We start from the raw sequence: 57,671 nt of genomic DNA on the forward strand, positions 1-57,671 counted from the left end.
GCCACGGCAGGCAAGGACCTCGCGGGCGCCGTCGCGGCGAACCGGCTCGGGCACTTCAACCTCGTCAAGCACGGCAGCACCTCGGGACCGCAGAAATACTGGTTCGCGATCGATCGCGTCTCGACGCTCCCCGACGATCTCGTCATGGCCACGACCGAGGTCGGGATGCTCGGCGCGATGAACCTCGAGAAGACGATCGTCGACCTGGCCGGCCTCAACGACCGGCGCTTCGCGCTCGAGCCGTTCTCCGCGGACAGGCTCTTCGAGGCCTACAAGCCCGATCTCATCTACATGCCACATCCTCATTACGTGAAGATGATCGATGACCTGGGGGCCCACCCGGAGATGTCCCGTTATGTCGCTACTCGCAGAAGAAGCTCGGGACAGCGCTGTTCGGCATCGCCGTCCGGCGCGACGGCCCCTACTTCGAGCGATTGCAGCAGATCGTGAAGAAGAAGCTGGGCTCGAAATGACGCCCGCGGCGCGAGGTCGCTCGTCCAGGCGCTGCGGCTCGCGCCGGACTGCTCCGCGTGACGCCGGCTCTTCACGCGCTCCGACCCGTCTGATAGCATCGAGCCGGACCGCGGCGCCCGCCGCACTGGAGAGCGCGACGTGAACTGCCCGAAATGCACGGCCTCGATGGATGTCATCACCTTCGGCGGGGTCGATGTCGACCGGTGTACCGCGTGCGGCGGGATCTGGTTCGACAGCCGTGAGAAGGAGTCGCTCAAGGCCATGGAGGGCTCGCAGCAGATCGACACCGGCGACCCCGCGGTGGGGCGGAAGAACAACCAGATCCGGCGGGTGCCGTGCGCCCGCTGCTCGACGCCGATGGTGCGCATGGTCGACCCGCAGCAGCCGCACATCTGGTACGAGAGCTGCAGCGTCTGCGGCGGCGTCTACTTCGATGCCGGCGAGTTCCGCGATTACAAGGAACACACGCTGAGCGATTTCTTCCGGGACCTGTTCGCGCGCCCGCGCGGCTGACCGCGATCCGCCGTCCGGCGCCGCGGATGGAAGCCGCCTCAGCCGTGCAGCTCAGCCGTGAGGCGCCTGCCCGGCGCCCCCCGGGAGCTCGCTCGACACGGGGGCCTCGGGGCCGGAGGCCTGGGGAACGACGCCAGGAGCTCGCCGGCGCGGAACACCCAGAGGGTGCCGGGCGTCGCCTTGCGCCAGAGCTCGTCGCGCGTGAGCGGCTCGGTGGCCACGACCGCCATGCGCGCGTCGGGGCCGAGGCCCTGGATGTCGTTGAAATTCACCTTGAGGTCGGCGTCCACGAGCGTGGCCTCGCCGAACGGGGCCTGGCGGAGGATGCAGGACAGCACACATGGCGCATATCCTCCCGTGGCGTGCGCGCATCGTCGACGATCAAGAGCCCTGTGACGCCGCCGCCCGCAGAGACGTTGCTCACCGCCGAGGCCGACAGCCGCACCATGGCGCCCTCCATGCGACCGGCGAACACGAAGGGGCAAAGGTCGAAGTAGACCTCCTCCTCCACGAGGCCGCCGCCTCGGAGCGTCGGCATGCGCGCCGTGCGCGCGCGGCTGCGCTCCTGCACGATCGTGCGCTGATCCGCGGCGCCGCGGACAGCCTTCCTCCACGCGTCCGAAGGCGTCTGCCACCCGAGCAGCACGCCTTTGCCGCCGTACTCGTCGTTCGGCTTCAGCACGAAGCTCTCCTGCTCGCCGAGGACGAGCTCGACTCCGCCGGCGGAGAGGCGGTCGCCGTCGATCTCGAGCTGGCCCGGATCGAGGATCAGCGTCCGGTGCCCCTCGGCCGAGAACAGCCCGGAGAGCACCTTGAACTCGGCCGAGGTGTCGACAGCGGCCCGGTCGACGATGGCTATCGTCGGCCTCGCCTCGCGCCCGCCCCACGCAGCGTACCCCTCGCGCAGGGCGCGCAGGAGCACCCGGTGCGGCGCCGGCGTGCGCACGCCTGGCCCGCCCCGGAGCGGCGCCAGGTGGGGGAGCGCCATCAGCGTCTGCTCGACGAGGAGCTGGTCGGTGATGCCAGCGGGGGAGTCGGCGTTGTACTCGATGAAGGAAAAGCCGCCCTCGGTGACCAGCATGTCGAGCCGCCCGACCGTGAGGAACGGCCCCTCGCCGGGATCGAGGGCGGCGAGGGCGCGCTCGTCCGCGGAGAGCCCCAGCTCCTCGGCGAGCGCGGCGTCCTCGAGCGCGCGCCGCGCGACGCGCTCGAGCGCGGCGGCGATCCGCTCGGCGGCGCGCGCGACCGCGGCGTAGTCCTGCGCCGCGATGAGGTAGGGCCGCAGGTGGCGGCACAGCGCGCGCGCGCCGTGCACCAGCCCGAGCCTCCACTGGCCGTCGAGGAACGACGCGAACCGCGCCGCGTCCATCGCATCGGGCGCGGCCAGCCGAGCGTCGATCTGCTCGGCGAGCGATCGTGTGGCGTCCCAGGTCATGGCGACCTCATGTCGCGCCGGCGCCCGGGATCGCCCAGGCGTGCACGGGGTTGCCGGAGTCGACCTCGGCCATGTACCGCTCGAGCATGCGCCGGAGCGCCTCCTCGCGCGGTAGATGGCCCAGGCCGAACCCCGGCCGGCTGAGCACCATCTCCAGCGCGGTGAGGTGCTGCTGGAGGCGCGCTTTGAACAGCCCGTAATCGACGGTCCTGAAGTGATCTTGCTGGATCTCGATGCCCAAGGGACCTCCCGCGGCGATCTCGGCGAGAGCTGAGCCGCTGTTCTTCACGGCGAGCGCCGTGGGGTGGAGGGTCGTCCGTCGCCGGGATCGCGATGTTCCCGGCTCTGCGCAGTGCAAACACAGGGCCAGGACCGGCGGCCTCGGCGCGAAGGACGCCGGAGAAGGGCCGCCTGGCGGCGTTGGGCTCGATCGATGTGGCGCAGGTGCGGCCTGTGGCGAAACGCACCGTGGGGGGGGGTTGCTCGGCGGCGCCGTTCACCGGCCGGCCGCGCAACGGCAGGTCACTGTTCGACGTGCGGGACGCGCTCGACGACGCACTGCCCCGCCTTGCAGCGGGCGACCGAGTCCTCCTTCGGCGCCATGCACTTGGCGACCGGGCAGCTCTCGGCGGCGCAGCTCGCGGCGCGCCACTGCTGGAGCGCCGCGAGCGCGTCGCGGTGGAACGCCTGGTCGCACGGCGGGCACAGCTGGTCGCAGCACTGCCCGGCCCGCGCGCAGGACGCCACACAGTCGGCGTCCGCCTCGCATCGCGGCTCGGTCGCCGCGCCGCTGCCGTCGGCCGACGCGCCGCTGCCGTCGCCCGGTGCGGCGCCGGTCGCGGCGGGGTCCTGCGTCCGAGGCATTGCGTCGACCGCCGGCGGGGCCTGCGCCGGGGCTTCCTTGTGACAGCCGGCGGCGAGACCGGCGAGACCGACGAGCATGAGGGACGGCGAGAGCGACAGGGGCTTCATGCCGGCCATGATGGCACGGGAGGCGGTCGTCCTGGGGTCCGTGGGGCAGGGGACCATTGCCGCGCAGTCGGGCAGGGCTCCCGGACGGGCGTGCCTCGACGCCGCTGCTCCCATCGACGCGGTCGACGCGAGCCGCGCGATATGGCGCCGCGGAGGGTGCCGTCCCCGCCGACGACGAAGAGCACGTTGATGCCGAGGGGCGCGAGCGTGTCGACCATCTGGTGCGGGTCCTGGTTGCCGCGCGAGGTGCCGCGGACGGTGCCGCCCATGCGGTGGATCTCCTCGACATTGCGCGGTTCCAGGCGCATCGGGGCGTGCCCGAAGCGGGCCGCGAGCCCCTCGTAGCCGTAGCGGAAGCCGAAGATCTCCTGCACGCCGTAGCTGTGCGCCATCGTGAGCACGAGCCCGCGGATGACGTTGTTCACGCCGGGGCACAGCCCGCCGCACGTCACGATGCCGGCGCGCATCTCCCTCGGCTCCCAGAAGACGCGGTTGCGCGGCCCGGCCAGCTCGAACGCCGGCGGCCGCGGGCCGGAGGCGCCCGCCAGGACGGCGGACAGGCGATCGTCGAACAGCACCTTGTCGGCCTCAGCGACGTACACCGTGGCCTTCTCGCCGAGCTTCTCGGCGACGGGCGAGGGGTACCGGCAGGGGCCGAGATCCTTGATGGCGAGATCGGCAGAGGTCGCCACGTGGAAGGCCTCCTGGGGAGGGGAACACCGCCCCCCTCGGCGAGCGCCGCCGCGGGGAGGCCGTCATGGTCGCCCGGCGCCTGTTTCGGCGGTATTTCGGGGGCGAGACGCTGTCGTAACGTCCTGACCGTCCCCCCCCGGACCGCGCGCCACGTCGCTCGCGCGGGGGGGCCAGCTAGTCCCCCGCCGGCCCAGCGGCACCCGCGCGATCGAGGCGCCTTCCTGGCGCCGCGCGGATCCGGTAGTCCTCGCCCTGCTCCGGTTCCCCGCATGCTCCCGTCGAACACGCCTCTCCCCGTCGCCCAGCGCCTCGCGCGCGCCCTCGAGGTGCTGGCGCCGGCGCTCGATATCGTCGAGGCGCGCGTCGACGAGGGCGCGCCGCCGGCCTGGTGCGAGGCGCGGGGCTGGACGGGCTTCCTCCTCTCGCTCACGGACGGCGAGCTCGCCCGCTGTGAGGCCGACGGGCTCGCGGCGTGCATCGACGGCCTCGACGGCGCGCCGGCGAGCCTCAGGGCCCTGGCGGGCGCCGCGGACGAGGCCGCGAGGCTGCCGCGGCGGCCGGTTCAGCCGCTCCCGCCGGCGTCGCTGGACGAGCTCCGGGCGGTGCCGGCGCGCAAGCGGCTCCAGCTCGAGGCCCTGCTCGGCGCCGTGGCTCCCATGGCCGTCCGCGCCCGCCGCCTCGTCGACGTGGGCGCGGGGCACGGGCACTTCACCCGCCTGGCCGCCGCGCGCTTCGATCGCGACGCGATCGGCCTCGAGCGCGAGCCCGACCGCGTCGCGACGGCCTCCGCGCTGGCCGCCGGGGGCCGGGCGCGCTTCGTGGCGTTCGACGCCTTCCAGCAGGCGCTCGCGTTCGCGCCGGACGACCTGCCGGTCGGCCTGCACGCCTGCGGGGAGCTCGGGGATCGCATGGTGACGGCGGCGGCGGCGGCGCGCTGCGATCTCGCGCTCGTCTCGTGCTGCTTGCAGAAGATCGGCGCCCCGGCCCGCGCCCCCCTCTCGGCGGCGGCAAGGGCCGCGGGGCTCGTCCTCCGGCGCGAGGCGCTGGGCCTCACCAACCTCACGGCGCGCCGCGCGGGGGTCGAGGCCAGCCTGGACGAGGAGCTCGCGGCGCGCGAGCGGCGGCACGCGCTGCTCTCGCTGCTCCGCGGCCGCGGGCTCGACGTCGCCCTGGGCGAGGAGATGCGCGGGATCAACCGGCGTCGCGCGCACGGCGGCCTGCGCGAGCTCGCGGCGCGGGCGCTCGAGCTGCGGGGCCTCTCGCCGGCGACCGAGGTCGAGCTCCGCGAGCGCGAGCGCGCGGCGCGCGCGGCGTTCGGCCGGATGCGCCGGCTCACGCTGCCGCGCTCTCTCCTGGCCCGCCTCACGGAGGTCGCCGTCGCGCTCGACCGCGCGATGGCGCTCGGCGAGCAGGGTCACGAGGTCGAGGCGGCGATCGTCTTCGACCCCGAGGTGACGCCGAGGAACGTCGCGATCTTCGCGAGCGCGCGGCCGGGAGGGCTCGGCGGCTGACTCCGAGCCGCCCCGGCCGCGCGCGCCCGGCCCGGGGCGAGCCGCGCTGGGGCACGCTCCGCCGCGCGCGGCGCCCCGCCTGGCCTACACGGTGTCCCCCCGCCAGCATCGTTGCGGATCGAGTGCTCCCCTGGAAGCAGCACGACGCGCCGGACCGCTGATTTCAGGGGCTCCAGCGGGTGGCATGTCCGGTGCACATGGCCGCACCATGGATAGACGTCAGTTCTTGGGAGGCGCTGCGGCGGCGGTTTCCGGAGCGCTCCTGGCAGGCAGCGCCCAGGCCGCTGGGCCCAGTGTGATCCGTGTTGGCGTGCCGGGCGTCGGCGTGGGCAATCGCCCCGTCACCGGGGGCAGCTATTTCAGCCTCTTGCACCTCCAGGGGACCCTGGCCGAGGAGTTCAAGAAGGACGGCATCGAGGTCAAGTGGAGCTTCTTCCGCGGCGCCGGTCCGGCCGTGAACGAGGCGGTGGCGAACAACCTGCTCGACATCTGGACTCACGGTCACCTGCCCTCGGTGGTCGGCCGGGCCAGCGGCCTCAAGACGCGGCTCCTGGCCAGCGCCAGCCGGCGCGGCCACGCCTATCTGGTGGTGCCCGCGGACTCGCAGATCAACGGGGTCCGTGATCTGCGCGGCAAGAAGGTGGCCTACCAGAAGGGCACGGCCACCCAGCTCTCAGCGAACCGCGTCCTCGAGGGCCACGGCCTGACCGAGAAGGACATCCGCTCCATCAGCATGGACACGGCGACGGCGACGGCGGCGCTGGCCACGAAGGACGTCGACGCGGTGTTCGGCGGCACGAGCTTCCTCTCCCTGCGCGATCAGGGGATCGCCAAGATCGTCTACTCGACGAAGGGCGATTCTCCGACCTACCCGAGCAATTCAGGCGTCGTCGCGCGGGAGGACTTCATCAACGAGCACCCCGGCATCGTGCAGCGCATCATCACCACCGCGGTGAGGTCCGCGGCGTGGGTCTCGGACGAGAAGAACCGCACGCAGGCCTTCCAGCTGTGGTCGAAGTCGGGCACGCCCTTCTCGAACTTCAAGGAAGCGCAGCAGGGCGAGGACATGAAGCAGAACGCCAGCCCGCTGCTCGACGAGTACGCCATCGCCCGGTACAAGTCGGCGGTCGCCGATTCGAAGAAATTCGGCCTGATCAGGAGCACCTTCGACGTCGAGTCCTGGACCGATCGGCGCTTCCTCAACCGCGCGCTGAAGGACCTCGGCCACGAGCGCTTCTGGGTGGAGTGGGACGCGAACGGCAAGCCGAAGGGGTGACGGCGCGCGGCCCGCGCGCTGCGGCCCGCCCCAGCGCAGCGCCCCGGCGCACGCGTCGAGCCGCCGTCGCGAGGAGCCATCGCGCGCTCCCTCGAGCCTCGACGGCCTCTCGCAGCGGGAAAGCAGGATTCAACGCTCAGGCGCAAAGAGGCAAGGGATAGGGTGCATGGCAGTTTCGTCATCAGCGGTGCGTGTGCAGGCTGCCGTCGAGCAGCTCCGGTCCGGCGGCATGGTGATCCTCGTCGACGACGAGGCGCGCGAGGACGAGGGAGATCTCGTCGTCCTGGCGGAGCACGCGACGCCGGCCGCCATCAATTTCATGGCGACCCACGGCCGGGGGCTGATCTGCCTCGCGCTCACGGAAGAGCAGGTGGACCGCCTCGGGCTGCCGCTCATGGCGACCCGGGCCGGCTCCCGCCGGACGACGGCGTTCACGGTGAGCATCGAGGCGCGCGAGGGCGTCACGACCGGCATCAGCGCCCGCGACCGGGCGCGCACCGTCGCGGCCGCCATCGCCCGGGGCGCGGCGCCGCGCGACGTCGTGTCGCCGGGGCACGTCTTCCCGCTCCGGGCGCGCCGCGACGGGGTGCTCGAGCGCGAAGGGCACACCGAGGGCGCGGTCGACCTGGCGCGGCTCGCCGGGGCGACCCCGGCCGCCGTCATCTGCGAAATCATGAATGATGACGGGACGATGGCGCGCCGCCGGGACCTCTCGCGCTTCGCGGCGCGCCACGGGGTGCCGTTCGTCGCCATCGGGGACGTCATCCGCCACAGGGTGCAGCGCGAGGACGTCGCCACGCGCGTCCGGACCACCCCGTTCCGGCCCGCGGGCCTGAGCGGCGAGTGGCGGGCGCACACGTACAGGCTGCGTCGCGAGCGGCAGCTGCTCCTCCTGACGCACGGCGCGCCGGCGCCCGCCGACGCCCGCGCCATCGTGTACACCCACCGCGCGGCGCTCGTCTCGGACCTCCTCGGCGACGCCGACCTGTTCGGCGCCCTGCGGGACATCGAGGCCGCCGGCTCCGGCGCGGTGGTCTACATCCCCTCGTCGGCCGACCCGGGCGCCGACGACACCGCCGGCCTCGAGCTCGCCGTCGCCGCGCGCGAGCTGGGGGCGCTCGGGTACCGCCGGGTGACGCTCCTCGACTCGAGGCCGTTCCGGCCCGCCGGGTCAAGGAGAGAGATCGACCTCGAGACCGGCGATCCGCCGGGCGCGGTCTGGGTCGGCGCGCACGAGAGGCGCAGCGGCGAGAGCGAAAAAGTGGCTTTACAGATCGTGTAAGAGGTGGATCATGCGGTGACATGAAAGTGTTTCGGTTTGCAGGTGGCGGCGGGCCGCGCCTCGGGCTCGAGGACGAGCGGGGAGCGCGTCACGATCTCACGGCGGCGTCCCCGGAGGCGTTCGCGTCCGTCGCCTCGTGGCTCGCCTTGCCCGATCCCCTCGGCGCTGTGCGCGACGCGCGCGCCACAGCCCACCCCCTCCCGCCCGACGTCCCGCTGCTCGCCCCGATCGACGTGCAGGAGGTCTGGGCGGCGGGCGTCACCTACGAGCGCTCGCGCAACGCGCGCAAAGAAGAGAGCGCCGGCGGCGGCGACTTCTATGACCGCGTGTACGACGCCGAGCGCCCGGAGCTGTTCTTCAAGGCGATGCCCCGCCTGGTCGCCGGCCCGGGCGCACCGGTGCGCGTCCGGCGCGACTCGAGCTGGAACGTGCCCGAGCCGGAGCTCTCGCTCGTCGTGTCCGCGGCGGGCCGCATCGTCGGCTACACGGCCGGCAACGACGTCTCGTCGCGGTCCATCGAGGGCGACAACCCCCTCTACCTGCCGCAGGCGAAGGTCTACGACGGCTGCTGCGCGCTCGGCCCCGTCATCGCGCTCGCGGACGAGCCCGGGCTGGATCTGCGCGCGCTCCCCATCGAGCTCGCGATCCGGCGCAGGGGGGAGGCGGTGTTCACGGGGGAGACCTCGACCGCGAGGATGCGGCGCTCGCCCGAGGAGCTCGTCGCCTACCTCATGCGCGAGCTGAGCTTCCCCGCGGGCGTCGTCCTGATGACCGGGACCGGCATCGTGCCGCCAGACTCGTTCACCCTGGAGCCTGGCGACCTCGTGGAGATCACGATCCGCGGCGTCGGAACGCTGGCGAATCCGATATCTCAAGGTTGACGAGGCGCATCTTGCGAAGAGCACGCGGCTCGATGCGTTCCTCCTCGTTTCCGCGTAGGCCCCCGAGTACGTTCACGCCCCAGGAGAAGAATGAAATGCTGCGTTCGATCGATCCGGCTGGCACGCTCGTGAGCTTCGCTTCCCGCTGACCCCATGGAATTCTTCGCCCACAACGCCGCCACCGGGGAAAAACTCGGCGCCTACCGCGACGCCACCGCCGCCGAGATCGACGCCGCCGCCCGCGCCGCCGCCGCGGCGGAGCGGGCCTTCGCCGGCCTCGCGCCGGAGATGCGCGCCCGGTTCCTGGAGACCGCCGCCGACGAGATCATGGCGCTCGGCGAGGTCCTGATCCAGACCGCACACAGGGAAACCGGGCTGCCCGTCGCCCGCCTCGAAGGCGAACGCGGCCGCACCACCGGCCAGCTGCGCCTCTTCGCCGCCGTCGTGCGCGAGGGCTCCTGGGTCGATGCCCGGATCGATCCCGCGCTGCCGGATCGCAAGCCGCTCCCGCGCCCCGACGTGCGCCGCATGCTGCGGCCGATCGGCCCGGTCGCCGTCTTCGGCGCGAGCAATTTCCCCCTCGCGTTCTCCGTTGCCGGCGGCGACACCGCCTCCGCCCTCGCCGCAGGCAACCCGGTCGTGGTCAAGGCCCACCCGGCGCATCCCGGCACCTCCGACCTCGTGGCCTCGGCCCTGCGCTCCGCCGTTCAGAAGGCGAACCTGCCTGCCGGCGTCTTCGGCATGGTGCACGGTGCCTCGCCCGAGGTCTCGCTCGCGCTTGTGCGCCACGAGGCCATCCAGGCGGTGGCCTTCACCGGGTCCACCCGCGCCGGTCGCGCCCTCTATGACGCCGCCGCCGCCCGCCCGCGGCCCATCCCCGTCTTTGCCGAGATGAGCAGCATCAACCCGCTGGTCGTGCTGCCCGGCGCGCTGCGCGAGCGCCGCGACGCGATCGCCGAGGCGCTGGTCGGCTCGTGCACGCTCGGCGTCGGCCAGTTCTGCACCAAGCCGGGCCTTGTCCTGGGGTTGGCCTCCCCTGAATGGGATGCGTTTGCGCAGTCGGTCTCCAGCCGAGCCCGCGCCGTCACCCCCGGTGTGATGCTGCACGCCGGTATCCAGGCGTCGTTCGACCGCTCCGTGCGGGAGCTGCAAGGGGTGGCGTGGCTGACCGACACCGGCGCGCGCGTCGCTCGCGTCTCCGCCGCCGACTTCGCGCGGCAGCCGCACCTCGCGCACGAGATCTTCGGACCGTACACGCTGCTCGTCACCGCTTCGAGCCGCGGAGAGCTACTTCAGCTCCTCGGCGCGCTCGATGGCCAGCTCACCGCCACGCTTCACGGGACCGCCGACGATCTCGCCGCCGCCCAGGACCTTGTCGATGTCCTCAGCCGGGTCGCGGGCCGCCTTGTCTTCAATGGCTACCCGACGGGCGTGGAGGTGTCGCACGCCATGCACCACGGCGGGCCGTATCCAGCGAGCAGTGACGCGCGCTTCACCTCGGTTGGAGCCGCGGCCATCCTGCGCTTCGCAGGTCCCGTCTGCTACCAGTCGTGTCCGCCCGCGCTGCTCCCGTTGGAGCTGCGCGACGAGAATCCGCTCGGGATATCACGGCTCGTCGATGGCCGCGCCACCCGTGACCCCATCGCGCCCCGCGCATGAACCACGACCCGGTGTTCGAGTCCGGCAGCGAGGCGATCTACACCCTGCGCACCACCGCGCCCGGACCGTCGGGGCGCCTCCCGCTCGGGGCCGAGCAGCTACGCGCCATGTCCAGCGGCGAGCTGTTCGGCTGGACCCAGAATGCCGGGATGGGGTGGGATCCTGCGCGCCTGAGCGGGAAGCAGTTCCTCGTGCTCAGCACGCAGGGGGGGATCCGCGCGCCCGACGGCACGCCGATCGCGCTTGGGTACCACACGGGGCATTGGGAGGTGGGGCTGCTCATGGAGGAGGCCGCCCGCACGTTCACGGCCAGCGGAGCCATTCCGTTCGCCGGCTATGTCAGCGATCCGTGCGACGGGCGGACCAATGGCACCGTCGGCATGCTCGACAGCCTCGCTTACCGCAATGACGCCGCCATTGTATTCAGAAGGCTGATCCGCTCGCTGCCCACCCGCCGAGGCGTGCTCGGCGTCGCCACCTGCGACAAGGGCTTGCCGGCCATGTTGATGGCGCTCGCCGGCACGCTCGACCTCCCCGCGGTGCTCGTGCCGGGAGGCGTCACGCTCCTCGCCGAGGAGGCGGAGGACACCGCCAAGGTCCAGACCCTCGCGGCGCGCTATGCGCGCGGGGAGGTGAGCCTCGACCACGCCGCCGAGATGGGCTGCCGCGCCTGCGGTTCCCCCGGCGGCGGCTGCCAGTTCATGGGGACGGCCGCGACGAGCCAGGTGGTGGCGGAGGCGCTCGGCCTCGCCCTCCCGCACGGCGCGCTCAGCCCTTCGGGCGCCGAGATATGGCGCGACCTCGCCCGCCGTTCGGCGCACGCGCTCATGGCCCTCGAGCGACGTGGCGTGACCACGCGGGACATCGTCACCGACGATTCCATCCACAACGCCATGGTGCTGCATGCCGCCGTCGGCGGGTCGACGAATCTGGTGCTCCATGTGCCGGCCATCGCCCATGCGGCCGGACTCCGACGCCCCACGGTGGACGACTGGGCGCGCGTCAACGCCCTCGTTCCGCGCCTGGTGGACGTGCTGCCCAACGGGCCCCGACACTATGCCACGGTGCAGGTCTTCCTCGCGGGAGGCGTCCCGGAGGTCATGCTCCATCTGCGCGCGCTTGGCCTGCTGCGGCTCGGCGCGCGTACCGTGAGCGGCCTCACGTTGGGCGAGAACCTCGAGTGGTGGGAACACAGCGAGCGGCGCCGGCGCCTGCGCGACAAACTGCGGCAGCTGGACGGCATCGACCCGGACGACGTGATCATGTCCGCCGGGACGGCACGCGAGCGCGGGCTCACCAGCACGGTGACCTTTTTGCGCGGCAACCTCGCGCCCGAGGGAGCGCTCGTGAAGAGCACCGCGATTGCTCCCCAGGGGATCGGACCGGACGGCGTCTATCTGCACGAAGGACCTGCGCGCGTGTTCGGCAGCGAGCACGCGGCGATCGAGGCGATCAAGACGGGCGCGGTGCAGCCGGGTGACGTGATGGTGTTGATCGGCATCGGTCCCGGTATCGGAATGCCGGAGACCTACCAGATCACCTCCGCCCTCAAGCACGTGAAGGACGGGCACCGTATCCCCCTGGTCACGGACGGTCGTTTTTCCGGCGTCTCCACCGGGGCGTGCATCGGCCACGTCAGCCCGGAGGCGTGGGCGGGGGGGCCCATCGGCCGCGTGCGCGACGGCGACCGCATCAGGCTGCGGATCGACACGCGCAGGCTGGAGGGGACGGTGGACGTCGTGGGCGTGGAGGACGGCGGTCTTGCCGCCCGTTCGCCCAATCCAGCCCTTCAACCGGACGGCCGAGTGAACCCGGATACGCGGTTGTGGGCTGCGCTTCAGGATGCCAGCGGCGGCAGCTGGGGTGGTTGCGTCTATGATGCGGAGCGCATCATCGGGCTCCTCGGTCGCGCCATCGCCGCTGAGCGGAGCTCCTCTGGCACATAGGCTTCTGATGTGGCGTTATTTTTCCAGGAAGGCGGATCGCGCGAAGTTCCATCATTCAGCCAGCGCGTGCAGCGAGGCTGTACGATGTGAACGGTCACAACGAGGAACTTGACTTCCGGATCGCGTTTGGATTTCCTAAGCCCCGAAACCAGAAGATCTCTCGTGGCAGGCCCCACGAGCGTCGCCGATCGGATCATTGAATTTTGAGGGCGCTCGCGAAATCCGCGTGGTGCCCCGGGAATGACGCGCGACACCGTCGCTCGCCAAACGCGGATCGTTTGTACCCCAGTGCTTTTGCCGTGAGCAATACGGCGGCACGCAGACATTGCCCTCGTAGCTCGTGAGGGCGAGAACGTGACGACGTCTGATGGGCCGTAGAGGTCTCTATCCGACCACGTCTCTTTGCTCGAAAGGTAGCGGCACGATGTCGATTGGCCAGTTGAAGTCACGTGGATCGGCGCGGCGCGCAGCGGCGGTGTTGAGCTGCGCGCTCGCGCTCTTGGGTCTGTCTGGTCTGTCTGCTTGCAAAGACAAGCCCGACAGCGCTCCGGCCGCAGGAGGCTCCGCCAGCGCCGCGGCCGCGCAGGCGCCGAGCGGGCAAGGGCCCAAGGTCGTGCCAGGGCCCGGCTATAACCCCGAGTGCTTCGCGCCGTGGAAGCAGGACACCAAGTATTTGCAGTGGACGGCGCGAAAGCCGCCGTTCCGCCTCGCGCTCGTCAACGGCTACGTCGGTAACGCCTGGCGCATCCAGATGGTCAAGACGGCCAAGGCCTTCGCCAAGGACCCGGCCATCGCGCCGCTGCTCAAGGAGTTCAAGGTGGTGTCGACCGGCACCGACGTCGCGGCCCAGCTCGGCGCGATCGAGGACTTCATCAACCAGGGCTTCGACGGCATCGTCACGCTCGCCGTCAGCCCCGACGGCTTCGATCGCGTGATCCGTCTCGCTGACAAGAAGGACGTCATCCTGGTTCCGTTCGACAACGTGCTCGACACGGACAAGGTGATGCAGGTCAACGAGGACCAGCTGGCGATGGGGCGCCAGTGGGGCGAGTTCCTCGACAAGCAGCTCGGTGGGAAGGGCAAGGTGCTCGAGGTCCGCGGCCTGCAGGGCAACTCCGTCGATCGCGACCGCCACGTCGGCTTCCGCGAGGTCATGGAAGCGCCGGGGAAGAGCTACACCATCGTGGAGGTGGTCGGCAGCTGGGACGACGGCAAGGCGCAGAAGGCGGTGGCCGACGCGCTGGCCGTGCACCGCCAGTTCGACGCGCTCTTCGCGCAGGGCGGCTCGACGGGCGCCGTCCGCGCGCTGCTCGACGCCGGCCACAAGCCGATCCCGGTCGCCACGGAGGCCGAGAACGGCGTGCGCAAGCTGATCGCGAAGCACCACGAACAGGGCATGAAGGGCCTGTCGCTCGGCCAGTCGCCGGGGCTCGCGGCCATCGCGATGAAGGCGGCGCTCGAGGGCCTGCAAGGCAAGGTGCTGCCGCAGATGATCTCCGTGCCGATCCCCGCCGCCGATCACACAACGCTGAAGGACGGTGAGAGCTTCTTCTCCGAGCTCTCCGACAACTTCTTCACGCCCAACGAGTTCCCGCCCTGCGGGGTCAACATCTCGGGCATGAAGATCATGAACGAGTCGGAATCCGACGTGAAGTAGCGCGCCGCGGGCGCCCCAGCATGATGACCGAACCGGTGAGCCCTCCGCTTCTCCAGCTCCGGGCCGTCTCCAAGCACTACGGCGGAGTCACGGCCCTGAGCGGCGTCGACTTCGCCTGCGAGGCGGGGAAGGTGCACGCGATCCTCGGCGAGAACGGCGCGGGCAAGAGCACCCTGATCAAGATCATCGGCGGCGTGGTCGAGCCGAGCGCCGGGGAGCTCTTGCTCCATGGCGAGCCGGTCCGGTTCGACCACCCGATCGAGGCGAACGCCGCCGGCATCGTCTGCGTCTTTCAGGAGCTGTCCCTGATGCCGACGCTGACCGTGGCCGAGAACATCGGTATCACCATGCCGGTAAACCGCCTGGGGCTCTTCGATCGCAAGGCGCAGGTCCGCAGGGCCGAGGAGCTCTTGGCGCGCGTCGGCTGCGAGGGCGTGAACCCGGACGCCTGGGTGAGCGACCTGCCGCTCTCGCGCCGCCAGATGGTCGAGATCGCGAAGGCGCTCGGCAAGAACCCGCGGCTGCTCATCCTGGACGAGGCCACCTCCGCGCTGACCAGCAGCGACGTCAAGAAGGTCTACGCGCTCCTGGCCGAGCTCAAGGCTCAGGGCGTCGGCATGCTCTACATCTCGCACCGCATGCACGAGATCAAGGAGCTCGCGGACGTGATGTCGGTCTTCCGCAACGGTCGGCACATCGAGACCTTCGCCAAGGGCCACCACAGCGACGACCAGATCGTGGAGCTCATGATCGGCCGTGACATGGGTCACGTCTTCCCGCCGAAGCCGGCGGCGCGCAGCTTCCCGGCGACGCTCCTCGAGGTGAGCGGGCTGAGCTGGGAGCGGCAGCTCGATGACGTGTCGTTCAAGCTCGGCAAGGGCGAGATCCTCGGCATCGGCGGGCTCGACGGCCAGGGTCAGCGCGAGCTGTTGCTCGGCTTGTTCGGCGTGCTCAAGGATCTGCGCGGCGAGATCAAGATCGACGGCAAGCCGGTCAAGCTGACGAGCCCGCGCCAGGCCAAGGACCGTGCGCACGGCATCGCCCTCGTGCCCGAAGACCGAAAGACCGAAGGCCTGATGCTGCCGATGGCCATCGCCGCGAACATGTCGCTGGCCTCGCTCGACAAGTTCACGAACGGCGTGGTGCTCGACCGCCAGCGCGAGGCCGCGCGCGTCGACGAGATGGTGCGCCGCATCCAGATCAAGATCGGCTCGCTCAACGACCCGGTGTCGTCGTTGTCCGGGGGCAACCAGCAGAAGGTCGTGCTGGCCAAGTGGCTGATGACGGAGCCGCGGCTGCTGATGCTCAACGACCCCACCCGCGGCATCGACGTCGGCACGAAGCAGGAGATCTACCAGCTGCTCCGCGAGCTGGCGGACGCCGGCACGTCCATCCTCTTCTACACCACGGACTACGACGAGCTGATCGGCTGCTGTGACCGCGTGCTCGTCCTTTACCAGAACCGCGTGCAGGGCGAGCTCGTGGGGGCCGACATCACCGAAAAGAACATCCTGGACCTGGCCCTCGGTCTGCGCGGCGGGCCCGAGCGCGCGCAATCAGAGGCACGATGAAGGACTGGAAGCTCCGCGTACGCCAGAACCAGGGCCTGCTCGTGGCCGTCGGTCTGTGCATCTTCTTCTACGGGCTCTACTCGCTGTCCCATCCCAAGGGCTTCAGCGCATCCCTGGTGGGGCAGAACGCCAACGAGTCGTTCGTGCTTGTGGCTGCGGCCATGGCCCAGACGATCCCCGTGCTGACCGGCGGCCTGGATCTGTCCGTGGGGGCGATGATCACGCTCGTCAACTGCGTGGCCTCGCACGTCCTTGCCGGCGGCGCGCTCGAGAATTTCCTGGGCATCCTGCTGTGCCTGGCCGTGGGCATGGCGGCGGGCCTGCTCAACGGCTGCCTCGTCGTGTACGGCCGCCTGCAACCGATCATCGCCACCCTGGCCTCGGGCACGATCTTCATCGGCATCGCGCTGTTCCTGAGACCGACGCCCGGCGGCCAGGTCGATGGCGATCTGGCGTTCGCGGCGACCTTCGATCTCAACGAGCTGCTGCAGGCCGCGGGCGCCGCCCCCCTCGACGGCGCGCTGAGCTTCGTCGGCGAGATCCCGTCGCCCGCGATCTGGATGGCGCTGCTCGCGCTGCTCTGGACCTACTACCGCCGCACCCGCTACGGCCTCGGCGCTTACGCCGTCGGCGCGTCGCAGGAGGCGGCGTACATGTCGGGCGTCCGCATCAAGCGCGTCAAGCTGGCCGCGTACACGCTGTCGGGGTTCTTCGCCAGCGTCGGCGGCCTCTACCTCGCGCTGCAGACGACGTCGGGCAACGCCGACATCCCACAAGCCGGCGCCTACACGCTGAACTCCATCGCCTGCGTCGTGATCGGGGGCTCCTCGCTGTACGGAGGCATCGGCGGCGCCATAGGATCGCTCTTCGGCGCGCTGGTGCTCCGCTCCGTCGCCTTCAACTTCCGCGTCCTCAACGAGGGCTCGGCGTTGGGCTTCCTCGCCAACCCCCTCTACCAGCCGCTGTTCGAGGGCCTCATCCTGCTCGCGGCCGTCTCCCTCGGCGCGCTCTGGGTCGTCCGCGTCAAGAACCGGCTGCACGTCTTCAGGTGAGCCCGATGCAACAGCTCCCCTCCCTCAAGAGCCGTCTCGGCGAGATCGACAAGCCGACCTGGTACACGCTGCTGTCGATCGGCGTCGTCCTCGTGATCGGCTCGATCGGCACGCTGGTCACCCAGGGCACGCTGAGCTTCCTGAGCCCGTACTACCTCCTGCAACAGCTGCAGATCGCCGCCTTCCTGGGCGTGGCCGCCACGGGCATGATGATCGTGATCCTGCTCGGTCACATCGATCTCTCGCTGCCGTGGGTACTCACCTCGAGCGCCATGCTGGCCGCAGGGCTCGGCGGCTGGGCCGCGTTGCCCTGCGGCCTGGCCGTCGGCGCCGCCGCGGGTCTGGTGAACGGGCTCGGCGTCGCCTACCTTCGCGTGCCCTCGATGATCTTCACGCTGGGCACGAACACCGTGCTTCAGGGGCTGATGGTGGTCTACACCGGCGGCTTCGCTCCGCGCAGCGAGGCGCCAGAGTGGATGGAGGTCCTGGCCGTGGGCAAGACGCTCTCCATCCCGAACTCGCTGTTCGTCTGGATCTTGGTCGGCGGCCTCGGCACCTTCGTGCTGAAGAAGACCGCGCTCGGCCGCTACATCTATGCCGTGGGCAACCAGGAGCAGGCCGTCTATCTTTCGGGCGTCAGGACGCACCTTGTGCTGATCGGCGCCTTCGTGATGTGCGGCGTGTGCTCCGCCATCACCGGCATGCTGCTGGCGGGCTTTTCGCACAAGGCCTACCAGTCCATGGGCAACGACTACCTCATGCCGGCCATCGCCGCGGTGGTGATCGGCGGAACCAACATCATGGGCGGACGCGGGACGTACCTCGGCACCGTCCTCGGCACGATCCTGATCGTGCTGCTCCAGAGCATGCTCAGCGTGCTGCAGATGCCCGAGGCCGGCCGCCAGATCATCTACGGCGCCGTGATCATCGCCATGCTGCTGGTCTACGGCCGACAACATCAGGAGGGACGATGACCCGCCAGCGAGCGCCCGGCGCCGGGTGATGGTCGGATTTGAACATGAAGGCGGGAAGAAAAGCTCAATGATCTTCCCGCCTTCCCTCCTTCATGTGAACTCTCTCTGGGCAAATGCGACCACTACCCGGCGCCGCGGGTGTTCAGGTAGACCGCGTACAGCGAGGTCGTGCCGCAGATGAACAGGCGGTTGCGCTTGGCGCCGCCGAAGCAGACGTTGGCCACCGTCTCGGGGATCAGCACCTTGCCGAGCAGCGCGCCGTCGCTCGCGTGGCAGTGCACGCCGTCGCCGGCCGACAGCCACAGGTTGCCGTACACGTCGACGCGGAAGCCGTCGTACACGCCCACCGGGCAGGTCGCGAACACCTCGCCGCCGGTGAGCGTGCCATTCGCGTCGACGCGGAACTTGCGCACGTGGTGCGGGCCGTCCGTCACGTGCGTCGCGCCGGTGTCGGCGATGTACAGCAGCGACTCGTCCGGCGAGAAGGCGAGGCCGTTGGGCTGCACGAAGTCGTTCGCGACGACCGTCAGCGCAAAGGAGACCGGGTCGACGCGGTAGACGCGCTGCGCGCCCTGCTCGCTCGGCGACGCGTCGCCCTCGTAGTCGCTGTCGATGCCGTAGCTCGGGTCGGTGAACCAGATGCTGCCGTCGGACTTCACGACCACGTCGTTCGGCGAGTTCAGCCGCTTGCCGTCGAAGTGCGACGCGAGCACCGTGCGTGAGCCGTCGTGCTCGGTGCGCGAGACGCAGCGGCCGCGGTGCTCGCAGGAGACGAGGCGGCCCTGCAGGTCGACCGTGTGGCCGTTGGTGTTCATCGCGGGCTGGCGGAACACCGAGACCGAGCCGTCGGTCTCGTCCCAGCGCAGCATGCGGTCGTTCGGGAGGTCCGACCAGACGAGGTAGCGCCCCGCTGCGAACCACGCCGGCCCCTCCGCCCAGCGGCAGCCCGTGTACAGCTTGTCGACGTGCACGTGCGGGAGCGCGAGCTTACGGAAGCGGGGGTCGATCACCTCGAAGCTCGAGGTCAGCTCGATGATCATCGGGTTCTCCTCCTTCTGGCGAAATGAGCAAGGTGGCCTGTTGATGCCCGACGGGACGTCGACGAGAGCCCTTCGTGTCAGGTCGCCGACCGGGAATTCCGTCCACGCCTGCGAGAATGCACGTGCTGGATCTCTGACGCACCGAACTTAGGGATAGCTGACGGTGATCTCGGCGAGGAACGTCCTGCCGTTCTGCCGGCTCGTGGACGAGAGGTAGGTCTCCGCGGCCGGGTAGTCGTACCGCGTGCCCATCGCGTTGTAGAGGCCGATCACATAGCGCGTGTGGAAGCGCTGGAGCTCCCCCGACACCGTGAGATCCGCGACGATGGCGGCCTCGGTCGCGCCGCCCGCGCTGCGCGAGATCCGACGCGGCGCCTCGAGGTTGATCCGCAGCGCGGCGGCGGCGAGCCGCTCCACCACCGGGACGACGCCGCGGAACGACGCGAGGTGCTCCGGGGCGTTGATCAGCCGCTCTCCGCCCTCGCGCTGGGCGCGCTGGTAGCCGTACATCGCCGCGAGCATCCAGCCTTGCCGCCACTCGCGGCGGAGCTCGACGTCGCCCCCCACGACGAACGCGTCGTGCTTGCTGTTCGCGTAGCGCAGCAGCCCGCCGTTCTCCTCGATGGAGATCCCCTCCGACAGCCTGCTCGCGTGGACGGCGCCGAGCGCGATCCAGGCGTCACCGACGCGCTGCGTGTACTCGATCTCGGCGGAATGGATGGACTCCGGCCGCAGCACGAGGCCTTTCTCGGGGTCGACGGCGGGCACCTGCGTCTTGCCGTCCTCGTAGTACTGCTCGGAGACGCTCGGCGTGCGGAAGGCGCTCCCGCCCATGAGCTTCAGCACGCCGCCGGGCGCGGGGCGGAAGATGACCGCGGCGCGCGGCACGACGATGGGATCGAACGTGCTGTAGACGTCGAGGCGCGCGCCGGCCGAGAAGCGTATCCACGGCGCGGGCGAGCCGTCGACGATGACGTACCCGGCGCCGAAGCCGAACGGCTCGCGCTTCGTGCTGACGCGCCCGTCCGCGAAGACGCCGCGCAGCGTCGCCTCGGGGTGCCCCTGCATCTCGCCGCCTCCGGTGACCCGGAGCCCGGGGAGCGGCGTCCACGCCGCCCTGATCTCGGAGCCCAGCCAGGTGCCGTGCTGCTGCTCGAAGTTCGTCTCCTCGTCGAACCTGTAGACCCCGTGCCAGACGAAGCGGTTCACGTGGACGCGCGCCATGAACTGCAGGTCGGCCGCGGGCCGCGGCTCGAAGCGCACCTCGGCCATCATGTGCGCGTCCTCGAAGCTCGTTCCGAGATCGTTGAGCCGCGTGCCCACGTAGCCGGTCGGGATCCGCTGCTCGCGCGTGTGGTACATCCACTGCGCCGTGAACGGCCCGTACCAGGCGCGCCCGGTGGTGCCGCCGGCCCGGAAGATCTCGGCGCGCTCGGCGATCTGCACGCGCGGCCCGGCGCCGGGCGCCCTCAGCGCCACCGGGACGTCGAACCCGTCGGAGCGGGCCCCGGTGACGCTCGCCCGCACGCCCGCGTCCTTGCCGGCGTTGTAGTGGAATCCCGCGCGCGCGTGGCCCACGCCGTCGTAGTAGGTGCCGGCCGTCACGTGCGCGCCCGTGGGCTCGTCGCGGCCGCGCGGCACGAGGTTGACGATGCCGGAGAGGGCGCCCGTGCCGTAGAGCAGCGAGCCCGGCCCGCGGACGACCTCGATGTGATCCACGTCGTGGAGGTCGTCCCGCGCGTCCGAGCCCACGAACGAGGCGTTCAGGATGTTGTCGTTCGTCGAGTGCCCGTCCGAGAGGACGAGGAGCCGGTTGCCGTAGTCGAGCGGCTCGCCGAGCCCGCGGATCCCGGCCGAGTAGACAACGTGGTCGTTCGACAGGTAGACGCCGCGCGTGCCGCGCAGCGCCTCCGCGATGGTCGGGTACCCGAAGGCGCGCAGCTCCTGCTGCTCGATGACGCTGATCGAGGCGGGCGCGTCGTCCACGCGCTCGAGGACGCGCGAGGCGGACGAGACCTCCCGGAGCGGCTCCAGCGCGAGGTCGCGCAGCTCCGCCTGCTGGCCGGCCGAGACCTCGATCGTCCGCTCGATCGGCGTGAAGCCCCGCAGGCTGACGCGGACCCGGCGCCGGCCCACGGCGACGCCCTGGATCACGGACGGCGTGAAGCCCATCGGCCGGCCGTCGATCTCGACGAGGGCGTCGGGCTCGCCGGCGCGCACGAGGATCGAGCCCGTGAGCGGGCTGAGCGCCGCCGTGATCGACATCGTCTGATGCGCGGCGACGGTCAGCGGCTGCGGCGCCGCCTGGTAGCCGGCGCGCGAGAAATAGAGCACGTGGCGGCCCGGCGGCAGGTCGAGCTCGCAGGGCGCGGTGCAGGCGGGCGGCGCGCCCTCGCTGTCGACGTGCACCGTGGCCTCGCTCGCGCCGCGCACGTCCACCCGGACCGAGCCCACGATGCGGCGGAGCACGATGAGCACGTCCTTTGTCTGCCCGAGCCTCACCGCGATGTCCTCCACCGCCAGGGGCTCGTGGCCGGCGAGCTCGACGAGGATCCGGTGGCGCCCCTCGGCCAGGGCGAGCCGGCGCGGCGCCGTGCCGCGCGCGCCGAGGTTCCTGCGATCGACGTAGATCGTGGCCCCCGGCGGCGACGTGACGATCTGCAGCACGGCCACGCGCGGCGCGATCCGCGCGAGCGCGGCCTGCACCTCGGCGACGATCTCCGCGTCGGTCTCGCCCTCGAGCGCGTCGTCGTAGTACCGATGCGCGTCGGCGAAGCGGCCCAGCTCCTCGTAGGTGAGCGCGATGTTGAAGACCACGTTGCGGTTCGGCACGAGCCGGTTGGACGCGAGGAAATGCTCGAGGGCCGCGGGGAACTGCCCCTTCTTGTAGCTGTCGCGGCCCATCTCGAAGTGGAGATCGGCCTCGTCGGCCTGGCCCTCGCCGTCGGCGCGGGCGGCGGGGGCCTGGAGCAGCAGCGCGCCCGCGAGGAGGGGCAGGGCGGCGAGGCTCCACCGGCGAGCGCGCCTCCACCGGCGAGCGCGCGTGCTCGAGGGCGCTGGATGCATGCCGTTAGCGGTGCTCGCGCAGGCGCACCGGCCTCGTCGTGCGGTCGCCGCTGGCCGCCGGCTCGGCGCCGGTCGCCGGCGGCGGGAGCACGGCGCGCGGGCGCGCGGGCCTCGCCGAGCTCGACGGCGCGAGCGCGGCGCCGGCCGCGGCGAACCCGCTCGCCGCGGCGGCGGCGGCCGACGCAGGGGGGGTGAGGAGGACGGACGGCGCGAGGGGCGAAGCCCCGGGCGTCTCGTCCGCGAGCGCCGCCGCCGGCTCGTCCTGCGCCGGTGCGGCCCGCGAGGCCGCCTCGCCGGCAGGCGGCGCGCCCGCGACCGGCGCCGCCCCGCGTCCCAGCCACGCGAGCGCCGCCGCACCCCCGAGGAGCACGACGAGCGCCGCCGCCACGGGCGCGAGCGCGCTCCGCCGGCCACGGCGCCCGCGGGCGTCTCCTGCGGGGCTGCTCTCGCGCGGCTCGGACGGCGTCGCCGCCGGCGCCGGCAGCTCGTCCGGGCGCGACGCCCTCGCGGCCGACGTGGCTCCAGCGAAGGCCTGCGGGGGCGGCACGGAGGCGAGCGTCGCCGTGGGCCAAGGGGCGGAGGCGGGCGGCACGGAGGCCTGCGGGGGCGGCATGGAGGCCGCGGTCGCCGCGGGCCACGAGCCGGCCGCAGGCGGCACGGACGCCGCCGTCACCCCCGCGGGCCACGAGCTGGCCGCAGGCGGCACGGACGCCGCGGTCGCTGCCGCGGACGGCTGCGTGGACGGCGTGGACGTCGCCCACCCCTGCGCCCTTCCGAGCGCGGCGATGCGCGGTCCGGTCAAGGTCTGGGCGTCCTCCTCGACCTCCCTCGGGCGGCCCGGCGCCGGCGGCGCGTCCACGGTCTCGTTCCCCATGGCCCTGCGCAGGATGCGCGCCGCCGTCAGGCGCGCGGACTCCGACCCCAGCGGCTCGAGCAGCGACACAAGCTCGGCGACCGTCTGCGGGCGGCGCGCCGGGTTCTTCTCCAGGCACATCAGGAGGATGAACTCGAGCTCGACCGGGATCTCGGGCCGGTGCACGCGCGGCGGCACAGGCGGATCTGTAACAATGCTTACAAATAGCGCCGAGATGGCCTCGTTCTCGAACGGCAGCCGCCCTGTCAGGAGCTGATACAGCGTCATGCCGAGCGCCCAGATGTCGCTGCGGGCGTCCACGGTCCGGGTATTGCGGATGTGCTCCGGCGACATGTAGCGGGGCGAGCCGAGCACCACGGACGATGTGGTCAGCTTGGCGTTCGAGCCGAGCACGCCCGCCTCCGACGCCTTCGAGATGCCGAAGTCGAGCACCTTGATCAGGGACGAGCCGTCGGCGCGGCTCGCCAGGAAGAGGTTGCCCGGCTTGAGGTCGCGGTGGACGATCCCGAGCGCGTGCGCCTCGGCGAGCGCCTCGCAGGCCTCGATCACGTAGCTCACCGCCTGCTCGACCGGCAGCGGGCCTCGTGTCTCCACGAGCGCCTCCAGATCGATGCCATTCAGGTACTCCATCACGAAGTAGGGCAGCTCCTCGTCGGTCTGCCCCACATCGATGACGCGCGCGATGTGCTCGCTGGCGATCGCCGCCGCGGCCTGCGCCTCCCGGAGGAAGCGCTCGACGGCGCTCGGCGTGGTGTGCCCCTCGGGGAGCAGGAATTTCAGCGCGACGCGATGGCGGAGCGAGACGTGGTGCGCCGAGACGACGAGCCCCATGCCGCCGCGCCCGAGCACCCGCTCCACGCGGTACTTGCCGCCGATGATGTCCCCGACCCGCGGAATCTTGCGCCACGAAGCCGGTTCCACCGCTTCCCAGCTTGCTTGGGCCATCGGCCGATCACTATACACCAGCACCCCCCGGCCTCCGGCAGAATCTCGCCCCTGCCCACATCCGCGCCAGCGTCGTGTGCGACACGCCCCGCTCCCAGCCCCACCTGCGCTGTCCGGGGGCGGTCGGCGGTCCGAGCCGGCCCGGCGGAGATCCAGGCGGGTCGTCGCGCTGCGCGCTCACTGTAGCGCGCAGCGGCGAGATCTGCGTTGCCCGCTTGACCCTGGCCGTGGCGCGCAGCGTTCAGGTGCCGGCGGCCGTCCACACCCTGCTTTCGCCGGCCGCCATCCCGGCGCGCGCGCCGCGACTCGCGATCTCGACGCGGGTGTGCGCCTCGCCGGCGGGGGATCTCGGCCTGTCCTTCTCGGCGGGAGGTCGGGCCTGCCTTCCCCTGGAGGATCTGCGGCGCGCGTTGCTATGCTGTCGCCCGATCACCCCTCGAGGTCTCATCGTGCATGAATTCACCGTGACAGGCCCGCTCGTCGGCGGGGCCCTCATCGGCCTCAGCGCGTCGCTGCTCCTGCTCTTCAACGGGAGGGTCGCCGGCATCAGCGGCATCTTCGGCGGGCTCCTCTTCCGCGAGCCCGGCGACACCGCCTGGCGCGCGGCGTTCGTCGCGGGCCTCCTCCTCGGCGGCCTCGCGCTCGCCGCCGCGCATCCCGGCGCCTTTCCGCCGGCGGGCGGCGGCTCGCTCGGCCTCATGGTCGCCGCGGGGCTGCTCGTCGGCCTCGGCGCGCGGCTCGGCAACGGGTGTACGAGCGGCCATGGCGTCTGCGGCCTCAGCCGTCTCTCGGCCCGCTCGCTCGTCGCCACGATGACGTTCATGGCGACCGCGGCCATCACCGTTTACGTCAGCCATCATCTGCTCGGAGCGGCGCGATGAAGCAGAGCGCGCTCGCGCTCCTCACCGGCGCGCTGTTCGCCGTGGGGCTCGGCGTCTCCGGCATGACCCAGCCGTCCAGGGTCATCGGCTTCCTCGACCTCGCCGGCGACTGGGACCCGAGCCTCGCATTCGTGATGGCGGGCGCGATCTCGGTGCATCTCCTCGCCTACCGTGTCCTTCGCTGGCAGCAGCGCGTTGCCGCCGCCCGCGCGCCGCGCTTCCCCCTCCTGGCCGATCGCGTGTCCCTCCCGACCCGCAGCGGCGTCGACGCGCGCCTCCTCGGCGGCGCCGCGCTGTTCGGCGCCGGCTGGGGGCTGGCCGGTTACTGCCCCGGGCCGGCGCTCGTCTCGCTCGCGACCGGCTCCGGCGTCGTCCTCGCCTTCGTCCTGGCGATGGCCGCCGGGATGGCGATCGAGCGCCTCGCCACCGTCACGACGAATCGGCGTCATCCACGTGACGCAGGCCGGGAAGGGCGGCAAGCTCAAGCGCATCGCGCCGATCGCCAACAAGGGCGTTGACGGCGTGGAGCGGGCCGCCCCGCGCGCGGTCCAGGTGCGCTTTCTCTGAGCGAGCCGGCCGCGCCCTCGTGCTCCGCTCTTCCCAGGCGGGGACGGCAGGTTGCGACGCTGCCCGTGGCGGCGCCAGCTGGCGCCCTGGAACGGCCGCGTTCGAGGAGTGGAATATTGAGAGTGCTCGATGATCTATCCGGTTTGTCGATGTTCGTGCGCATCGTCGAGGAAGGCTCGCTCAGCGCGGCCGGCAGGGCGCTCGGCCTGCCGAAGGCGACGATCAGCCGCAACCTCGCGCTGCTGGAGAAGCGGCTCGGCGCACCGCTGTTGATCCGCTCCACGCGCGCGCTCAGCCTGACGGATGCTGGAAGGCGCTTCTTCGACAGGGTAAAGCCCATCGTTCGGGACGCGCAGCAAGCGACCGCCGAGGTCAAGAGCCACAATGCGGCTCCCGCGGGGCTGCTGCGCATCGCCGCGTCCGTCGCCTATGGTCAGGCGGCGATCGCGCCCCGCCTGCTGGCGTTCATGAAGCGTTATCCTGCGGTTCGCATCGACCTGCATCTCCATGATCGGCGCGTCAACCTGGTCAGCGACGGCTACGACCTGGCCATCCGCATGGGCGCGATCGGAGACAGCGATCTGGTCAGCCACAAGCTGGCCGATATCCATATGGTCATCGTCGCTTCGCCCGGCTGGCTGGAGCAGCACGGCGCGCCCCGGAGACCCGGCGACCTCGCCCGGCATGTCGCCGTCGTCACGCGGCCCGACATCGTCCGCTGGCAAGTCGGCGGGGAGACCGTTCGTGTCCCCTGGCGCATGAGCACCGGCAATATGATCGTCACGCGGGACGCCGCGCGTGCCGGGCTAGGGATCGCTCTCGTACCCGAGTTCCTCGCGTCGCGTGACCTGGAAGGCGGCTCGCTGGTTCGCCTGCTCCCCCACCTGGAGCTGCCGGTCATTCAAGCAACCGCCCTGTATACCCGGGGCGCCAATCGATCGGTGGCGCTGCGCGCCTTGCTCGACGACCTCCTGGCCAGCCGGCCCATCGAAGTCGACGCCGCGCCGCTCTGCGCGGCATGTACCAGAGGGGGGTGAGCATCGCTCTAGCCGGATCGCCGGAACCGGTCCAGCAGCCGCCGGAGCAGCCCGGGCTTCTTGGCCGGCGCTTCCGCCGCGGCCTCCTGGTCGCGGCGTACCGAGCTGGGCGCGGCGTCGCGGGGCTTCGCCGCACCGCCATCGCGGGGCTTCGCTGCGCCGCCATCGCGGGGCTTCGCCGCGGCGGACGCCGTGAGGTCGTCGCGGGCGGCATCCGTGGCCTGGGCCGTCGTGCGCTCCGCCGCCTGGCTCGGCGCGGGGTTCGCTGCCTTCTTGCCGGCTCGCGCCTGCACCTTGGCTTTCATCGCCTCCTTGGCGGTGAGCGCCGGCTTCTTCTTCCGCGGGAACGCGGGGCTGGGAGGAGGCACCCACGCGGCCTCCCGGCGCGGCTCGGAGGGCGCCGCCGTTTCCGGTGCCGGCGGCGGAACCGGGGCCGCCTTGTGGGTCGCGGCGTGCTGCGGCTGCCGGGCCGCATTGCGAGGAGCCTCGGGGTCCCCGCCGGCAGCGGCGCGCTTCGGCGCAGCGAGCTCATCCGTCCGTGCTGCGTCACCCTGCGCAGGATCCCCTGCGACGGCCGCGCGGCGCTCTCGCGTGGCGGCGCCCGGCGCGGTTCGGGGGGCGGGCGCACGGGTCGGGGGAGCGCCGCCGGCGCGGTCGACGCCTGCCCGTCCGCGGTGGGGCGCCCCATCTCGCGGCGCCCTGGTCCTGTCCGCCGGGCGGTGCTCTGTCGCGCCGCCGTCGCGAGGGCCGCGCTCTACCGCACGGCCGTCGCGAGGGCCGCGCTCTACCGGCCCGCGCTCGCGCGCTCCACGCTCGTCCGATCCACGTTCCCCTGGGCGTGCCGGGGGCCGCGGCGCCGGCTCCTGCGCGGGCGCCGGCGTGCGCGGCCGGCGCATGTCGATGACCCGCGGCGGCCGCGCGCGAGCGGGCGCTGCGGTCGCTGGCGCTGCGGCAACGGGCGCCGTGTCCGCAACGCCCGCTCCGGCTGCTGCTGCACCCGTCGTCGCGGGGGCCGCCGTGCCGTCGGGGGACGTCGCCGCGCTGCCCTCCGCCGCCCTTCCGGCGGTCCCGGTCGCTCTCTGGTCGGGCGCGCGCTCCTCGACGGGCTCCGCGCGTTCCGGCTGCCCCGCCCCGTTTTCCGCTGTGTTTTGCTCGGCCATGGGGCTCCTCCATAGCGTTGTCCGGCGCTCCGCGAAACCGGATCTCACCGCCTCCCCCGCCGTCGGCGTGGGCGCGCATCGCTTCCTCCGCCTGGACCTGGGTGATCCGCGCGGGCCGCTGGAGGGTGAATCGGGAAGGTGGAGGGACGCGGCCGCGATGGATGACGGGGCCGCAGCGTCGCGACGCCGTCGCGGCAAGCCGGCCCGGCGCGCTCGCCCGGGCCGGCCGTCCGGCTACTCGCCCAGGTAGGGGACGAGGTTGACGGTCTCGCGGTCGAGCTGGTGAATCCCGAAGCGGCCGGCGGCGAAGAGGACCTCCTCACCGCTGGTCACGAATTTCTCGGGCCAGCCCCAGGTCTGGAAGAACGCCTGCGCCTTCGGCGCCTCCGGCTGCTCCAGGGAGATCGCCAGCACGCCGCCGGGCACCTCGAAGAGCGCGCGCATGTCGGCGGTGTGGCGCAGCGACGCCCACGACGCGAGGCGGACCGTGGAGAGCTGGTTGAACTCGGGGGTCGTCGGGTTCTCGTTCTCCGGCGGCGGAGGCGGCGTCTCCCCCGCGGGCACCGGCGAGAGCGTGGTCAGCTTCTGGTTTGGATCCCAGCCGTTGTACCACCCGTAGCCCGGACGCCAGATCAGGCTGTGGCTCAGGACGGGCAGCCCGCGGCCGTCGATGGAGATCGCGTTGACCTGCCGGTTCGGGAACTGCTGGTACTCCTGGAGGTACGCGAGCCCCTGGTGCAGCTCGAGCCGGGCGATCGCCGTCTCGATGAACTGCTGGCCCCACACCCTGTCCCTCGCGTAGATCGAGTCGCCCTGGATCGCGAGGATCTCGCCGGGCACGTTGATCCCCGGGTCGAGCGCGGGCTGCGACGGGTTGGACAGGTCGAGGTGCGTGAGGAAGTACTGCGTGTGCGGGCGCGGGTCGTCCGGCGCGCCGACCGAGCGCTTGATGTTGAAGTAGAGCTCGCCGTTGTCGTTGAGGACGTTCACCGTCTCGCTGTTGTCCGGCAGCGTAAGGGCCGGCCTTACGGTCGGGCTGTCCGGGTCGGAGAGGTCGAGCACGTGGATCTCGATCTGAGCCCAGGTGCGGCGCGGGACGTACTCGTAGCAGTAGGTCGAGGTGACCCCCGGAATGTCGTTCCGGTCGACCTCGATCGGCGTGCAGGTCGTGTCGGCGCCGACGTGGTCCGTGCACTCGGCGAACCCGCCGTTGCAGTACTCGTCGCTGCCGATCCTGCGGCACATCCGCTCTCCGGCCGTGTACGTGCAGCCCTCCTGCCCGAAGCAGGTCGGGTTCTGGATGGAGGTCGTCCGGCACGCCCAGCCGACCCCGAGATCCTCGGTGTGGCCGATGACGCGCAGGAACGCGAGCGCATCGCGCCCCGGGTGCACGGTCGGGAACGAGCTCGCCCCGCCGTAGTAGCTGCCGATCGAGGGGAGGTCGCTCGTATCGAGCGTGCCGGCCTGCCGCGGCGCGGTCGGATCGGACAGATCGATCACCTGGATATGGGCCACCTTGCCCACCCAGTTCTCGAAGGTGGTGGTCAGCGACACGAGCAGGTCGCCCACCTGGTAGAGCTGCGCGCCGAGCGGCAGATCGAAGGCGGCCACCGGCTCCACGAGCTGGGTGAGCCCGGTGCTCGGGACGACCTCGGCCTTCATCTTCCGGTTCTCCTGGGGAGTCCAGTAGAGGTCGTACGGCAGCTTGATGCGCACGCGGTGGTCGCCGAACGCGAAGACCTTCGTGTAGTCCGGGGCGAGCTCGAGCTGGCCGAGCCGGGTCGTGGCGTCGAGGTCGTCCTGAGCGTAGAGGGTGAGCTGCTCGTCGGACACGTTCGCCGTGGCGATCTCCTCGGCGCGGAACGTGCGGCGCACGGGCGTCCCGTGCTCCATCAGGCCGCGGCGGGTCAGCGTGGTGTCCGAGAAGGTGAAGATCTGCACGCCGGAGAACGGCCGCCGGTAGTTGTCCACGGTCCTTGTCGCGGAGAACGGGAGCAGCACGAGGCCTGTCTCGGCCTCTCCGGTCGGCGCCACCGCCTCCACCGCGTCGTCGAGCACGGTGAACGCGCGATGGTCCCAGTCGGCCTCCGACCAGCTCCAGCCGTCGGCGGCGCTGTCGACCTCGGCGCGCGCCACGAGGGGGTTCGCGTTGGTCAGATCGGTGATGTCGTAGAGGCTGGCGGCGAGCCGGCGGCCGTTCGTGTCGTTCACGCCGATGCCGATCAGGCGGGTCGCCCCGAGGACGGGGCGGAAGAAGTTGTTCCACCCGGACACGATGAACTCGCTCTCCTCGACGACGTTCCCGCTCGGATCGATGGAGAAGGCGTGGAACGGATCCTCGCGCCGGTAGGTGACCGCGAACGCCCTGTCGTCCATGAAGATGGCCCCGAAGAGCGACTGCTCGGCGCCGAAGTCCTCGCTGTCGATCGGCGCGATGTTGTCGCGATCGGCCGCGTCGAACGTCTCCAGGTGGCTGGGCGTCCCGTCGGCCCACCTCGGGCCGGAGAAGACGCGCAGCATGTCGTCGCGGAAGTCCATGTGGAACTGAGAGCGCACGTAGCCCGCCGTGTTGACGCTGCCGCGCAGGGCCATGGAGCCGTCGGTGTTCGAGATGTCGATGATCGAGATCTCGCTGATCTCCTGCGACCAGCTGAGATTGTTGCGCGCCACGAGGAGCACGTCGGCCTCGGCGTGGATGGCGGTCACGGCGTCGCCGAGCTCGATCCCGGGGCGCTCGACGAGCGCGTCGGCGCCGACATCGAAGCTCCTGACCAGGGTCTTGTTGACCCACTGGAACTGGCCCGGGGCGATCTCCGCGAGCTCCGATCCGTTCGAGGCGATGTAGAGCGAGGTCGCGCTCGTGCCGCGCGCGAGGCGGCTCGTCATGATGGAGCCCGTGACCGGGTACTGCGACAGGAGCTTGGGCGCGGTGCGGTCGGCGATGTCGATGAACAGGACGGTGCCGCCGGTCCGCCGCTCGACGGTGAGGCCATCGGCCTTGAGCTGGTAGCCGGCCCAGTCGTTCAGGAGCACGACCGCGCGATCGCCGACGGCGTACATCTCGACCGGGGTGCCGGCGATCTGCAGCTGGCCGAGGAATTTCGGGCTCGACGGGTCCTGGATGTCGATGACCTGGAGGCCGCGGTAGGGGTTGAGGTTGAGGAGCTGCCCGCCGCCGAGGACGCGGTAGATGTCGCCTTCCTCGATATCGCGGCCGCCCTCTTCTTCCTCCTCCTCCTCTTCTTCCTCTTCTTCCTCCTCGCCGAGGTACCCCTCGGTGAAGGGATCGTCGGCCGACGTGAACTCGCTGGGCCCCTCCGGGGTGTCGGGTTCCTCCTCCTCGGGCTCCTCCTCCTCGGGCTCCTCCTCCTCGGGCGGTGGGTTCTCGTTCTCTTCTTCTTCCGGAGGGGTTTGCTCCTGGGGCTCGGGTTGCTTTTCGTCGCCCCCGCATCCCTGTCCTAACAGCAAGAGGAGCGCGGCCATCACGCTGGCCTGCGCCGATAGCACGCCTCTGAACAAAGCTCTCTTCGCCACTGCCTACTCCTCCTCAGCACCTCGCGCGAGGTACTGAGCCTGCGCACATCGATGTGTCCTACACGGGTGACCCGCGGTTTGAACGTCCCGGTCGATGGGCGACGACGCCTCGAGTTCCCGTCGAGTGGTCGAGGGCGCGTCCGGCACGGCGCAGCCCGCGATCGCCCTGGTCCTCGCGGCCTCGCGCTACCCTGGACCGTGAAGTTGCATCGCGCGGATTATCCACGTTCTGGAGGACGCGCTCAACGCGGAACGCGGTGACAGGACGGAGGCGGACGCGGATCTTCACGTGACGCAGGACGGCGTCGGGGCGGATGTCCGGCGGCGCTGGGCGGACCGGGGCGGAGTGGAGCGCCGCGGTGCTCACACGGGAGCCGCGTGCCCACACCCAAGGCGGGGCGGCCCTGACTTGAGTCCCGCCGCGCGGCGCCGGTGACCCGCGGGTCGACGCGACATCGATCTTCCCTCGGCCAGCCGTGTTCCGTTGCGCTGGACAGCCAGCCCGCTGCAAGATGGCCAGCGCACGACGCCCCGCGCCCCCCGGCGTGGCCGTGTCGAACCGCACCGACTTCACTTCCGAGCACCACGGCCAAAGCGATGACCAACGAACCGAGATTCATCGAGAACCCCGTCCTCCGGGGCTTCCATCCCGATCCCTCCATCGTCCGGGTCGGCGAGGACTACTACATTGCGACCTCCACCTTCGAGTGGTTCCCGGGCGTGCGGCTCCACCACAGCCGCGATCTCCGCCACTGGAACCCCATCGGCTATGCCCTGGACCGCCGCTCCCAGCTCGACCTGCTCGGCAACCCTCGCTCGGGGGGCATCTGGGCGCCTTGCCTCTCCCACGCAGGCGGCGTGTTCTATCTCGTCTATACCGACGTCAAGTCCTGGGGCCACGGCTTCGTGGACGCGCACAACTACTACGTCACCGCGAGCCGCATCGAGGGGCCGTGGTCCGAGCCCGTCGCCCTGAACCGCGGCGGCTTCGACCCGTCGCTGTTCCACGACGAGGACGGCCGCGCGTGGCTCACCAACATGGTGTGGGACCATCGCCCCGGCAACAACCAGTTCCCCGGCATCGTGCTGCAGGAGCTCGACCTGCAGCAGCGCCGGCTGGTCGGCGAGCGTCGCTGGATCTTCTCCGGCAGCGGCCGCCGCCTCACCGAGGGGCCGCACCTCTACCGGCGCGGGGGCCACTACTACCTCCTCGTCGCCGAGGGCGGCACCAGCTACGAGCACGCCGCGGTCATGGCGCGCTCCCGCGGCATCGAGGGGCCGTACGAGGTCGACCCGAGCGCCCCGCTCCTGACCTCTCATCACGACCCGGGCCTCGCGCTGCAGAAGGCCGGCCACGCTTCCCTCGTCGAGACCACGACGGGCGAGTGGTACCTCGCCCACCTGTGCGGGCGGCCGCTCCCCGGCGAGCGCCGCTGCTGCGTCCTCGGCCGCGAGACGGCGCTGCAGCGGGTGCGCTGGACCGACGACGGCTGGCTCGCGCTCGACGCGGAGCGCCCGGCCACGCCCGCCGTCCGCGTGCCGGCGCCCCGGCTGCCGGACCACCCCTTCGAGGAGGCCCCGGCGCGCGACCACTTCGACCGGGGAGCGCTGGGGGTCGCGTACCAGGCGCTGCGCGACGTGCCCGACGAGAGCTGGGTGTCGCTGCGCGAGCGCCCCGGCCACCTGCGCATCCGCGGCCGCGAGTCGCCGCAGTCGCTGCACCGGCAGAGCGTCGTCGGCCGCCGCATCCAGTCGCTCCGCTGCCGCGTCGAGACCTGCCTCGAGTTCGAGCCGGCCTCGTTCCAGCAGATGGCGGGGCTCATGGCCCTGTACGACGACGAGAACTTCTTCTACGCGCTGCTCAGCCACGACGAGAGCGCCGGGCGCTCGATCGCGCTCCTCGGCAGCGAGCACGGAAAGGTGACCTGGCTCGCGCGTCCGGTCGCCTTCTCCGCCCCTCGCCTCCACCTCCGCTTCGATCTCTCCGGCAAGGAGCTGCAGTTCTCGTCCTCGGAGGACGGCGAGCGCTTCGACGCGCTCGGGCCGGTGCTGGACGCGTCGCTCCTGTCCGACGAGCGCACCTCGCTCGGCATGGGCTTCACCGGCGCCTTCGCGGCGCTGTGCGCCCATGATCTCACGGGAAAGAGCCTCTCCGCCGATTTCGATTACCTCGATTACGCGGAGCTCCCGCAGAAGCCCTGAGCGCGGTCGTCCGTCCCACCGCCCGGCCGAGCTCTCCGACCGTCTCCCGTCAGGCGACCGCCTCGCCCCCCACCGACGCCGCCATCGGCAGCGCCACGAAGAACGTCGCCCCCTTCGAGAGGACGCTCTCCACCCAGATGCGCCCCCCGTGCCCCTCGACGATGCGCTGCGCGATGGCGAGCCCGAGCCCCGTCGAGCGCTCTCCGCCGGTGCTGACCGTCCTGGCCCGGCCGAAGGGGCGGAACAGCTTGCCGATGTCCTCCGGCGCGATCCCGGGCCCCTCGTCCCGGACCGACAGGATCACCTCGGTCGCGGCCCCGCCGGGCCCCGCGGCGGCAGGGGCGCCCTCGACCCGGACCCGGATGGCCTTGCCCGGAGGGGAGTAGTGAATGGCGTTGCTGATCAGGTTGTTGAGCACCTGCTCCAGCTTGTGGACGTCCACCTCGACCCGCGGGACCTTCTCGTCGCTCTCGACGACGAGCCTCATGCTCTTCTGCCCCGCCAGCACCATGTTGAGCGCCACGTTCGACTCGACGAGCTGGACGATATCCGTGCTCTTCCGGTCGAGGTTCAGCTTGCCTAGCCCTCGATCAAGCGCGTCGAAATCGCTTCGTAGCGGGATCAAAATGAAAAGCCCGGGTGTTCGTCGAGTTGCTGAAGCTTGACACAAAACACCCGGAGGCTTTTCAGGTGAAGGATCGACGAAATTGGGCCGAAAGTGAAGCGAGAAAGATCGCGCGCCGACTGAAGCCCGTCGAGGGCGGACGCGAGCCGCGTGGAACGGGTCCCGAGTTCGCTGCACGCACGATTCGTTACGAGGCGTCCGACCGGGTTCACGCCATCCCCTGTGGCGGGCTCGGGGCCATTCATCAACTGGCCTGGAAGGTCGGGCTGGTGACCGCGCTCGACACGAGGCTGCCGATCTTGAAGCGCCGGCGCCCGTACAGCGAGGCCGACCATGTTCTCAACATTGCCTATAATTTCCTGTGCGGCGGAGCGGTGCTCGATGACATCGAGGTGCGCCGCAACGACAGGGCGTTCCTCGATGCGCTCGGTGCGCGTACGATCCCGGATCCCACCACTGCGGGCGACTTCTGCAGGCGCTTCGGGGCCGAGCAGATCCAGGGCCTGATGGACGTCGTGAACGACGTGCGCGTCGGCGTCTGGCAGAGGCAGTCGCAGGCGTTCTTCGAGCAGACGGCGCGAATCGACGCGGACGGCTCGCTCGTCGCCACCAGCGGTGAGTGCAAGCAGGGCATGGACATCGCGTACAACGGAATATGGGGCTACCACCCGCTTGTGGTCTCGCTGGCGAACACCGGGGAGCCGCTGTTCGTCGTCAACCGCAGCGGGAACCGACCTTCCGAGGAGAGAGCGCCCGAATTCTTCGCGCGCGCGATCACGCTCTGCCGTCGCGCCGGCTGGACGGACATCCTGCTGCGCGGCGACACGGCCTTCTCGCAGGCCGCGTACTTCGACCGTTGGCACGACGACGGCGTACGCTTCGTGTTCGGGTACGATGCCTACAAGCCGATGGTGGCACGCGCTGAAGGTGACGATGTGAGCGATTATCAAGAGCTCGTTCGCAAGGCCGACACCCTCTTCGAGGAGAGCAAGCGGCGCGCGAAGCAACCACGCATCAAGGAGCAGATCGTCCGTGAGCGCGAGTATCGTAATATGCGCCTCGAGCGTGAGGAGTTGGCGGAATTCGAGCATCGACCCACCAAGGCGGCGCGATCGTACCGCTTCGTCGTGCTTCGCAAGACGATCGTTGAGGAAAGGGGCCAGCGGTACCTGGGACAGACCTTCCGCTACTTTTTCTACGTGACCAACGATCGCGAGATGACGTGCGAGCAGGTCGTCCGCGAGGCCAACTGCCGCTGCAACCAGGAAAATCTGCTCGCGCAATTGAAGAGCGGCGTCCCGGCGTTGCGCGCCCCGCTGAACACGCTCGAGTCGAACTGGGCCTATATGGTGATCGCGTCGCTCGCGTGGTCGCTCAAGGCTTGGTTCTCTTTGCTCATGCCCACGGCGCCGCGATGGCACGAAGCACACCAAGCCGATCGAGAGCGCGTTCTGCGCATGGAATTCCGCTCCTTCGTGCAGCGTTTCATTCTCGTTCCGGCGCAGATCCTCCATACCGGTCGAACTCTCGTCTATCGGCTCCTTGCCTGGCGTCCCGAGCTGCCCATCTTCTTCCGCTTCCTTGATGCGCTCTGACGGCCGGGGCTGCCCGACGCACTGAGGCACGGGCAGCCCGACCGCGAACCCACAACCTCGAACCACGAAACGAGGGATCCTTGACCAGCCGCAGCGACGATCACCGAATCCCGGCTCTCCGGCAGGACGGATCCGCTCGGCGATTCGAGACGGCGGTTCGGCCCATTTCGAGGGTCGCCAAGCGCTTGTTTGAGGCCTAGCTCGATCATCGACACGTCGAGCAGGTCGTTGATGAGCGAGAGCATGAATTTGCTCGAGCTCCTGATCATCTCGATGATCTCGACCCCGCCGTCCTGGAGCAGGGACGACGGCTCCCCGCGCCGGTGGGTCATCAGCATGAAGTCGCTGTAACCCAGGATGACGCCGAGCGGGTTCCTGAGGTCGTGGGCCGCCATGCCGACGAAGCGGTTCTTCTCCTCGTTCAGCCGGACGAGCTCCGCGTTCTTGGCCGCGAGCTCCTCGTGCATCTGGAGGAGCTGCCGGTTGCTCTCCTCCAGCGTGTCGGCGTACTGCTTGAGCTTGAGCTGGCTCCGCTTGTGCTCGATGGCGTAACGGATCGTGCGCTCGAGGATCTGCGCGTCGAACCTCCCCTTCACGAGGTAATCCGCCGCGCCCGCGCTCATCGCGGCCATGTCGATCTCCTCGTCGCCGACCCCCGTCAGCATGATGATGGGGATCGCGCAGCCGAGGCGGTTCGCCTCGTGCACGACCTCGAGGCCGGTGCGGGCGTCGAGCCGGAAATCGAGGAGGCAGACGTCGTAGCCGCCGGCGAGCAGCGCCTCGAGCGCCTCGTCCGAGGTGCTCACCCACGTCACGTCGTAGCGGGTCCGGGAGACCTCGCGGAGGAGCCTGCGCGTGACGAGATGATCGACCTCGTCGTCATCCACCAGAAGGACCTTGATCTCGCTGTCGTTCATCGGGAGCCTCGACGCCGCCGACCTCGCGGGCCATCGGCGATCTCGCGCCGACAGGCGCCGCGCCACGGCGCCCGCGCTGGCGCCGTGGTCATGGTCCTCGTTCTGGACCTCATTGCCGGCGCTTCTGCTCGTCCGCGACGCCCACGAGCGCGCGCGCCAGGGTGATGAGCTGCCCGGCGTCGAACGGCTTGACGAGGAACGCCGAGGCGCCGAGGCGCGACAGGCACTGCCAGTCGGCCGCGCCCCCCGTCCCGGTCGCCACGACGATCGGGAAGTCGCCCTGCGGGAGCTCCCGCACCGCCGCCGTGAGCGAGATGCCGTCCAGGCCGGGCATGTCCAGATCGAACACGCCGAGCGACGGGGGGTTCGCCTCGATGGCGGCGAGCGCCGTCGTGCCGTCGGGCGCGGTCTCGATGACGGCGCCGGGCAGCGCCTGCGCGAGGACGCTGACGAGGAAGCTGCGGAACGACGGGCTGTCGTCGGCCACGAGGACGCGCGTCGCGCGGGTGTACGCCGGCATGGCGCCGCGGGCGTCGAGGAGCGCCTCGCGCAGCGCCTCCGCGCTCGCCGTGCGCTCGTCGGGCTCCTTGGCCAGCGCCCCGAGCACCGGCGCGTCGAACGACGCGGGGAGGTCGAGGCAGAGCTCGCTCGGCGGGATCGGCGGCTGAACCGCGTGCTGCATCACCAGATCGACGGTGCTCGTGCTCTGGAAAGGCAGGCGGCCGGCGAGCAGGTAGTAGGCGACCACCCCGAGGGCGTAGACGTCGATCCGCGGCAGCAGCGCAGGGTCGAGGTGCCGGCCAAGCGCCACCTCGGGCGCCAGGTACGCCGGGGTGCCGGAGAAGGCGAGCTCGATCCGATCGCCGCGCGGGATGCGCTTCGCGAGGCCGAGATCGGCGACCACCACGCGCAGGGCCTGGCCGACGAGGATGTTGCTCGGCTTGATGTCGCGGTGGGCGATGCCCGAGGCGTGGATCGCCGAGACGCCGAGGCAGACCTGGTCGAGGAGGCTCAGCGCCTCGTCGAGGACGAGCCGGCCGCCCTTGCTGTGGACGTAGGTGTCGAGCGTGACCCCGGGCACGTACTGCATCACGAAATACGGGGCGTTGGCGTACTCCCCGAACGCATGGATCTCGACGACGTTCGGGTGGTGGACGCGCGCCATCGCCCGCGCCTCCGCGAGCAGCCGGGCCTGCATCTGCGCGTTGTCGAGCTGCTCCGGCCGGAGCAGCTTGATGGCGACGTCCCGCTGGAGCTGCTCGTCGCGCGCCAGGAGGATGACCCCCATCGCCCCCTCGCCGAGGCGGCCGCGAATGCGATAGACGCCTCCAAGTAAAGTGCCATCGGGCGGCACCTGAACGTGGCCTCCGCCCTCGTGCATGCTTGAGCGCGTGGCGGCCAGCGCCAGGTCCTCGTCGCTGAGCGTCGAGCTGTCGACTGGCGGCTCGACGGGCGGCTCGACCCGCACGGGAGACCGGTCGCGCACGACGGTGTCGACGCCCGGCAGCGTATCCGCGACATCGTGCACGAGCGGCGCCGGGGGATCGCCGCCGTTCTCGCTTCCGGCACTGAAGCCGGGCGGGCCGTCCGCCGCGTCTGTCATAGAGCGCATGATACGTGCCCTGCTCATGCCTATCAACGAAGAGCGACACGTGCTGCAGCTGCGAAGCGGCGTGCACGCGACTGTTGGTGGACGTGCCGCGGGCGCGTCACGTCCGCCGCCATCGCTGTGCACGCGTCCGCGCGGCGTCAAGCACGATGTCGGGGGTGTGTCGGAATGCCACGCTGCTCAGCGCGGCTGGTCCCTCGCGCCGAGCGGCGCGCGCCAGCACGGCTAGGCGTCTCGCATGAGGATCGGCTCCAGCCGGGGCAGCCTCGGCAGTAGCCGCTTGCTGATGCGGACTGCGCGGAGCACCTGGAAAGGGTCCTGGAGGAGCGTGCGGGGGGGCCTGCGGTGCATCCGCGCGAGCAGCGCACCGAGCGGGTGCTTGAGCTGCTGCTGCGTCGCCACCATGGTGCAGAGCAGATCGGCGCCCGCCGTGATCAGCGGCCCGGCGCCGTAGCGCGGCTGGCCGAGCCCGAAGACGTAAAGGTTCTTGTGGCTCGGCGGGACGATCCCGTCGATGAGCTGGGGCAGGCCGTCCTTCCAGGCGATCACGCCGTCCGCGAGGAAGGGGAAGCTGACGCGATAGCCGGTGGCGGCGACGATGAGGTCGAATCGCTCGCGCGCCCCGTCGGCGAACTCCACGGTGTCGCCTTCGACGCGCCGGATGTCGGGATGGGGCGTGATCCTGCCGTGCCGGAGGTGATAGAGCAGCTCCGAGTTGAGGGTCGGGTGCCGCTCGAACGGCTCGTGATCGGGGTGGGGGAGCCCGTAGCGCTCGTAGCGGCCGACGGAGAGCCGGACCAGGCTCTTGACGAAACGTCGCTGGAACCAGGGCGGCATCCAGGGTTTGAGCAGCTCGACGGTGGGGACGCCGAGCATCATCTTCGGCAGGAACCAGTAGCCCCGGCGCAGGCTGATGTGCGAGGAGGCGCCGAACCGCGACGCCTCGACCGCGATGTCACACGCGGAGTTGCCGCCGCCGAGCACGAGCACCCGCTTGCCGGCGAGCTCCTCCGGGCTCCTGTAGTGCTTGGCGTGGATGAGCTGGCCGCTGAAGGTGCCCGGGAGGTCGGGCATGCGCGGGTCCCAGTGGTGGCCGTTGCAGACGACGACGCCGCCGTAGATGCGCGTCTCGCCGCCCGACGGGCCGCTCAGGCTCACCTCCCAGCGGCCGCCGCCCTGCGGGGCGACGCGGGTGACCCGCGTGCGGAAGGCGATGTGCTCCCGGAGCCCGAAATGCTCGGCATAGGCGCGCAGGTAGTCGAGCATCTGCGCGGCGCTCGGGAAATCGGGGTAGTCCGCGGGCATCGGGAAGTCGGGGTACTCGGTGGTCCTCCTCGACGAGATGATGTGCACCGTCTCGTAGACGCCGTGGTACCAGTTGCCGCCCACGTCGTCGTCCGCCTCGAAGACGTCGAACGGGATGCCGCTCCGCTTGAAGGCCCGAGCGACGCCGAGCCCGCAGAACCCTGCGCCGATGATCGCGTGCTTGTGCTCGTAACCGCTCATGGCGTCCGCCCGGCGCTCAGGAGACGCCGATCCCGGCGAGGTAGGCCCTCGCGAGGTGGATGTTGTCGTTCTGGGAAGGGTGGAAGTCGCGGCGCACGTACTCGCGGATGCCGCGGAGGAACACGCCTTTCAGGACGGACCTGCGCCTCGTGAGCGGGAGTCGCTCTGTCGACGATCCGAGCGGCCCGCACGCTCCGCGCTCTCCGCGGTCGCCGCGGCGGGGGAGCTCCTGGGCGAGCAGCACGAGCAGGGCGGCGAGCCAGAACATCGAGAGGGTGACCGTGGCGAGCGCGAAGCCCAGGATGCGCAGGGCGTAGCTCGGGTTGACCAGCTTCAGCACGTCGAAGGCGACGGTCTTGTGCTCGATCTCCTCGGCGGCGTGCCAGAGCAGGAGCGCCCTCGCGGTCGGGTGGGCGAGGTCGAGCGTCCCCTCCTGGAGCGCGTCCTCCGCCATGATCGCGGTGTAGTGCTCGAGGGCCGCGGTGACCGAGAGCCGCAGCGCGGGAGAGCAGACGCGCTCGATGCCGTCGTAGGCGACCCGCTCGTAGGCGCGGAGGAACCGGTCGATCTCGTAGCCCTGCCCGCGGAGCAGGTCGAAGAACCGCTCGTGCGCCTTGGCGTGGTGGCCCTCCTGCCCGAAGAACGCCTTCACCTGGGCGCGCAGCGCCGGGTCCTCGACGCGGTCGGCGTAGCGCGCGACGCTGCGGATGAAGAAGCGCTCGCCCGCGGGGAACAGCAGGTTGACGGCGTTGGCGACGTGGGTCGGCAGCGCCTGGCCCCCGAGCCAGTGGCGGGTGAGGCCCTGCTCGAACGCCACGGGCGGCTTGCGCGGTCTGAGGGGCGACGGGTCGGTGATCATCGAGCTCTCCTTCCTCCCGAGGTGCCCTCCGGTGCCGGTCGAGGGGCCGGAGGAGCCGGTCCCGGGCGCGCCGCAGCGCGGCGCAGCTCAGGGTACGGGCGCCGATCCGTGTTGATATCAGCTATTGAACTGGAGTCAATAGTGTCGCGGGCGACGCACGTCGTCGGGCGGGTGGGGCCAGGGGTTGTTGCGGCGGCTCGGTGGCTCGCAAGCGCGAGCTCCACCGGGCGTGCGCGGGGCGCCCTCTGGCATCGCGGGGCGGCTCTGCGGTGATCCAGATTGCGGGGGAGCCTGCATGCTCAGGGCAAGGAAGCGGGCCGTGTCGGTCGCCGTCCGGACCGGGATGGCAGGGCTTGTGCTGGGCGAGCGGAGAGGTCCGGGGGATGAGGTGGCGCTTGAAATTATGTTGGACTCAGTGGCTCTTTGTACTCGCCATACAGGCTCACGATCTCTTCGCTCGCTTCCCGGGATACTTCGCCAATTTTGGCAGGAAACGCCTCGCGCCGGAGCTCGCAGGCCACCTCGCCGCGCTCGTCGACGAGCCGCTCCGACGCTCACGCCCTTCGGCCTTTTCGAAGGGCTTGGGGATTGGCCATCCGCTCTTCAAGCCAAAGCACGACCGCCTGAAGGCTCCGCGCAACCAGTTCGTTGAGAGGGCTGTCCCAATTGTCATCGGCAACAAATATCGCTCGATAGCTGCCGTCTGGGCTCAGCGCCGGATACCACCCCCACGTCCACCGCGACCTGATAATGGTCGTGCCGCGCCGAGAACATATCTTCTTCGAAGTACTCCCACCGTTCGTCGCTCGGATCGTTCATGGTGCTCGGATCGATCTCGCACAGATTGTTAATCACGATTCGCCAGTCGGCTGGGACACGGAGAGGCTGAAGGGGAGCTATGTGGAGAGGTTTCATGGCTTTGCCGCTGGAATAAAGATTGGCGATGTGCTCGCGTATGTCCAAGCAGATCTCGTTTCAATGTTTATGAATTCTCGGCAGACCAGTGGATGCCACAGCGCGCGGGTGACATCGCGAGCACGCCAGCCTCACGATCGGTAAAAAAACAGACTGCGATTGATATGGTCGAAGTATTTGTCGCGCGTCGTCGATGTCGAGACGTTTTCATTGACCAAGAAAACCGTCCCCTCGCCAAATTGACCAAGCCATGTCGTCGCCAGTTCGGTGGCCACGTCACGAGGTATCTGGCGGCCAGACATGACGACATCAAACTCCGCAACAGTCATACAGGCATCCTCTGCGACGCTGCGGCATGTCTGGCAAAAGTACGAGAGCTGCTCTGTCTGCAACTGCAGGAGCTCCGCGTACTCGCAAGCGACAGCACGAGCGTCGAAATTTGCCTCGGTCGCCACTCGGTCATGCACGGAAATGTGAATGGTCTGCCAACGTCGAGGATGAACACGGGTCGTGATATTTGTTTTGGTTGCCTCGAATTCGGCGTTCAGTGTATAGGTCGCGCTCGTTTTCATAGGTTCGATCATTTGGGGTAGGATATCTGTATATGGATTCGGTCTCCCGCTCCGGGGAGCCGGTGTACTCTCGCGAACGTCTCTGCGGATAGTTGCTGACGTGGCCCAGCGCCACCTGGCGAGTCAATTCGCGCCTTTGACTGAGTCGAAGCGGTTATGTTGACCGCTGTCAAGCCAGGGTTGGAGTCCAGCTGCGCCAGCGCCGCTTGCCCCTGGGGTGAATTGAGGGCGTCGAATGTCGCTCGCGCTTGTTGCGCACAGGTGCGGTAGCTTGACCGATTCGCAACGTCGGCATTGGCGCGAGCTTGTAGGCCAGCATTTGCCGAGCACGGCCTCGCCCTCGGCGGGCTTCGGCAGGTCCACCGCGGTGCCCAGCCCCGTCCACACCCGGACCCGATGGCTCCGCACCTCGAGCTCCCAGCCCAGGCTGTGGCCCCAGCCATGGCCCAGCCCCGCGTCGCGATCCGCCATCGCGGAGCTGTACGAGCGCTCCCACACGAGCGGCAGTGGACCTGGCAGATCGCAGATCGGGATCGCGTGCGTGAACACCCGCCCGGTGACGACATCGATCGGGTGAGAGACCGTCCCGCACTCCGGATACCGGTTGGATCCGGCGCGCTCTTGCCCCCGCCGCCCGCGCTGTCCCCGCCGGCCCCCTGGCCCCCGGCGCCCGGGCCGCCGCTGCCGCCGGCCCCGCCGCCTCCTCCCAGAACGAAGACGCCGGGGTTCATCCCGGGGATTGGGGGGATGTTCGGCACGGGCGGTACGGGCCATGGAGACAGGGGTATCTGCTGCCGGCGGCGCGGGGGCGACCGATGCGTGGAGCGGCGGCGGTGGCTCAGCCGGGCGGCACAGGCGCCGCCGTGTCGGACGGCACAGGCGCCGCCGTGTCGGACGGCACAGGCGCCGCCGTGTCGGACGGCGCCTGTGCGGCCGCGCCAGGCGCCGCCGCGCCCGGCTGCGCCGGCGGAGCGACCTGCGGCGCGGCGTCCGTGTCGCTCGACGACGCCCCGCGACCGCCGCGGCCCTTGTACAGGGACGGCGCGATCGTCTCGACGTCATCTTCGTTCCAGCGGAGGTAGGCGACGGCGCGGCGGGTCTGGTCGTACGCGTTCACGAACAGGGTGAACGCGCGCGCCCTCCTGTCCGCGGCGTCGCTCGGGCTCGGGGCGGCGCCGTGCTCCCGCACGCCGAGGGCGGCGAGGAGCTGCGGCCCGAGCTCGCCGGCGCGCCTCACCTCTTCCTCGGTCGCGGCGGTCTTCCCCGCGATCTCGGGCCAGCTGCCGCTGAACAGCGCCGAGAGCGCGACGAGGTCGTTGGCCGTGTCCATGTGACCGTTCCCTGTCCGGATGTCCGCCACCGTCTCTGCGTCGAGCAAGCCGCGGCGGGCCAGGGCCTCCGCGTCGCCGAGGAGGTTCGCGCGCAGCGGCGCCGCCTCCTCGACGAGCGGCTTCAGCCCGTTCTGAGTTCCTCCGCTGGACAGCCACGCGAGGTGAGCAACCCAGGCGGCGAGCGCGTAGGTCTCCAGCCGGTCGACCAGCCCGACATCGTGCGTCGGCAGTCGCTCGGCGATGAGGGGGCGCAGGGCGAGCAGGCCGGGGAGCACCCCGAGCACCTGGGAGACCGCGCGGGGGATATCGATGTTGATGGGGATGAGCGCGTGCCGCTCCAGCGCGTCCATGTCGGGCGCGGCCCTGTCGAACGCCGCCGCCGCCTGGGGCGGCGCAGCGGGCTTCCTGGGAGCTGGCTTTTTCTTGAGCGGAGCAGAAGGCTTGACCATGAGGGGACCACCTCTCGTCGATGTCGGACGCGGAGAGGCGTAGAGCACCCTGTCGTGCTCTCTGTCCCCCGCGCTGGATTCGATAGATCGTCCGGCGCGCGCCGGGCGGTCATCCAGGGATAGTCACCCTGGTCAGGACGTCAACGTCACCAACTTGCTCTTCTGGACCTGGATCGATGCCCCGGAGGCAGCCAGCTGCCTCCCCGGGATCGGGATCGATGCCCCGGAGGCAGCCAGCTGCCTCCCCGGGATCGGGATCGATGCCCCGGAGGCAGCCGGCTGCCTCCCCGGGATCGGGATCGATGCTCCGGAGGCAGCCAGCTGCCTCCCCGGGATCGGGATCGATGCTCCGGAGGCAGCCAGCTGCCTCCCCGGGATCGGGATCGATGCTCCGGAGGCAGCCAGCTGCCTCCCCGGGATCGGGATCGATGCTCCGGAGGCAGCCAGCTGCCTCCCCGGGATCGGGATCGATGCTCCGGAGGCAGCCAGCTGCCTCCCAGGACCCATGACGGTCCACGCCGCTCCGGTGCCACGTGCGGCGCTTCCGCGTCGAGCGGCTCCTCGGCCAGGGCGGCATGGCGGCGGTGTACGCCGTCGCCGACAAGGGGCAGACGGCGGCCTAGATCAAGGCGGAGGTGGTGGCGGCGGGGCCACGGTCGGGCTGTTCTGCAAGGTCGGATCGGACACCGTTGACGGCGTGGGGCCAGCGGCGGAGGCGGCGGGGCCGGGGGCTGCGGTGGGAAGGGAGGCGGCGGAGGGCAGGCGGCTCGAGCCTCGGGATCGTGAGCCTGGGCAACCAGCTGAAGCTGACCGGGGTGACGATCGCGGTGGGGAAGGGCGATAACGGAGGCGTCGGGGCGGCGGGGCAAAATGGAGCTACCGGCGGCAATGGCGCCCTCGGCGGGACGGCGTCGACAACACCGCCCAGCAAAGCCGGCTGCGACGGCGGAAAGGGTGGCGCCGGCGGCCCCGGTGGCGCGGGCGGTGGCAGGCGGGGCGGCTATGCCGTAGGCCTTGCGTATGCGGTGATGCCGAGCGAAGCACCGGCGGTGCAATTCGCGGCCGGCACAGCCGGCACCGGCGGCGACGCCGGCCCGGAGGAGCCCCGGAGAACGCCGGAGCGCCGGGGAGCGAGGGGAGCTGCTGGGACTTCGCGACGCAGTCGCCGTGTGGAGAGTGAGCGATGACATCACCGAAAGAGACGCCGGCCCGCCTCCTGCCTCCGTGGGTCGATCCGGTGTGGAGCTCGACCACGCCGGAGGCGCGGGAGGAGCAGCTCCGGAGGCTGGCGCGGGCGCAGGCGCGCGGCTCGCTGCTTTGTCGGATCGCGTGGGGCGAGGACGTGCGGGCGGAGCTCGCGAAGATGATGGCCGAGGCGGACGCGATGGAAGCCCTGGAGCAAGAGGCCAACGAAGCGTGGGTGGGCGCGATGGTCGTGGAGGGCGAAGACGCCAGGCGCAGGTCGGGCCTGGCGTGGCTCGGCACGGCGGTCTTGGTGCTGGCGATCCTGTGCTGCCTGGCGCTCGTGGCGCTGCGCCTGGGCTGACATAGCGACGTGGCGAAGGCCGCGCGGTGCGGCGCGCCTCTGGCTCGGCTCGCCTCATCGACGAGCGCGCGAGGAGAGTCGCGGGTGGAGGCGACGGCCCCGGGCAACGTGTGGCGCGGCTCGGAGGCGGGTGACCTGCGCTGCGGCGACGCGCTGCGGCTGGAGCTGACGAGGCCCGGCGCAGGGCGGCGGCGCCCCGCGCCGGCCAGGTGGATCAGGGGTTGTAGCGGCGGCCGCTGCAATAGCTCGCGATCGCGAGCTCCACCGGGCGGAAGAGCGGCTCGGGGAGAGCGTCGAGGGAATACCAGCCCCAGCCGGCAATCTTGTGAGGCTCGCGCTCCTCGGGCTCGCCCTCGAACTCCTCGGCGAGGAGCTGGATGTCCACGTAATGCTTGCCGTAGGCGATGATGTTGCTCAGGCACAAGAACGAGAGCTTGTTGACGACGAGGCCGCTCTCCTCGAGCACCTCGCGGACCGCGCAGGCCTCGAACGACTCGCCGAGCTCGAGGTGGCCTCCGCACCACGAGTAGCTGCCGTCGCCGTGGCTGCCGCGCCGCCGCGCGAGGAGCACGCGGCCATCGCGCACCAGCATGACACCTACGCCCACCAGCGGACGATCCGCGGCGGGAGCTCCGACGATCGGGGGGAATCCCACAGAATACCTCCGGGCCGCGCGCAAGCGCGGGCGCGGGCGCTGTAGCACAGGGAGGCCTGCGGTCGTCGATGTGCAGGAGGTTTCAGGGGGGCATGGCGGTGGGGCGAGAGGTGATTGACTTTTCAGTGAACATGCGTAGCGTGCAGGTCCGATGGATGCCGCCCTTCCCTGGGAGCTGAACCCCGTCCTTGAGCAGAGCCGGCTCGTCCTGCTGGCGCAGACGGCGGTCAATGTCCGCAACAAGGCGTTCAGCGAGGCGAACCGCGAAGAGGGCGATACAAGCTGGGGCATCGGCTGCAAAGCGCACGAGCGGTTCGGTCATGCCCTCTGCAGGCTGGCGGAGGGCGGAAAACACCCGTGGCTGACCGTGCAGCGAGACGGGCTGTACCTGATGCCCCATATCGAGGGGATCGCGGTGCGCGTGTACCGCGGGCCGGCCGATAAACCCTCGCAGAGACACCTCGAGGCCGCCCGGAGCGAGCACAACCGGCGCAGCGAGCCGCGACAGATGACCTTCTCGTTCCTCGGACAGGAAGCCGAGCCGGATGGGCCGTGGTTCTGGATGATGGCCGTCGAGACGGACGTCGAGGGGAGAGCGCTCCGCGCCGTGTTCTTCCAGGCCAACGAGGCGGGCGGGACCCGAAACGCATGGGAGGCGCCGGTCGAGATGGCGCCCGCTGCGCCTGCGCCCGAGCCGGGAGACAAGCCGGCGCGACCGGCGCGCCCCGCGCGGCCGCGCGCGGCCGCGGGCCAGCCGGCGAAGGAGGCGCTCCTCTCGCGCGACGGACAGCCGCTGTTCCGGGCGCAGACGATGTCGCTGCCGCTCGTGTCGCAGCCGAGCTGACCCTCGGCGCCAGGCGCGGATCAGCGGGCAAGAGGGCTGTCCGAAGGGAGAGAGCCCTCGCCCCGGATGTTCGGCTCCGCGCGGAGCGCCTGTGTGAGGCCCGGGAGAGGATCCGCCTTCTCTTCCCGCTTCGCGGGGAAATCCAGCTCGATCCAGCCGCCGTCGCGGCGAGAGGCGGTGAGCAGGCCGCTCTGCGTGGAGAAGCGAGCCTGCTCGTCGCGCGCGAGCTGGCCTGCCTCCCAGAGCACATGCGCGCTCGCGAGCGTGGCGTGCCCGCAGAGCGCGACCTCCACCGCCTCTCGCCGCGACGGCGGCTGGATCGAGCTGGAGAACACCGAGAACCGTGGTGCGCGGACCCGTCGTCACACAGGCATTCCCATCGTCCGGAGGAGCGCGTTGTGCTCCTCCGTGAAGCGCCCGTCCGGGCCGCGCAGCACGAGCGGCGCCTCGTCGCGGCACGACGCCGCGTCCCCGGCGCGGCGCAGGGCATAGACCGAGAACAGCGCGGCCCTGCCCTCCTTCGGGACGACGTCGCGCCACGCCTCGAGCGCGAGCCCCGCCGCCGCCGCCGCCGCCTCGACCCGCCCCCGCTGCCGCGCCGACGCGCAGGCCACGAACGGCGCGCCGGGCGCGAGCAGCCGCGCCGCCACGAGGCAGTAGTCCTCCACGCCGCCGCGGTGCTCGAAGCGGCACGGGCCGCGCTGGACCCGATCGGACTCGATGCCTGTGCCGACAGGCAGGTACGGCGGCGTCCCCGTCACGAGCTCCGCCGGCCCGAGCCCCTCGACCGACGCCGGATCGCGCAGGTCCCCCAGGCGCACCTCGCAGCGCGCGTCGACCCCGTTCCACGCGACCGAGCGCCGCGCCATCGCCGCGCTCACCTCCTGCGCCTCCACGCCCGCGCAGCGCGCGTCCGGGAAGCGCCACGCGGTGAACAGCAGCACCGTGCCGATGCCGCAGCCGAGGTCGACAGCGCGGCGCGGGGGCGCGTGCGCGACCCGCTCCGCCGCGAACCACGCGGTCACGAGGTCGTCGGCCGACCAGCGGTGCCCGTCGAGCCGCTGGAGGATGCGGAAGTCGCCGGAGAGGTAGCAGAGGTCCTCGCCGGGGGCGGGCCATACCTCCGGCCTGTCCGGCGGCGTCTCCGGCCGCGGCCCCGGGGCGATCCATCCAGGCGGCCGGCGCGCGGGCCGGACGACCCCGCCGCGCGGCGCAGAGGGGGGCTGGGCGTCGAGCTGCACGTCAGGCGGGGCGATCATCGGACCCCCATGTACCACGCCGCCGCGCCCTCAGGGATCCGTGCACCCCTCGTGGTATTCGGGGTCATCGCAGAACAGGCACGGGGTCGTGCTGCAGTCCAGCGCTGGACACGACTCGGGGCACCCCGGGTCGTTCGGGTCGCAGTTGATGAGCTGCCAGGTGAGCGAGCTCATGTCCTCGGGATCGGCCGGGCAAAAACACCGGTTGACGGCGTGCGACGCCATCAGCGTGATGGTGTGGCACTCCTGCTCCGGCGTCACCCCGTCCGTCGGGAGAGGCAGGCGTTCGTTGGTCCACGGGACCGGGATGGGGCGCGGTCCGCCGGCGATGGTCCCCGCCGTGACGTCGTGCAGGCTCAGGCGCCTTCGAAACGGGTCCCCGCTGCGGCTGCGCCGGCCGTAATCGATGTAGAGCGCGACCAGGACGGGATCGCCGTTGTCCTCGGACAGCACCGTCGCGCCGAAATCCTGGGCGGCGTCCAGCCCGTGGACGTGGATGGGGATGTGCTGCGGAGGGAAGACCGCGGTGAGCACCGGCGCTGTCTTCTCGGGGTGGTCGTACTCCGGCGGCGAGATCACGAGGCAGCCCGCGGCCGGCGCGGCGAGCGCCGCCGCCGCGAGCGAGCGCGCGACGGCGGCGGTGAGGCGCGGGCGCGCCGAGGGGGCGGCGGCGCGGAGGAGGGAAGGGCGGCGGGGAGCGGTCATGATGGCGCTGTCGAGGGGCGGAGGGGTGTGGGGTCAGGGCCGGTCGCTGGAACTCTATCTGCCCGGGTGACGCGCGGTTGGGTATAGCTGCGAGCGCGCGTGAGGGGGGGCATTTGCCGAGAGAGATGTCCCATGAAGGCGGGAAGATCATTGATGATCTTCTTCCCGCCTTCATGTTCAAATGACCCCACCACCCGCGTGAGGGCCGGCGCGACGAGTCGAAGGGCTGCGCCGGGGGATCACTTGCGGGGGCTCGCCGGCGCGTTCTCGATGGCGTAGACGACCTTCACCTGCGTGCCGAACGACACCTCGCCGGGCGAGACGGGGGTGCCCATGTCCGCGGCGTACGAGGCGGCAGCGAGGCGGGGGGCGTGGATCGGGCCCTGGTCGACGATCTCGCTGATCGCGACGACGCGGCCGAGCGAGACGCCCTGGAGCCTGGCGAGCGCCTCGGCGCGAGCCCGCGCGTCCGCGATCGCCTTCTCCCTCGCCTGCGCCTCGAGCGGATCGGTCTTGTCGAGGCCGAACGAGATGCCCCACACGTTGTTCGCGCCGGCGGCCACGGCGGCGTCGAGCACCGCCCCGACCTGATCGAGGTTGCGCACGACGACCATCACCGTGTTGCTCACCTGATAGAAGTGCGCCGGCTGGGCCGGCGGCGCCGGCTGGGCAGGCGCCAGATCGGGCGGCGCCGGCTGCTTCTGCGCCGGCTTCGGCCCTCGTCCCGCGGGCGCCGCGGGCGCCGCGGCCGGCGCAGAAGCCACCGCGGGCGCCGAAAGGGGCTGCGGGGGGAGCATCCAGGGCGGCACGTCGGCCCGCCGCACGAGCTGGATGGAGTAGTTGCTGGTCTGGATGTCCTTGTCGGCGACGCCGGCCTGCCTGAGCGCCGCGATGATCTCGGTCATGCGCGCAGCGGCCGACTTCGTCGCCTCGGCCACGGTGGGCGCCATGACCTCGATGCCCATCTGGGCGCGCGCGACGTCGGGCTTCGCGCTGACCTCGCCCCGGCCGACGACCGTGATGGTGTGGGACTCCGGAGCGACGGCCTGAGGCGGCGTCGCCTGCGCCGCGCACGCGGCGAGCAGGGGCGCGGTCGACAGCAGGAACGCGGCGACGCACAGCCGGCGCGACAGAGAGCTCTGGTTCTTCATCCCCGTGCAACGCGCGACGCCCGCGCCGCCTTACAGGGCGCGCCGGGCGCCGCGCGGGGGATGCCCGAGGGGGCCGCATTGCCCCCCTCGGCAAGCTGTTCCACGGCGCGCCGGGTGCGCTATGGTCGTTCACGTGCTCACAATACCCAGCGATGAAGAGGCCCTCGGAGGTCTGCAGGGGGCCACGATCCCCAGCGACCTCTCGCCAAGCATCGGCTACCGGATCGTGTCGCGGGCCGGGGCCGGGGCGATGTTCGTCTCGTACTACGCGGTCCGCACCGCCCCCGAGGGCGAGACCCCCGTCGTCGTCAAGGTCCTGAGGCCGTCGCTCTTCCGGCAGATGGGTCCGTCGGCGGCCGTCATCGTGAAGAAGGAGGCGGTGTCCCTCGGCCGCCTCAACGAGCAGGTCCCCCCGACCCCCTTCGTGGTCCGGCTCATCGACACCGGCACGTTCGAGGTCCGCCGCGGCACGAAGACGCTCGACCTGCCCTGGATCACGATCGAGTACGTGCACGGCGGCGTCCAGGGCGTGACGCTCCGCCAGCGGGTGCAGGGGACGATCCAGGCCACGGGCCACGCGTTCGATCCGGCGCGCGCGACGCGCGCGATCGAGTGCATCTCGAGCGGGCTGTCGGCGGTGCACGACGTGGGCGTCATCCACCGGCAGCTCACGCCGGAGAGCATCCTGTGCTGCGGCTCCGGCGACGACGAGCTGTTCAAGATCAGCGACTTCGGCATGGCCCGGCCGCGCGGCATCCGCGAGACGATCATGGCCGGCGTCGTCGGCAGCTCCGGGGTCGCGCCGCCGGAGATGCTGTCCGCCGATCCGAGCACGATCGGCCCGTGGACCGACATCTTCAACCTCGCGTCCGTCATCTTCTTCCTGCTCACGGGCGAGCAGTTCATCGTCGCGGAGTCGCAGGCGCAGGCGCTCATGGCGGCGATGGCGCGCACGCGCCGGAGCCTCCTCGATACGCGGTGGCTCCACCCCGCGCTGCGCGGGAACGACCAGGCGTGCAAGTCGATCGACTTCGCGCTCCGCTGGGCGTCCGCCGGCGAGGCGCAGGAGCGCCTCCAGGAGGCCGTGGCCGTGGCCGCGATGCTCTCGCCGTACCTCCGCCCCGCCTCGCCGGTCTCGGCGCTGGAGCAGCGGATCGTGGCGAGCGCGGGCGAGCAGCGCACGCGCGCCCAGGAGGAGATGGCGCCCATGACCCTCCCCGCGACGCACGTGAAGGCGCCGGCGCAGCTCAAGGGGGAGCTCGGCCAGACGCTGCTCTCGCCGCGCCAGCCGAGGGGCGACGCCGCGGATCGCGCTTCGGATCGCGGCGCAGATCGCCCGAGCACGGACCGCCCGATCGAGGCCGAGCTCATCAGCGCGCCGCCGCGCGCCAGCCGGGAGCCGCCGCCGCGGCAGTCGTCGTTCATCGTCGAGCGCTGGACGTGGAGCGTGCTCCACCACCCGAGCCTCGACTCCGTCATCCGGAGCGTGGCCTGGGACGGCTACGGCCGGTGCCTCGCGGCGGGGACGGGCGGGCTGCTCTTCTGGAACGGGACGAGCTGGAGCGAGGCGTCGTCCGGCGGCCTCCCGAGCCCGCAGGGCGTGCGCTTCGTGCACCGGATCGGGCCCGGCCGCTGGCTGCTCGGCGGCGACACCTCGACGCTGGCGGTGTACACGACGGGCGGCGTCACGGGCGTCTTCCAGCTGCCGGGCGAGCCGCAGAGCCACGTCGCGCTGAGCGGCGACCTCGAGGACATGGGCATCCTCGTCTCGACGACGCCGAACGATCCGCGGCCGCTCCTGCACGCGTTCATCGCCAAGCGTTGGCTGCGGCCGATGCCGGCCGAGGGGGTCGCGCTCCTCGCCGCGGTCGCGCGCGTCGAGGACGAGCGGTGGCTGCTCGTCGGCCGGTCGACCACGGGCGAGGGGCTCGTCGCGCTCTACGCGCCGCTCGACTGGCACATGGAGCGCCTCCCCGCGCCGCCGGCGCGGGCGTTCGTCGCGTGCGCCGGGCGGCCCGATCTCGGCGTGGGTATCGCGGTCGGCGCGGACGGGAGCGTGGTCTGGCGGTACGGGCAGAGCGTCTTCACGGAGCACATCGAGCCGCGGCGCGCCCTGTCGGCGGCGACGATCGACGCGGAGGGCCGCGCCTGGGCCGGCAGCGCGGGGCGCATCTGGGTGCGGCGCGGCGGCATCCCGCCGATGGCGGGGACGTGGGAGTGCGTCTGGGAGAACGACGCCTGGGTCGGCCCGGTCGTGTCGCTGTTCGTCGACTCGGAGGTGGTCGTCGCGATCACGGCGGACGGCGGCATCATCGAGGGGCGCGTCACCGGCTGACGGTCGGCAGCGCGCTGCCCGCTGTCACGCGCGCGCTCCTCCTCCCCGGGGCGGAGCCGGGTTACCCGCCTTCCGGGGGCGCGCGGTGCCTCGCCACGACGACCGTGATGTCGTCGTCCGGGCTCGCGCTCCAGCTCTCGACGTCCCTCAGGATCCGGTCGCGGATGACCTCGACCGGCGCGTCCTGGGAGACCTCGACGGCCGAGCAGAGCCGCTCCAGCCCGAACTGCTCCTGCTCGGCGTTGCGCGCCTCCGTCACCCCGTCGCTGTAGAGCACGAGGAGGTCGCCGTCCTCGAGGCGGAGCTCGGCGTCGTGGGTCATCGCGTCGATCGACGGGAGGACGCCGACCCACACGCCGGAGCTCGGGACGCACTCGCACCGCCGCGTGCCCGCGCGGCACACGACGATGTCGTCGTGCGCGCCGGCGAACGTCACCCGCCCGCTGCGCTCGTAGCGGAGCAGGAGCAGGGTCGCGTGCTCGTCGCGCTTCAAGCGATCCCGGACGTTCTCGTAGAGCGCCCCGTTCAGCGCCGAGACGAGCTCGCCCGGGCTGGCCATCGGATCCCTGCGCGTCATGGCCGCGACCATGCTCTGGATCATCAGCATGACGAGGCCCGCCGCGAGCCCGTGCCCCGCGACGTCGCCGATCCCGAGCCACCCGCCCTCCTGCGTCGCGATCACGTCGTAGTAGTCGCCGCCGACCTCGGCGGCCGGCTTCATCGCGGCGCAGAGCTCGAGCCCCTCCAGGTGCAGCCGCGACGGGACGAGGGTGGTCTGGATGCGCTCCGCGACGAGGCTCTCCTGGCGGACCCGCTCCTGCTCCAGCCGCTCGCGTATCTCCACCTGCCGGACGATCTCCCGGTGCATCGACACGGCCTTCATCGCCGAGCCGATCTGGAGGCGCACCGTGTCGTAGACCACCTCGTTCGCGCCGCTGTTGACGAGCGCGATGCCGAAGTGCTCCGCCTCGCCGAACGTGAGCGGCATCGCGACGACGCTCCAGCGCTCGGCGGAGCTCAGGAAGCCGGGCGGCGCGAGGCACGAGGACGCGAAGCTCGCGGGCGGCGGCTCCACCTCGCGGCTGTTCTCCATCAGGAAGAGCGACCGCAAGGTGGCGTGCTGCGGGTCGTCGTAGAGCGAGATGGCGACGTGCGTGAGATCCACCCTGGGCAGCTCCGCCGCGAGCGTGCGCCGGAGCGTGGGCATGCTCAGACTGGTCGAGAAGCACCTGCCGGTCCAGCTGAGGTTGATCGACGCGCGCTCCAGGTACAGCCGCTTCTCGCCCTCGGCGCGCACGGAGGCGCGGCCGATCAGGACGCGGGACGCGTGCCAGAGCCGCTCGAGGTCGTCCTCGGGGGCGCCGCCGGGGGCCCGGCGGACCCCCGCCCGGAGCAGCGTGATCGCGCCCTGGAGCTGGTCGAGGGCGACGCCCTCGCGCCCGGCCGCGTCGAGGAGGCCCTGGAGCGCCCGCAGGAAGCGGCCCTCCTGCCCGGCGAGCTCCTCCGCGAGCGCCGAGAGCAGCTCCCGTGGCCAGGCGCTGAGCGAGGCCGGGGCGGTCACGGACCGCGCGAGCGCTCGCTCCAGGTCCTCCCGCTGCTCGGCGACGGAGAGCGGCTCGCCGCGCGAGGGCGCCTCGGCGGACGCGCGCGGGAGGGCGGCGTAGTAGCCGCAGCCGCACGACTCGCGCCGCGTGAGCTCGACCGGAAGCAGGCTGCACTCCGGCACCCGCTCGCCGCCGAGCTGGCGCACGACCGTCGTGACCGCGAGCGCCCCGAGCTCCTTGATCGGCTGGCGGACGGTCGTCAACGACGGCCTCGTGACGCGCGACACGGCGACGTCGTCGAACCCGCACACGAGGACGTCGCCCGGGACGTCGACGCCGTGCGCCTTCAGCGTGTCCATCGCGCCGAGGGCCATGTTGTCGTTGCCGGCGATGACCGCGTCGAAGTCGACCCCGCGCGCGAGGAGCTCGCGCATCGCGCGGCGGCCGCCGTCGATCAGGAAATCGCCGAACACGAGGAGTCGCTCGTCGTAGGGGAGCGCGCGCGCCTCCAGCGCTCTCCGGTACGCCCGGGCGCGCAGCTTCGCCTCCTCGTTGCTGATCGGCCCGCTGATGTACGCGACGCGCCGGCACGCGTGGTCGTCGACCACGTGCGCGACCACCGCCTCGACCCCGAGCGCGTTGTCGACGATGACGCTCGGGATGCCCTCCATCGCGAGCCCCATGCTGCACATGGGCAGGGGCGCGTACGATCGGCAGAACGCGTACGCTCCCTCGACGCCGAGGTGGCTCGTGAACGGCGAGGAGACGATCACCAGCCCGTCGACCGTCGCCGCGCTGACGAGCGAATAGATGCTGCCCCGGACGTCCAGGGTGTAGGCGCTGCGGGCGGGCGTCTCCCAGAAGGCGACGACGAGGTTGACGTCGTGCGCCTCGGCGGCGCGCTCGACCCCGAAGCGCACCTCGGACTGGTACTCGCCGCAGAGATAGTCGGTCAGGAGGGCGATCGTGGGCCGCTTCGCCGCCATGCTCGAGCGCTCCCGGCTCACGCCTCGTCGATGGCCACGAGGCTCGGGGACATGCGCTGGAGGGCCGCCAGGCTGCGCCGCTGCCACCCGAGCCGCGCGTCCGTGACGAACCTGATCTCGCACCCGAGCCCGTGGGCGGCGACGCCGCAGATGAAGGCGATGAACGCCTTCAGGCAGCTCGAGTTCAGGAAGTACAGGGCGCGTATGTCGAACACGACGGTGGTCAGCGAGAGGCGCTTCACCTCGTGCTGGACCTCATTGCAATAGCTGCCGAGCGGCGCGGCCGCCGCCATGTCGCCCGTCCCGGTGAGCTTGATGCTGAGCCGATCGCCGTTGAGGGCCGGCTCGATGCCGAAGCTCTCGGTGACGACGGGCTCAACCCTTAAGCTGCTCATTCAGCCTCCACCGCTCGAGCGGCGCGTGCGCGATGATCGTGAGCTCGTTGCCCTCGATCTTGTAGTCGACGTCGAGCCCCCCCTCGGCGCGGACGCGCGCGAGGCCCAGGCCGGAGACGCCCTCGATCAGCGCCGTCTCCGTGATGAGCTCGTCGTAGTGCTTCAGCGGGTCGCTCGCGGTCTTCAGATCGAGCAGCCGCTTCTCGACCTCCCGCAGGCGCTCCGGGGACGCCTCGTTGCGCGCGCGGATCTTCATGATGTGCGACCTGTCGTCCTCCTCCAGCGCGAGCTCGAGGCTGACGCGAGGGCCGGTGGAATACTTGGTGATGTTCTCGGCGAGCTCATGCGCGGCCATGTAGAACCGCGAGCTCACGTTCGCGTCGTCCAGCACCGCACCGCAGAAGCTGGACACCAGCCGCAGCACCGCCGTCGCCAGGCGCTCGCTCGGAAAGAAGGTGATGCAGAGGAATAGCGAAGCGCTCTGCGTTGGTTCGGGGGATGACACAATCTGTTATTATACGCCGTCCTCGCGCCGGATCCAACCGCGTACTTCTGCGAGCGGCGTGACTGCGGCTCGGCGATTCCGTGCCTCCAGAGAAGGTACGTTTACGGCGACCACGGGACACACCGCCTCTGGACGCTGCGGTGGGACGGCGCGGGATCACGTGGAGATCACGGCGGACCTCGCGTCGAGCCTGCCGGCGGCCTCGGTCGGCGAGGACGCCGCCGGCGAGCCGTCGCAGGGGGTGGCTCGCCCGCGAGCGCAGGGCTAGCCGGCGAGCTGCCCGTACCCCGCCCGGAGCTTCGCGAAGCGCGGGCGCCACGCCCTGCTCTCGGCGAGCAGCGGCGCGGTGCGCGCGAGCAGCAGCGCCACGTCCTCGGGGCGGCCGGCGTCGAGCAGGGCGCGCGCGCGCCAGTAAAGAAGCTCGACCCGCTGGTCGGCGCTCAGCCCGCTGCCGAGCTCGCCCGGCGGCTCCCCCTCCTCGCGCATCGTCGCCCGCGTGCGCGCGCCCTCCATGCTGTACCGCGGGTCCCTCACGGCGAGCTGCATCACGCCGAGGAGCGCCTGGGCGTACGGCGGCAGGTCCGCGACCGCCCCCTGCGCCCTGAGCCACCGGAGCTGCCGGCTCGCGTCCGCGTGCTCGTCGCGCATCGCGTGGATCCGCGCGAGGAGGAGCGCGCTGCTGTAGACAGGCCGGTCCTTGAACTGCTCGTCCAGCGAGCGCACCTGCCGCATGAGGGGCAGCGCGTCGTCCTCGCGCCCCCAGAGATAGAGCAGCTCCGCGAGCTTGATCGTCGCCTCGCGCTCGGCCCAGGTGTTGGCCTCCTCGCGGGCGAGCCGGACCGCGCGCCTGAGGTCGGCCATCCCGCGATCCGGCGCGTCGAGCGCCGGCCAGAGCTCCGCCCGGCGGACGAGCGCCGCGCAGAGGTGGACCCGATCGCCGCGCGCCTCGCAGCTGCGCACCGCCTCGTCGAAGCGCTGCTCCGCCTCGTCGAGGTGGCCGCACCGCATGAGGACGCAGGCCAGCAGCGTCAGCCCGGTCGCGTGCGTGTCGTGGTCGGCCTCGCGGACCCGCTCGACGCCCTGCGTCAGCCGCTCGAGGGCGTCGTCCAGGTTGCCCTTGCGGAACGACGAGCGGCCGGCGGCGACCTCGAAGCGCGCGGCGAGCGCCGGGTCGACGTGGCCTTCGCGGACGTCGAGCAGCGGGATCACCTCCTCGACCCGCGCCGCCGACTCCTCCCAGGAGCCGGCCCAGTCGAGCGCCGTCGCCTCCTCGAGCAGCGCCTCGGCGATCATCCGCGGATCCTTCATCGTGCGGGCCAGCGCGCCCGCGGAGCGGAGATCGTCGAGCGCCTCGCCGGTGCGCAGGACGCGGTAGCGCACGCGCGCGCGGCCGAGCAGCGCGAGGTAGCGCTGGCGCTGATCGTCGCCGTCGGCCCAGAGGAGCGCGGACGAGTAGTGGCCCTCCGCCACGGCGTTGTTGTGCCGGTCGCGGTGCAGATCGCCGAGGATCAGGTACGCGTGCGCCGCGCGGGCGTGCGCCCCGGCGGCCGCGGCGTGCCACGCGACCGGCTCGAGCAGATCCGGCGCCCTCGGCTGGGCCTCGGCCAGGCGCTCCCAGACGGCGAGCGCGTGCCGGTGCATCCCCGCGCGCTGCTCCTCCGTGAGGAGCGCGTAGATGGCCTCCTGCAAGAGCGCGCTCCGGAAGGCATAGCGGGGGCCCCCGGACGGGGTGCCCTCGCCGCGCGCGGCGTCGTGCACGCCGCGGGGAGCGAGGATCCCCCGCGCGACGAGCGCGCGCAGGCCGCTCGGGACGTCGACGCGCAGCGCCGCCGCGTCCTCGCGCTCGAGCGCGCGCTGCGCGCCCGCCGCCACGTCCTCCGAGAGCTCGAAGCCGAGCACGGCGCAGAGCTGCGCGCACGCGCCGAGCTCCGGCGGGAGCGCCTCGAGCTGCAGCGCCGCGAACCACTGCCACGCGGGCGACGGCGGGAGCTTCTCGAGCTCGGCGGTCGCGAGCTGGTAGCTGTTCGAGCGCGCCCGCAGCCGCACGAGGCCCGCGCGCTTTATCGCGCGGGTGAGCTCCACGAGGCAGCGGGGGTTGTAGCCGGCCCAGGCGCAGATGCGCCGGAGGGCGGCGCTCGGCGGGTGCTCCGCGGGCCGGAGGAGCTC

General features: G+C 71.3%; 48 protein-coding genes (2 of these 48 cut by a window edge). 20 read left to right on the top strand and 28 right to left on the bottom strand.

Annotated features, from left to right (window positions below; all coding sequences use genetic code 11):
- On the top strand, window positions 1-450 hold the 3' portion of the coding sequence (locus tag WMF17_RS11265) for a hypothetical protein (protein ID WP_437649350.1). It extends 276 nt beyond the left edge of the window; the window shows 450 of its 726 coding nt (coding positions 277-726); its start codon lies off the left edge, out of view; its stop codon occupies window positions 448-450.
- Between the two features lie 162 nt (window positions 451-612).
- Complete coding sequence (locus WMF17_RS11270) at window positions 613-987, top strand: zf-TFIIB domain-containing protein (protein WP_437602040.1); 375 nt, start codon at window positions 613-615, stop codon at window positions 985-987.
- Between the two features lie 38 nt (window positions 988-1,025).
- Here WMF17_RS11270 and WMF17_RS11275 read toward each other — a convergent pair whose 3' ends face one another.
- The 5 genes from WMF17_RS11275 to WMF17_RS11295 all read right to left on the bottom strand — a co-directional run bounded on the left by WMF17_RS11275 (window position 1,026) and on the right by WMF17_RS11295 (window position 4,086).
- A complete protein-coding gene (locus WMF17_RS11275; protein WP_437649352.1) occupies window positions 1,026-1,277 on the bottom strand; it encodes a class II glutamine amidotransferase in 252 nt (83 codons plus the stop codon).
- A complete protein-coding gene (locus WMF17_RS11280; RefSeq protein ID WP_437649354.1) occupies window positions 1,256-2,422 on the bottom strand; it encodes a hypothetical protein in 1,167 nt (388 codons plus the stop codon). Before WMF17_RS11280 ends, WMF17_RS11275 begins: the two co-directional genes overlap by 22 nt.
- A gap of 7 nt (window positions 2,423-2,429) precedes the next feature.
- Window positions 2,430-2,663 carry a hypothetical protein gene (locus tag WMF17_RS11285; protein ID WP_437602045.1) on the bottom strand — a complete coding sequence of 78 codons (234 nt, stop codon included), beginning with the start codon at window positions 2,661-2,663 and terminating at the stop codon, window positions 2,430-2,432.
- A gap of 281 nt (window positions 2,664-2,944) precedes the next feature.
- On the bottom strand, window positions 2,945-3,394 hold the full coding sequence (locus WMF17_RS11290) for a hypothetical protein (protein ID WP_437602046.1): 450 nt from the start codon (window positions 3,392-3,394) through the stop codon (window positions 2,945-2,947).
- A complete protein-coding gene (locus tag WMF17_RS11295) occupies window positions 3,391-4,086 on the bottom strand; it encodes a 6-phosphofructokinase (RefSeq protein WP_437649356.1) in 696 nt (231 codons plus the stop codon). Before WMF17_RS11295 ends, WMF17_RS11290 begins: the two co-directional genes overlap by 4 nt.
- A gap of 270 nt (window positions 4,087-4,356) precedes the next feature.
- Between WMF17_RS11295 and WMF17_RS11300 the strand changes: the two genes are divergently transcribed.
- The 10 genes from WMF17_RS11300 (at window position 4,357) to WMF17_RS11345 (ending at window position 17,896) form a co-directional block, all read left to right on the top strand.
- Window positions 4,357-5,598: a methyltransferase gene (locus WMF17_RS11300; protein ID WP_437649357.1), complete on the top strand. Its 1,242-nt coding sequence runs from the start codon at window positions 4,357-4,359 to the stop codon at window positions 5,596-5,598.
- A 295-nt stretch (window positions 5,599-5,893) separates the two neighbouring features.
- Window positions 5,894-6,874, top strand: coding sequence for an ABC transporter substrate-binding protein (locus tag WMF17_RS11305; protein ID WP_437602048.1), 981 nt, complete (start codon window positions 5,894-5,896; stop codon window positions 6,872-6,874).
- A gap of 166 nt (window positions 6,875-7,040) precedes the next feature.
- Window positions 7,041-8,156 (top strand): 3,4-dihydroxy-2-butanone-4-phosphate synthase, encoded by a 1,116-nt coding sequence (ribB, locus tag WMF17_RS11310; protein WP_437649359.1) that lies wholly within the window; start codon window positions 7,041-7,043, stop codon window positions 8,154-8,156.
- Between the two features lie 20 nt (window positions 8,157-8,176).
- Window positions 8,177-9,037, top strand: a complete 861-nt coding sequence (locus WMF17_RS11315) for a fumarylacetoacetate hydrolase family protein (RefSeq protein WP_437602050.1) — start codon at window positions 8,177-8,179, stop codon at window positions 9,035-9,037.
- Window positions 9,038-9,190: 153 nt separating this feature from the next.
- Window positions 9,191-10,696, top strand: a complete 1,506-nt coding sequence (locus WMF17_RS11320; protein ID WP_437649361.1) for an aldehyde dehydrogenase (NADP(+)) — start codon at window positions 9,191-9,193, stop codon at window positions 10,694-10,696.
- Entirely contained in the window at window positions 10,693-12,642 is a 1,950-nt protein-coding gene (locus tag WMF17_RS11325; RefSeq protein ID WP_437649362.1) for a YjhG/YagF family D-xylonate dehydratase, read from the top strand. Before WMF17_RS11320 ends, WMF17_RS11325 begins: the two co-directional genes overlap by 4 nt.
- A gap of 424 nt (window positions 12,643-13,066) precedes the next feature.
- Window positions 13,067-14,299 (top strand): sugar ABC transporter substrate-binding protein, encoded by a 1,233-nt coding sequence (locus tag WMF17_RS11330; RefSeq protein ID WP_437649363.1) that lies wholly within the window; start codon window positions 13,067-13,069, stop codon window positions 14,297-14,299.
- A gap of 23 nt (window positions 14,300-14,322) precedes the next feature.
- Window positions 14,323-15,870 (top strand): sugar ABC transporter ATP-binding protein, encoded by a 1,548-nt coding sequence (locus WMF17_RS11335; RefSeq protein WP_437651326.1) that lies wholly within the window; start codon window positions 14,323-14,325, stop codon window positions 15,868-15,870.
- Complete coding sequence (locus tag WMF17_RS11340) at window positions 15,867-16,922, top strand: ABC transporter permease (protein ID WP_437649365.1); 1,056 nt, start codon at window positions 15,867-15,869, stop codon at window positions 16,920-16,922. The genes WMF17_RS11335 and WMF17_RS11340 overlap by 4 nt, the downstream gene beginning before the upstream one ends.
- 5 nt (window positions 16,923-16,927) lie before the next feature.
- A complete protein-coding gene (locus WMF17_RS11345; protein ID WP_437649367.1) occupies window positions 16,928-17,896 on the top strand; it encodes an ABC transporter permease in 969 nt (322 codons plus the stop codon).
- A 122-nt stretch (window positions 17,897-18,018) separates the two neighbouring features.
- On the opposite strand, the gene WMF17_RS11350 is transcribed toward WMF17_RS11345, so the two are convergent.
- The 3 genes from WMF17_RS11350 to WMF17_RS11360 form a co-directional block, all read right to left on the bottom strand.
- Window positions 18,019-18,936, bottom strand: a complete 918-nt coding sequence (locus WMF17_RS11350) for an SMP-30/gluconolactonase/LRE family protein (protein ID WP_437649369.1) — start codon at window positions 18,934-18,936, stop codon at window positions 18,019-18,021.
- A 147-nt stretch (window positions 18,937-19,083) separates the two neighbouring features.
- A complete protein-coding gene (locus tag WMF17_RS11355) occupies window positions 19,084-22,002 on the bottom strand; it encodes a TonB-dependent receptor domain-containing protein (protein ID WP_437649371.1) in 2,919 nt (972 codons plus the stop codon).
- Window positions 22,003-22,006: 4 nt separating this feature from the next.
- Window positions 22,007-23,821, bottom strand: coding sequence for a protein kinase domain-containing protein (locus WMF17_RS11360; RefSeq protein ID WP_437649373.1), 1,815 nt, complete (start codon window positions 23,819-23,821; stop codon window positions 22,007-22,009).
- Between the two features lie 449 nt (window positions 23,822-24,270).
- On the opposite strand from WMF17_RS11360, the gene WMF17_RS11365 reads away from it, so the two are divergent.
- From WMF17_RS11365 to WMF17_RS11375, 3 genes are all read left to right on the top strand, one after another.
- Window positions 24,271-24,702: a YeeE/YedE family protein gene (locus WMF17_RS11365; protein ID WP_437649375.1), complete on the top strand. Its 432-nt coding sequence runs from the start codon at window positions 24,271-24,273 to the stop codon at window positions 24,700-24,702.
- On the top strand, window positions 24,699-25,220 hold the full coding sequence (locus tag WMF17_RS11370; protein WP_437649377.1) for a DUF6691 family protein: 522 nt from the start codon (window positions 24,699-24,701) through the stop codon (window positions 25,218-25,220). The genes WMF17_RS11365 and WMF17_RS11370 overlap by 4 nt, the downstream gene beginning before the upstream one ends.
- 171 nt (window positions 25,221-25,391) lie before the next feature.
- Window positions 25,392-26,306, top strand: coding sequence for a LysR family transcriptional regulator (locus WMF17_RS11375; RefSeq protein WP_437649379.1), 915 nt, complete (start codon window positions 25,392-25,394; stop codon window positions 26,304-26,306).
- Between the two features lie 8 nt (window positions 26,307-26,314).
- Here the strand turns inward: WMF17_RS11375 and WMF17_RS11380 are convergent, their stop codons facing one another.
- Entirely contained in the window at window positions 26,315-26,674 is a 360-nt protein-coding gene (locus WMF17_RS11380; RefSeq protein ID WP_437649381.1) for a hypothetical protein, read from the bottom strand.
- A gap of 1,026 nt (window positions 26,675-27,700) precedes the next feature.
- Window positions 27,701-30,934: a beta-propeller domain-containing protein gene (locus WMF17_RS11385; RefSeq protein ID WP_437649383.1), complete on the bottom strand. Its 3,234-nt coding sequence runs from the start codon at window positions 30,932-30,934 to the stop codon at window positions 27,701-27,703.
- Window positions 30,935-31,597: 663 nt separating this feature from the next.
- Here WMF17_RS11385 and WMF17_RS11390 point away from each other — a divergent pair.
- Window positions 31,598-33,202 carry a glycoside hydrolase family 43 protein gene (locus WMF17_RS11390; protein ID WP_437649385.1) on the top strand — a complete coding sequence of 535 codons (1,605 nt, stop codon included), beginning with the start codon at window positions 31,598-31,600 and terminating at the stop codon, window positions 33,200-33,202.
- 49 nt (window positions 33,203-33,251) lie between these two features.
- On the opposite strand, the gene WMF17_RS11395 is transcribed toward WMF17_RS11390, so the two are convergent.
- Complete coding sequence (locus tag WMF17_RS11395; RefSeq protein ID WP_437649387.1) at window positions 33,252-33,827, bottom strand: sensor histidine kinase; 576 nt, start codon at window positions 33,825-33,827, stop codon at window positions 33,252-33,254.
- A gap of 65 nt (window positions 33,828-33,892) precedes the next feature.
- On the opposite strand from WMF17_RS11395, the gene WMF17_RS11400 reads away from it, so the two are divergent.
- Window positions 33,893-35,422: an IS1380 family transposase gene (locus WMF17_RS11400; RefSeq protein ID WP_437604211.1), complete on the top strand. Its 1,530-nt coding sequence runs from the start codon at window positions 33,893-33,895 to the stop codon at window positions 35,420-35,422.
- On the opposite strand, the gene WMF17_RS11405 is transcribed toward WMF17_RS11400, so the two are convergent.
- The 8 genes from WMF17_RS11405 to WMF17_RS11440 form a co-directional block, all read right to left on the bottom strand.
- A complete protein-coding gene (locus WMF17_RS11405) occupies window positions 35,359-36,339 on the bottom strand; it encodes a response regulator (RefSeq protein WP_437649388.1) in 981 nt (326 codons plus the stop codon). The two genes, WMF17_RS11400 and WMF17_RS11405, sit on opposite strands and share 64 nt — an antisense overlap.
- Window positions 36,340-36,448: 109 nt before the next feature.
- Window positions 36,449-37,969: a protein kinase domain-containing protein gene (locus WMF17_RS11410; RefSeq protein WP_437649390.1), complete on the bottom strand. Its 1,521-nt coding sequence runs from the start codon at window positions 37,967-37,969 to the stop codon at window positions 36,449-36,451.
- A 204-nt stretch (window positions 37,970-38,173) separates the two neighbouring features.
- Complete coding sequence (locus tag WMF17_RS11415) at window positions 38,174-39,454, bottom strand: flavin-containing monooxygenase (protein ID WP_437649391.1); 1,281 nt, start codon at window positions 39,452-39,454, stop codon at window positions 38,174-38,176.
- A gap of 16 nt (window positions 39,455-39,470) precedes the next feature.
- Window positions 39,471-40,313 carry a metal-dependent hydrolase gene (locus WMF17_RS11420; protein WP_437602071.1) on the bottom strand — a complete coding sequence of 281 codons (843 nt, stop codon included), beginning with the start codon at window positions 40,311-40,313 and terminating at the stop codon, window positions 39,471-39,473.
- A 669-nt stretch (window positions 40,314-40,982) separates the two neighbouring features.
- Window positions 40,983-41,276, bottom strand: a complete 294-nt coding sequence (locus tag WMF17_RS11425; protein ID WP_437649392.1) for a hypothetical protein — start codon at window positions 41,274-41,276, stop codon at window positions 40,983-40,985.
- Window positions 41,277-41,359: 83 nt separating this feature from the next.
- The gene (locus WMF17_RS11430) at window positions 41,360-41,800 is read right to left on the bottom strand and encodes a hypothetical protein (RefSeq protein WP_437649393.1); all 441 of its coding nucleotides are present in this window, start codon (window positions 41,798-41,800) and stop codon (window positions 41,360-41,362) included.
- A 123-nt stretch (window positions 41,801-41,923) separates the two neighbouring features.
- Window positions 41,924-42,574 carry a DUF6531 domain-containing protein gene (locus tag WMF17_RS11435; RefSeq protein ID WP_437649395.1) on the bottom strand — a complete coding sequence of 217 codons (651 nt, stop codon included), beginning with the start codon at window positions 42,572-42,574 and terminating at the stop codon, window positions 41,924-41,926.
- Between the two features lie 64 nt (window positions 42,575-42,638).
- The gene (locus WMF17_RS11440; protein ID WP_437649397.1) at window positions 42,639-43,580 is read right to left on the bottom strand and encodes a hypothetical protein; all 942 of its coding nucleotides are present in this window, start codon (window positions 43,578-43,580) and stop codon (window positions 42,639-42,641) included.
- A 1,183-nt stretch (window positions 43,581-44,763) separates the two neighbouring features.
- On the opposite strand from WMF17_RS11440, the gene WMF17_RS11445 reads away from it, so the two are divergent.
- A complete protein-coding gene (locus WMF17_RS11445; RefSeq protein ID WP_437602075.1) occupies window positions 44,764-45,126 on the top strand; it encodes a hypothetical protein in 363 nt (120 codons plus the stop codon).
- A 214-nt stretch (window positions 45,127-45,340) separates the two neighbouring features.
- Here the strand turns inward: WMF17_RS11445 and WMF17_RS11450 are convergent, their stop codons facing one another.
- Complete coding sequence (locus WMF17_RS11450) at window positions 45,341-45,781, bottom strand: nucleotide triphosphate diphosphatase NUDT15 (protein WP_437602076.1); 441 nt, start codon at window positions 45,779-45,781, stop codon at window positions 45,341-45,343.
- 151 nt (window positions 45,782-45,932) lie between these two features.
- On the opposite strand from WMF17_RS11450, the gene WMF17_RS11455 reads away from it, so the two are divergent.
- The gene (locus tag WMF17_RS11455; RefSeq protein ID WP_437602077.1) at window positions 45,933-46,625 is read left to right on the top strand and encodes a hypothetical protein; all 693 of its coding nucleotides are present in this window, start codon (window positions 45,933-45,935) and stop codon (window positions 46,623-46,625) included.
- Window positions 46,626-46,645: 20 nt separating this feature from the next.
- Here the strand turns inward: WMF17_RS11455 and WMF17_RS11460 are convergent, their stop codons facing one another.
- The 4 genes from WMF17_RS11460 to WMF17_RS11475 form a co-directional block, all read right to left on the bottom strand.
- Complete coding sequence (locus WMF17_RS11460; protein WP_437649399.1) at window positions 46,646-46,960, bottom strand: PhzF family phenazine biosynthesis protein; 315 nt, start codon at window positions 46,958-46,960, stop codon at window positions 46,646-46,648.
- Window positions 46,961-46,987: 27 nt separating this feature from the next.
- Window positions 46,988-47,884, bottom strand: coding sequence for a tRNA1(Val) (adenine(37)-N6)-methyltransferase (locus WMF17_RS11465; protein ID WP_437649401.1), 897 nt, complete (start codon window positions 47,882-47,884; stop codon window positions 46,988-46,990).
- Between the two features lie 30 nt (window positions 47,885-47,914).
- Window positions 47,915-48,589, bottom strand: coding sequence for a hypothetical protein (locus WMF17_RS11470; RefSeq protein WP_437602081.1), 675 nt, complete (start codon window positions 48,587-48,589; stop codon window positions 47,915-47,917).
- Window positions 48,590-48,828: 239 nt separating this feature from the next.
- The gene (locus WMF17_RS11475; protein ID WP_437602083.1) at window positions 48,829-49,740 is read right to left on the bottom strand and encodes an SIMPL domain-containing protein; all 912 of its coding nucleotides are present in this window, start codon (window positions 49,738-49,740) and stop codon (window positions 48,829-48,831) included.
- A gap of 133 nt (window positions 49,741-49,873) precedes the next feature.
- Here WMF17_RS11475 and WMF17_RS11480 point away from each other — a divergent pair, with 133 nt between their 5' ends.
- A complete protein-coding gene (locus tag WMF17_RS11480; protein WP_437602084.1) occupies window positions 49,874-52,075 on the top strand; it encodes a serine/threonine protein kinase in 2,202 nt (733 codons plus the stop codon).
- A 61-nt stretch (window positions 52,076-52,136) separates the two neighbouring features.
- Here the strand turns inward: WMF17_RS11480 and WMF17_RS11485 are convergent, their stop codons facing one another.
- The 4 genes from WMF17_RS11485 to WMF17_RS11500 all read right to left on the bottom strand — a co-directional run.
- Complete coding sequence (locus WMF17_RS11485; RefSeq protein ID WP_437651328.1) at window positions 52,137-54,605, bottom strand: SpoIIE family protein phosphatase; 2,469 nt, start codon at window positions 54,603-54,605, stop codon at window positions 52,137-52,139.
- Window positions 54,606-54,622: 17 nt separating this feature from the next.
- On the bottom strand, window positions 54,623-55,000 hold the full coding sequence (locus WMF17_RS11490; RefSeq protein ID WP_437649403.1) for a hypothetical protein: 378 nt from the start codon (window positions 54,998-55,000) through the stop codon (window positions 54,623-54,625).
- Window positions 54,981-55,505 carry a hypothetical protein gene (locus WMF17_RS11495; RefSeq protein ID WP_437602086.1) on the bottom strand — a complete coding sequence of 175 codons (525 nt, stop codon included), beginning with the start codon at window positions 55,503-55,505 and terminating at the stop codon, window positions 54,981-54,983. Before WMF17_RS11495 ends, WMF17_RS11490 begins: the two co-directional genes overlap by 20 nt.
- A 264-nt stretch (window positions 55,506-55,769) precedes the next feature.
- A protein-coding gene (locus WMF17_RS11500; protein ID WP_437649405.1) for a serine/threonine-protein kinase crosses the window boundary here: on the bottom strand, window positions 55,770-57,671 show its end. It continues 2,163 nt past the right edge of the window; only the last 1,902 of its 4,065 coding nucleotides appear in the window; the start codon falls outside the window, past its right edge; it ends in the stop codon at window positions 55,770-55,772.

Source organism: Sorangium sp. So ce362 (assembly GCF_051519845.1).
In the GTDB taxonomy this organism is placed as follows: Bacteria; Myxococcota_A; Polyangia; order Polyangiales; family Polyangiaceae; genus Sorangium.

Bases quoted from the DNA above. Each gene is read 5' to 3' on its own strand.
- WMF17_RS11280 (WP_437649354.1), bottom strand. From the start codon at position 2,422: ATGACCTGGGACGCCACACGATCGCTCGCCGAGCAGATCGACGCTCGG.
- WMF17_RS11290 (WP_437602046.1), bottom strand. From the start codon at position 3,394: ATGAAGCCCCTGTCGCTCTCGCCGTCCCTCATGCTCGTCGGTCTCGCC.
- WMF17_RS11300 (WP_437649357.1), top strand. From the start codon at position 4,357: ATGCTCCCGTCGAACACGCCTCTCCCCGTCGCCCAGCGCCTCGCGCGC.
- ribB (WP_437649359.1), top strand. From the start codon at position 7,041: ATGGCAGTTTCGTCATCAGCGGTGCGTGTGCAGGCTGCCGTCGAGCAG.
- WMF17_RS11315 (WP_437602050.1), top strand. From the start codon at position 8,177: ATGAAAGTGTTTCGGTTTGCAGGTGGCGGCGGGCCGCGCCTCGGGCTC.
- WMF17_RS11320 (WP_437649361.1), top strand. From the start codon at position 9,191: ATGGAATTCTTCGCCCACAACGCCGCCACCGGGGAAAAACTCGGCGCC.
- WMF17_RS11325 (WP_437649362.1), top strand. From the start codon at position 10,693: ATGAACCACGACCCGGTGTTCGAGTCCGGCAGCGAGGCGATCTACACC.
- WMF17_RS11330 (WP_437649363.1), top strand. From the start codon at position 13,067: ATGTCGATTGGCCAGTTGAAGTCACGTGGATCGGCGCGGCGCGCAGCG.
- WMF17_RS11335 (WP_437651326.1), top strand. From the start codon at position 14,323: ATGACCGAACCGGTGAGCCCTCCGCTTCTCCAGCTCCGGGCCGTCTCC.
- WMF17_RS11340 (WP_437649365.1), top strand. From the start codon at position 15,867: ATGAAGGACTGGAAGCTCCGCGTACGCCAGAACCAGGGCCTGCTCGTG.
- WMF17_RS11345 (WP_437649367.1), top strand. From the start codon at position 16,928: ATGCAACAGCTCCCCTCCCTCAAGAGCCGTCTCGGCGAGATCGACAAG.
- WMF17_RS11350 (WP_437649369.1), bottom strand. From the start codon at position 18,936: ATGATCATCGAGCTGACCTCGAGCTTCGAGGTGATCGACCCCCGCTTC.
- WMF17_RS11355 (WP_437649371.1), bottom strand. From the start codon at position 22,002: ATGCATCCAGCGCCCTCGAGCACGCGCGCTCGCCGGTGGAGGCGCGCT.
- WMF17_RS11360 (WP_437649373.1), bottom strand. From the start codon at position 23,821: ATGGCCCAAGCAAGCTGGGAAGCGGTGGAACCGGCTTCGTGGCGCAAG.
- WMF17_RS11370 (WP_437649377.1), top strand. From the start codon at position 24,699: ATGAAGCAGAGCGCGCTCGCGCTCCTCACCGGCGCGCTGTTCGCCGTG.
- WMF17_RS11390 (WP_437649385.1), top strand. From the start codon at position 31,598: ATGACCAACGAACCGAGATTCATCGAGAACCCCGTCCTCCGGGGCTTC.
- WMF17_RS11405 (WP_437649388.1), bottom strand. From the start codon at position 36,339: ATGAACGACAGCGAGATCAAGGTCCTTCTGGTGGATGACGACGAGGTC.
- WMF17_RS11410 (WP_437649390.1), bottom strand. From the start codon at position 37,969: ATGAGCAGGGCACGTATCATGCGCTCTATGACAGACGCGGCGGACGGC.
- WMF17_RS11415 (WP_437649391.1), bottom strand. From the start codon at position 39,454: ATGAGCGGTTACGAGCACAAGCACGCGATCATCGGCGCAGGGTTCTGC.
- WMF17_RS11420 (WP_437602071.1), bottom strand. From the start codon at position 40,313: ATGATCACCGACCCGTCGCCCCTCAGACCGCGCAAGCCGCCCGTGGCG.
- WMF17_RS11430 (WP_437649393.1), bottom strand. From the start codon at position 41,800: ATGAAAACGAGCGCGACCTATACACTGAACGCCGAATTCGAGGCAACC.
- WMF17_RS11435 (WP_437649395.1), bottom strand. From the start codon at position 42,574: ATGGCCCGTACCGCCCGTGCCGAACATCCCCCCAATCCCCGGGATGAA.
- WMF17_RS11440 (WP_437649397.1), bottom strand. From the start codon at position 43,580: ATGGTCAAGCCTTCTGCTCCGCTCAAGAAAAAGCCAGCTCCCAGGAAG.
- WMF17_RS11445 (WP_437602075.1), top strand. From the start codon at position 44,764: ATGACATCACCGAAAGAGACGCCGGCCCGCCTCCTGCCTCCGTGGGTC.
- WMF17_RS11455 (WP_437602077.1), top strand. From the start codon at position 45,933: ATGGATGCCGCCCTTCCCTGGGAGCTGAACCCCGTCCTTGAGCAGAGC.
- WMF17_RS11465 (WP_437649401.1), bottom strand. From the start codon at position 47,884: ATGATCGCCCCGCCTGACGTGCAGCTCGACGCCCAGCCCCCCTCTGCG.
- WMF17_RS11470 (WP_437602081.1), bottom strand. From the start codon at position 48,589: ATGACCGCTCCCCGCCGCCCTTCCCTCCTCCGCGCCGCCGCCCCCTCG.
- WMF17_RS11475 (WP_437602083.1), bottom strand. From the start codon at position 49,740: ATGAAGAACCAGAGCTCTCTGTCGCGCCGGCTGTGCGTCGCCGCGTTC.
- WMF17_RS11485 (WP_437651328.1), bottom strand. From the start codon at position 54,605: ATGGCGGCGAAGCGGCCCACGATCGCCCTCCTGACCGACTATCTCTGC.
- WMF17_RS11490 (WP_437649403.1), bottom strand. From the start codon at position 55,000: ATGAGCAGCTTAAGGGTTGAGCCCGTCGTCACCGAGAGCTTCGGCATC.